This window comes from Vibrio sp. 10N.286.51.E5 (assembly GCF_041469125.1).
Taxonomy (GTDB): Bacteria; Pseudomonadota; Gammaproteobacteria; order Enterobacterales; family Vibrionaceae; genus Vibrio; species Vibrio crassostreae_C.
Genome location: NZ_JBFRJZ010000010.1, coordinates 57,672 through 112,849 on the forward strand (window position 1 = coordinate 57,672; position 55,178 = coordinate 112,849).

Sequence of the window (55,178 nt, forward strand, 5' to 3'; positions counted from 1 at the left end):
TTTCTTGAAGTTCGTAGTCAGCGAGTATTGAAATACTGCCAGATGCATTTATGTCTTTAGAAAAAGGGATGCCTTCCGATATTTGGTCTGGTGTGGCTTCCCTGAACAGGTCTTCGAGCGTTCGAATCGCAATTCTCGCATCTCGAGCAACGTCTCTTTTACTGTCTTTGATTCTGTCGAGTTCTTCTAGCACTGTCATGGGGATAACGACATCGTGCTCTTGGAAAGAAAATATAGCGAAGGGTTCGTGAAGTAGGATATTGGTGTCTAAAACAAATAGCTTCCGGTTGGTCTCGCCCATAGCATCTCCTTGCCGACGTGCGGCTTGCCTTGCATTCATTGAACGTAGATAAAGCTCATATAAAGATTAGTATCTGATTCTGGTGATAGTCAACTACTCACCTACTCACCTAAACTTCATCTAGAGGAACAGCACCATATCGTTACGAGTGAATATGGTGTATTCGTTTGAGAGCAGCAATCTGCTACCTATAGATTAACCATGAATTTTTGACAGTTTGATTGCACTGGCGAAAACAGAAAAAAAGCATGAAATCATCTCCTTTAGGCGTGACCTAAATCACAGCATCGAGTAAGATTAGCGACCTTTTTCTGCACCATTTTCTCGAGATATTTATTATTGAGAGCGCACTTAAAAAGTGGCTGCAAACTAGACATTTTTGGCTATATTTTTAGTTCAGGAGCGATAATGTTCTTGTTTAAAACTGCAGTTAAGAAGACCAAATTCCAACTATAAGATTGAGGTAGTCGATTCATGACATTTGCTTTGGGGCAACGCTGGATAAGCGATACGGAGAGCGATTTAGGTTTAGGTACCGTTGTAGCAATGGATGCTCGCACAGTGACACTAATGTTTGCAGCGTCAGAAGAAAACCGTGTTTATGCACGTACTGATGCTCCCGTAACCCGAGTAACGTTTAATGTAGGCGATGTCATCGAATGCCAAGAAGGTTGGTCTCTGTCTGTCGAAGAAGTTATCGAAGACAAAGGGCTGCTAACCTACTTAGGTACTCGCGAAGATACCCAAGAAACAGAAGTCACTCTGCGTGAAATCTTCTTAAGCAACCAGATCCGCTTTAACAAGCCACAAGATAAGCTATACGCAGGTCAAATCGACCGTATGGATAACTTTGTGTTGCGTTACCGTGCGCTAAGCAACCAGTACCAACAACACAAGAGCCCGATGCGTGGCTTGTGTGGTATGCGTGCTGGCTTGATCCCTCATCAGCTATACATCGCTCATGAAGTGGGTCGTCGTCACGCTCCGCGCGTTTTACTGGCTGATGAAGTGGGCCTAGGTAAAACCATCGAAGCGGGCATGATCATCCACCAACAGGTGCTGTCTGGCCGTGCTGAACGCATTCTGGTTGTGGTTCCTGAAACTCTACAACACCAATGGTTAGTAGAGATGATGCGCCGTTTCAACCTGCATTTTTCTATCTTCGATGAAGAGCGTTGTATTGAAGCGTTTGCTGAATCAGACAACCCGTTTGATACCCAGCAGTACGTTCTGTGTTCTTTGGACTTCCTACGTAAGAGCCGTAAGCGCTACGAGCAAGCACTTGAAGGCGAGTGGGACTTGTTGGTTGTCGATGAAGCGCACCACCTTGAGTGGAGCCAAGACAAACCAAGCCGTGAATACCAAGTGGTTGAAGGCTTAGCGGAAAATACGTCTGGTGTGCTACTACTAACAGCAACGCCTGAACAGCTTGGTCGTGAGAGCCACTTTGCACGTCTGCGTCTGCTTGATCCTGATCGCTTCTACGATTACGAAGCATTCGTTGAAGAAGAAGACCAATACGCACCGGTTGCTGATGCAGTAACGGCTCTGTTCTCTGGAGTGAAGCTTGAAAACAGCGCGAAGAACCAGATTACGGAACTGCTTTCTGAGCAAGATGTTGAGCCTCTGTTCCGTGTGATTGAAGGTGATAGCAGCGAAGAAGAGCAAGCGTTAGCTCGCCAAGAACTGATTGATAACCTTATGGATCGCCATGGTACCGGCCGTGTTCTTTTCAGAAACACACGTGCTGCAATCAAAGGCTTCCCTAAGCGTAATGTAAACCTACTGCCGATGGAGATTCCAACGCAGTACACAACCTCAATGCGTGTATCTGGCATGATCGGTGGCAAAATGGCTCCCGAAGCTCGTGCAATGAAGATGCTGTATCCAGAAGAGATCTTCCAAGAGTTTGAAGGTGAAGATTCAAGCTGGTGGCAGTTCGACTCACGCGTTAACTGGTTGATTGAAAAGATCCAAGACAAGCGCAGCGAGAAAATCCTAGTGATCGCCTCTCGTGCAAGTACGGCTCTTCAATTAGAGCAAGCACTGCGTGAGCGTGAAGGTGTGCGTGCAACCGTATTTCACGAAGGCATGTCGATTCTAGAGCGTGATAAAGCTGCGGCTTACTTTGCTCAAGAAGAGGGCGGCGCTCAGGTTCTTATCTGTAGTGAAATCGGCTCTGAAGGTCGTAACTTCCAGTTCGCTAACCAACTTGTGATGTTCGATCTTCCATTCAACCCAGACTTGCTTGAGCAACGTATTGGCCGTTTGGACCGTATCGGTCAGCTGCGTGATATCGACATTCATGTTCCTTACCTAAAAGGCACATCACAGGCGATCCTTGCGCGTTGGTTCGATGAAGGTCTGAATGCATTTGCGGAAACTTGTCCAACGGGTCGCACGGTTTACGATAAGTACTCAGATGTTCTTATCGAGATGCTGGCTTCTGGTAACACTGAGCAACTTGATGAAGTGATTGAAGAGTCTGCCAAGCTAAATCAAAGCCTGAAATCAGATCTAGAAAAAGGCCGTGATCGCCTATTAGAAATGCACTCAAACGGCGGCGAAAAAGCGCATGAAATTGCAGAGAAGATTGCCTCGACTGACGGCGACACTAACCTAGTAACGTTTGCACTAAGCCTGTTCGATACGATTGGCTTGAACCAAGACGACAAGGGTGAGAATGCTCTGGTTGTAACGCCGTCTGAGCACATGATGGTGCCAAGCTACCCAGGCTTACCATACGAAGGCGCAACCATCACGTTTGATCGTGATACTGCGCTTTCTCGTGAAGACATGAACTTCATTAGCTGGGAACACCCAATGATTCAGGGCGGTATCGATCTGCTACTGAGTGAAGGTGTTGGTGCATCAGCGGTATCACTACTGAAAAACAAAGCGCTGCCAGTGGGTACTATCCTGCTTGAGCTGGTTTACCTTGTGGATGCGCAAGCGCCGAAACGCAGCGGTATCAGCCAGTTCTTGCCTAAGACGCCAATTCGTTTGATGATGGATGGCCGTGGTAATGACTTATCAGCTCAGGTTGAGTTCGACAGCTTTAACCGTCAATTAAGCCCTGTAAACCGTCACCTAGCGAGCAAGCTAGTTAACTCGGTACAAGGTGAAATTCACAAGCTAATCGAAGCGGGTGAGACGCACGTACTGCCTAAAGTGGAAGAAGTGCGTGAACAAGCTCAACGAGATATGCAGACTAACCTGAACGGTGAATTAGAGCGTCTACAAGCGCTTAAAGCCGTGAATCCTAATATTCGTGATGAAGAGCTAGAGGTAATCGAAGCTCAAATCAATGAACTGACCGGTTACATCAGCAAAGCTCAGGTTCAGCTAGATTCATTACGCTTGATTGTGGTTTCTCACAACTAGTTTTGAATTAGCGAAATGCTTCAACGAAATAAGGCCTTCATTATGAAGGCCTTATTTGTATCTGTAGCTTAATTAACAATTCAAGTAGCTGGTTACATTAACCACTTCCACCAAACAAATACCGCTAGGAAACCAAATAGGTAAACAAGACCTGCTACAGACAACCATTTTAGTTTGCTGCCAATGGCTAGCGCTTCTGGAAGCTTAGCTTTGTTGACCAAGATGAAATTAAGCAGAGCGAAGAATGGCGTTGTTGCAAACGCGAGTACCATTGCGAAATCGAGCATAGGCATCAGTGCTGCGCTAAAGAACATCACAATCGCGAGTGCCGCGATAGAGACAATGATTATCCAGCCTTGCAGCATTCTTGGGCTTGAATCTTTTTTGAATAATAGACGTTGTGATTCAGCAAGCACGCGTGAGTAGCCATCGATAACGGTAATGGTGCTACCAAAGATACAGAAGAAAGCGATAAGAGCGATTAACGGGCGAGACCATTCACCAATTGTCGAAGCGTAGATGCCGACCAATTGATGAGTAAAGCCAACACCGGAGCGAGACAGTTCAACTCCCGAACCGTGAAGTACTAGCGCGCCTAACGCAACGAATACTAAAGCAAGCAGCGCCGTACCAATGTAGCCAACGTTAAAGTCGAACAGCGCTGATTGTGCGGTCACTTCCTGCTTCTCTTTTTGGCTTTTTAGCCACATAGAGGTGATGCTTGATATTTCGATAGGCGCAGGCATCCAACCCATGGTCACCACGATAAAACCAATAGCAGCCAATGACCAAGGCGACGGTGGAACAAAAGCAGCATCAGGTTCGACTGGAGAGCCGATAGCAATGGCGACTGCAGCTAAGGTTGTGATGGTTAAGATCGCCATGATCGCTTTAGATAGTGTATCTAGAGCACGATAATGGCCAGCAAACAGAATGATCAAACAGGTCGCTAAAACGATCATGCACAAGGTGCTAGTGGCTAAATCGAAAGGAACAAAGTAACTGAGTAGGCTTGCACTGAATAATAGCAGGGCAGCGGTATTCACGACCGCAGATATGGCACTCAAGATCGAAAAGATCACAAGGTATGGGCGGCCTAGGTTAGAGTAACCTTCCACCAAGCTTTGACCCGTTCCTAGCGTGTATTGGATGCCGGCTCTGAAGAATGGATATTTAAATACGTTAACGAGGATAATGAGAGCGGCAAGCTGCCAACCATAAATCGCACCCGCCTTGGTTGAGGCGACTAAGTGAGAACCACCTACAGCCGCTGCGGCCATCATAATGCCTGGGCCAAGAGACTTAATTAAACTTGATAGGGGAGCTGAGGTTGGTGTTTTTGTGTTGGTGGTTTTAACCGTACTGTCCATCGTTTTTCCTTTGATGCTGACTTCTTATTATCTGTTACCCTATCAATACCATGTTTTGTAAAGCCGTCAACTTTTATGTACGAAAATATTGAAAATTGTATTTATTTATAAACGAATCAACCGTGAATTATTTGTTCACTAGCAATTAAGAGGCTTCAATGGCGTTAGAACAGTACACACCACCACGTGAACCGTGGATTGATATTGTTTATCAAGATGACGATATTCTTGTGGTGAACAAGCCTGCAGGCCTGCTTTCTGTTCCGGGTAGGTTACCTGAGCATTACGACAGTATGTGGAGTCGCTTGGTTGTCGAATTTCCAGAGATTCAAGTCGTGCATCGATTAGACATGTCGACATCGGGCTTGATGCTGCTCGCTAAACACAAACAAGCTGAGCGTCATTTGAAGAAGCAATTTCAATATCGACTGACACACAAACTCTATTACGCCCGAGTATGGGGTTCAGTAGAAGAAGCTGAAGGTTTGATTGACCTCCCTCTTATTTGCGATTGGCCAAACCGGCCGAAGCAGAAAGTGTGTTTCGAGGATGGTAAATCATCACAGACTCGTTATGTGGTAGAACAGCAAGAACTCCAAACGACTTTACTTAAGTTACTGCCAATTACCGGGCGTTCTCACCAATTGAGAGTGCATTGCATGGAAATAGGCGCACCGATTGTGGGCGATGAGTTTTACGCAACATCAGAAGCATTTGAATACAGTGATAGGTTGGCTTTGCATGCGTGTGAGCTGAGCTTTTATCATCCAGCGAATAATCAGTTGTTTAAAGCCTTTGTTCCCTGTGACTTTTATCCTCAAGCATCGCCACAAATCGAACAGCACTTTGAAATTGCGCCTGAGCTTCCAGACTACAGTAAGCTAAAAGCTTAGAATGGACTGATTCATAGATCTAACCAAGGAAGAAGAATGCCAACGCTGAAAGTTGTGTTTCTCGATAGAGCGACTATCCCATCTCAAATTCATTTAAAGCCTCTGAGCTTTGAGCATGAATGGGTAGAGTATGATTTCACAGCTCCTGAGCAAGTATCAGAGCGAGTTGAAGAAGCTGATGTGGTGATCACTAACAAGGTGGTGCTCAATGAGTCGAACCTAGCTGGTACTAAAAAACTCAAGTTGATCGCGGTTTCGGCGACCGGAGTCAACAATGTCGATGTGGAATACTGCAAATCTAAAAACATTGCAGTGGCAAACGTACAAGGCTACGCGACTCAATCGGTTCCTGAGCATGTCATCGCAATGCTATTCGCTCTTAAACGAAACCTTGTTGGTTATCACAAAGACATTGAGGCGGGTGAGTGGCAAAAGGACAAGCAGTTCTGCTTCTTTACTCATCCGATTCAAGATGTGGCTGGCAGTACATTGGGTTTAATGGGCAGTGGCAGCTTAGGTCAAGCCACCGCAATGTTAGCCAAAGCGATTGGTATGAAGGTGATGTTTGCCGAGCGAAAAGGAGCAGAGTCTTGTCGAGAAGGGTATCTGCCTTTTGATACGGTATTGAAGCAAGCGGATGTGATCAGTCTACATTGCCCATTGACTGATGCGACCCAAAATCTGATTTCAGAGCGAGAGCTGACTATGATGAAATCGAGCGCGGTATTAATTAATGCCGGGCGCGGAGGTCTAGTAGATGAACAAGCCCTAGTTGAGGCTTTGAAAAAACATGAGATTGCAGGCGCAGGTATGGATGTGTTTACACAAGAGCCAGCCGACAACTCAAATCCACTATTGGCTAATAGCCACTTACCGAACTTATTACTCACTCCACATGTGGCGTGGGGCAGCGACAGCTCGATTCAAAAACTGTCTGATATCTTAATGGATAATATTGATGGCTTTATTGCGGGTAGCCCGCAAAACATAGTGAATTGACTCTAAAGCTATGTAGCATGAATTAAAACAAAAAAGGTTGGCCTGTAGGTCAACCTTTTTAGATTGTGTGTCGATTAAATGACTTAACCTTGCGGTTTAACCACCAATACATTGATTGGTGAGTTCTGTACTACTTTGCTTGCAACCGAGCCAAGTACCACTTTGTCGATTTTTGAACGCTTATGGCTAGGCATCACGATAAGGTCGGCGCCAAGCTTTTCTGCGTAATCAAGAATCGTCGCGTAGGTTTTACCCTCAGCAACATGAACTTTGTAAACCACTTCATCGTCGATGTGTTTGTCGGCAAACTCTTTCAGCTGATTTTTAACATCAAGCTTCATTTGGTTCGCTGCATCTTTCGGGAAGTAAGACGCCACCATCGACATGTGAATGCCTGGTAGTACGTTCAGAATGTGGATTTCAGCATTGCTGTGTTTTGCGTGCCATACCGCCAGTTCGACTGCCTTATCAGAAAAGCCTTTGTCATTAAGATCAACAGGAACAAGGATTTGTTTATACATGTATTCGTCTCTTTTTAATCAGCGCTAAGCTTTCACTTAGCACTGTAATTATCCTTTCCATGTAATAAAGCCAAATAGCGCTAAGCACTACTCAGCCTTATCCATTACGCGCTAATCTCATCCTTACGAGCACGTCTTCTTTGATTCATCGCTAAACCAATCAAAATGATAAGAGCTGGTAAGAATACCCACTCTTTCATTGGTCGATCTGCATCTTGGATAACGGATTTGATTTCCCAATCGAAATCAATACCAGCCGCTTCTGCTGGGCTACCGAACTCAACCATATCAACAATCATCTTGCCTTCTGATTCAGTCAGCATTAGACCCATAGAGGCAATACGATCTTCACTTGAGGTCGCAGAATCTTCAAACGGCAGGCGAACTGTCTTTTCAGAATAGTCACCTTCTAAGTTTTCGCCACCCACTCTAAGTTCAAGTGATTGTCCCACATCTAGGTTTTCTGTGATTTGAGCAATCTCAACTCCAGGCGAAAGAACTTTCTCTGGGTAAATCATGTCCCACCAGAAGCCAGGGCGGAAGAAAGTGAAGGTTAATGCAATAAGCAGCACCGTTTCCCACCACTTGTTCTTAGTGAACCACCAACCTTGTGTTGCAGCTGCGAAGATAAGTACCGCAGTCACAGATGAGAAGATAGTCAGTGCTAAGTGCCACCAAGAATCAATGCCCATCAGTAGTAGTTGAGTATTGAAGATGAACATGAAAGGTAGAATTGCGGTACGGATATCGTAGGTGAAGCCTTGGATACCAGTACGAATCGGATCTGATTTCGCAATTGCCGCTGCTGCAAACGCCGCGAGACCTACCGGAGGTGTATCATCCGCAAGAATACCGAAGTAGAACACGAATAAGTGCACCGCAATCAGTGGAATAATAAGACCGTGCGCAGCACCCAGAGTAACGATTACCGGAGCCATCAGCGTTGATACAACGATGTAGTTTGCTGTGGTTGGCAAGCCCATGCCTAGGATCAAGCTGATTACCGCAGTGAAGAGCAGCATAAGGATGATGCTACCGCCTGAGATAAACTCAACGAAGTCAGTCATTACAAGACCGATACCCGTTAGCGTCACCACACCTACAACAGTACCAGCAGCAGCTGTCGCCACACCAATACCAATCATGTTACGTGCGCCTGAAACCAAGCTCTCTGCTAGGTCAACGAAACCAGCTTTGGTTTGTTCTGCAAGATCGTCTGATTTGTTCATCAGAGTCATCAAAGGACGCTGGGTGATCAAGATGAAGATCATGAACACTGTGGCCCAGAAGGCAGATAAACCAGGTGAGAAACGTTCAACCGTCAGACACCAAACTAGCACTACGATAGGCAGTAGGAAGTGTAAACCTGATTTAATCGTTGGGCCTGGATCTGGAACTTCCTTTAGATCCGCATCGATCTCCATGCCGCCTTCAGCTGCGTATTTTGCTGATACGCGAACCAGAGCAACATAAGCGATTAATAGCGCCACAGTAACGATTGGTGTTGCCGCATCGCCAAATACATCTTTCGTCCAACCCACACCGTAGTAAACCGCGGCACTGATGACACACAGACCTAAAATGGTACCCGTGAAAGACAGTAAGCTTTGTACGATAGTTGGTGTGTGGCGACGAGGTAGGCCAGTCATACCTGCTTTACATGCTTCTAGATGAACAATGTAAATCAGAGCGATGTAAGAGATCAGAGCGGGCAGTAGCGCGGCTTTGATTACTTCTACATACGAAATGCCCACATACTCAACCATCAAGAAGGCTGCTGCACCCATGATAGGTGGTGTTAATTGACCATTGGTTGAAGCCGCGACTTCTACTGCGCCTGCTTTAGTGCCCGGGAAACCAACACGCTTCATTAGCGGGATAGTAAAGGTACCCGTGGTTACCACGTTTGCGATAGATGAACCTGATACCAAACCAGACAGACCTGATGCGACAACGGCTGCTTTCGCTGGGCCGCCTTTCATGTGACCAAGCAGTGAGAATGCAACTTTAATAAAGTAAGCACCGGCGCCAGCACGTTCTAGCATTGCACCAAACAGTACGAACAAGAATACGAATGACGTTGATACGCCAAGTGCCACACCGAATACACCTTCAGTTGTTAGCCACAGATGCGACATTGCCTTGTTCAGGCTCGCACCTTTGTGGGCAATAACGTCCGGCATGTGAGGGCCGCCAAAGGTATAAAGTAGGAATACTGCTGCCACAACCATAAGAGGTGGACCCAAAGCGCGTCGTGTTGCTTCAAGCAGTAAAACCATACCGAATACAGCCGCAACAATATCGAATGTTGTTGGTGCGCCCGATCGCTCAGCGAGTTCAGTATAGAAAATATAGATATAAGAAGCTGAAAAGCTACCTACAAGCGCTAATATCCAATCGACTGCGGGGATGCGATCCCTAGGCGAATTCTTCATGGCTGGATAAGCGGTAAAGGCTAGGAAAATAGCAAACGTAAGGTGAATTGCTCGAGCTTCAGTGTCGTTTAAAATTGCGAAGTTAAAAATGAACGGCAGCGGAGATGCATACCAAAGTTGGAACAGTGACCAACATAGAGGCACAAACCATAAAATACGGCCTTGGATACCACGAGGGCTACGCGCACCAGTATCTGATTGTGCCACCATTTCTTGCACATCTGGAGACGGTGATGTTGTCTGCGTCATGTACTTTATCCTTATTATTGATGGTCTGCCTTTTCTTACGAACAACCAAACGTTATTTATTTCCTATCTAGTGTAGTGAATGGATAGGGAAATGCGTTTTTTGTTCGTCTTTGTCTTAGGCTTGATACGAAGGTAAGTCCTCCAAATTGGAGAAACTTAAAGGGCTGTTCTTTTCACTTAAATTATTTTTATAAAACGTGAAAAGCCAATAAGGAGGGCTAGCCTCCTTATTGGTGTAGTAGGCTTAAAGTAGAGTTACTTTAGAAGGCCCACTTCTTTGTAGTATTTTGCTGCGCCTGGGTGAAGAGGGATAGAGATACCCGCTTTAACCATGTCTTCTTTTTTCAGGTTAGCAAATGCTGGGTGTAGGCGTTTGAAAGTGTCAAAGTTTTCAAATACTGCCTTAGCAACGTTGTATGCAACTTCTTCAGAAACGTCTGAAGTTGTTACCATAGTAGCTGCAACACCGAAGCTGTTTACGTCAGCGTCAGTACCACGGTACATACCAGCAGGAACTGTGCTGTAAGCGTAGTATGGGTTTTCAGCTACGATCTTGTCGATCTGTGGACCTGTTGCTGAAACCAGTTTTGCATCACAAGACGTTGTTGCTTCTTTGATTGATCCGTTCGGGTGACCAACCATGTAGATGAATGCATCAATCTTGTTATCACAAAGTGCTTGTGAACGCTCAGAACCTTTAAGTTCAGAAGCAAGCTTGAAGCTGTCGTTAGTCCAGCCCATAGCGTCCATTACAACACCCATCGTTGCACGGTCACCAGAACCTGGGTTACCAATGTTTACACGCTTACCTGCTAGGTCAGACACATTGTTGATGCCAGCATCAGTACGAGCGATGATGTTGAACGGTTCTGTATGTAGAGAGAACATCGCGCGAAGTTTCTTGTATTCGCCCTGATCTTTGAACTTACTTGTACCGTTGTAGCCGTGGTATTGCCAGTCCGATTGAACAACACCGAAATCTAGTTCACCAGCACGGATGGTGTTAACGTTGTAGATTGAACCACCAGTAGACTCTACAGAACAACGAATGTTGTGGTCTTTGCGGCCCTTGTTCACTAGCTTACAAATCGCACCACCAGTTGGGTAGTAAACACCCGTAACTGAACCAGTACCAATCGTGATGAACTCTTGAGCGTTAACAGCGCCAGCGCCCATTACAGCAGCTGCAATAGCACCAACTTTAATAAGTTTGGTAAATGCCATGAATTTCCCTTCCTTTATTCATTATTAACCCTGAAACAAGTGTAGTTGCTTCAGGAGTTTCCTATTTGGAAACGGCACCTTTTTCAATCCATGTGATGAAAAAGTGGCTGAATAATATCAAAAATTGGCAGAAAATTACTCGAATGTTAAAAGATATAGCTAAAAAATCTAACAAATGATGTCTTGATCTCGTGTTTGATTTGCTACTGAGTTTTTAAAATCAATGGTTTAGTGTGATTTTGGAAGGGAGGTATGGATATTCTAGGATGTGATTTGGATCACGAAGCAAATAGATACTCGTGATCCATTAATAAGGCTGATAGTTATGAAACAGCGATCAATTATCCTGCGTATTCAAACAGTTCACACACTGAATCAAACAGTTGCTTAGTGGTAACCGATAACGTTGGGGTAATGAAGATAGTATCATCACCTGCGACTACGCCCAGTATACCTTCCGACTTACCTAGTGAGTCTAATAAACGAGCAATCAGCTGCGCCGCACCAGGACCTGTGTGTATCACCACCAATGCATTGTTGTGGTCAATATCTAGTACTAGTTCTCTTAGAGAGCTAGAAACGGTCGGAACACCAAGCTCAGCAGGAAGACAGTAAACCATCTCCATTTTTGCGTTACGAGTTCGAACGGCACCAAACTTGGTTAACATACGCGAGACTTTAGACTGGTTGATGCTTTCAAAACCTTCGTGTTTTAGAGCATCAACAATTTCGCCTTGTGAGCCAAAACGTTCTTCTTTTAGTAAGGCTTTAAATGCACGAACTAAGTTGTCTTGCTTTTCTGTATTGCGCATATGTCATTCTTATTCATTAACAAAGATGTTTGCATATTCTCGCATACATATTCAATTTTAGCCAAAACATCCCTGTAATTTGTTAGTCATATCACTGTAAATATTTAATAGAATAATGTGTTATTTGCGACGACTTATTTTGTTATTTCAGTCGATTATCGCCATAATGCGAACTTGCTGTGTAGCACGGTTTTATTGACTTGCGCGAAGTCGCAAAGCTAGCGTTAATTGATTGTAATCACTTTGTGATTAATATAGTTTTTTAACTTAGATTTAGCTCAAGAATTACCCTACAAAGAATCTATAAGAGAAAGCTCTCAAGGAGAATAACAATGAAAGTAGCTGTTATTGGTGCCGCTGGTGGCATCGGTCAAGCCCTAGCCCTACTACTTAAGAACCGCCTACCTGCTGGTTCAGATCTTGCACTTTACGACATCGCTCCGGTAACACCGGGTGTTGCTGCCGATCTTAGCCATATCCCAACGCCTGTTTCGATCAAAGGTTACGCGGGTGAAGATCCAACACCAGCACTAGAAGGTGCGGATGTTGTACTTATTTCAGCGGGTGTTGCTCGTAAGCCTGGTATGGATCGTGCGGATCTTTTCAATGTGAACGCTGGCATTGTTAAGTCTCTTGCAGAGAAAATCGCAGTTACTTGTCCGACTGCTTGTGTTGGTATCATCACGAACCCAGTAAACACAACAGTGCCAATCGCGGCTGAAGTACTGAAGAAAGCGGGCGTTTACGACAAGCGTCGTCTATTCGGTATTACGACTCTTGATGTGATTCGTTCTGAAACGTTCGTTGCTGAACTAAAAGACAAAGATCCAGGCGACATCCGTGTTCCTGTTATCGGTGGCCACTCAGGCGTAACGATTCTTCCTCTACTTTCTCAAGTTGAAGGTGTAGAGTTCACTGACGAGGAAATCGCAGCACTAACGACTCGCATCCAAAATGCAGGTACAGAAGTAGTAGAAGCTAAAGCTGGCGGCGGCAGTGCGACACTGTCTATGGGTCAAGCGGCTTGTCGTTTCGGTCTTGCACTAGTTAAAGCACTTCAAGGTGAAGAAAACGTGATTGAATGTGCATACGTTGAAGGTGAAGGCGAGCACGCTCCATTCTTCGCACAGCCAGTTAAACTAGGCAAAGAGGGCGCTGAAGCGATCCTTAGCTACGGTGAGCTGAGTGACTTCGAACGTAACGCTTTAGATAGCATGCTTGAGACGCTAAATGGCGACATCGAGATTGGTGTTGAATTCGCTAAATAAGCGAGACGCTATTTAACTCAGCCTAAAGCTAATTAATAAGGGCCGGTCATTATGATCGGCTTTTTTGATCCTGAAGTTCAAGCTACTCGTATACACCTCCACAACCAAGGTGAAGGTAAATGTTATGGCTACTGTTCAGAAGGGTATGAATGTCGAATATTTGGGGCACTTAGGAAAAGTATTGGTAATTGATGAGCAAGAGCAGTATGCCTTGGTAGAGACTTACAACGGGCATGAGCAATACGCAGTGCCAATGGAAGAGCTTGAAGAAATTGAAGCTCAACTGCCACTATCATTAGAAGCGAGCCGATATTGAACCTTGGCTCACCTACAAATATTTGTTGAAAACCAAAAAAAAGAGCCCTGAGGCTCTTTTTGTTATTTATATAGAAGCTAGAAGCTAGAAGCGAGTTGTCTATTAACCTGCTTACTTACTGCGTTTAACAGCTAAGTGTGCGAGCGTGGCTAGCGCTTGCTTATATTCAGAGTCAGGAAGTACAGAAAGCTCAGCGATGGCTTTATCGGCCTCTTCGTAGGCTTTATTTGTTGTGTACTCTAAAGAGCCTGTCTCTTTCATTACAGCCATAATGTCGTCAAGACGTTCCATGCCGTTCGCTTTCTCAATCGCTTCACGAATCATGCTTGCTTGTTCAGGAGAGCCATTATGCATTGCGTAAAGTAGAGGAAGCGTTGGTTTGCCTTCGGCAAGATCGTCACCAACGTTTTTACCCATCTCTTTACCATCTGCAGTGTAATCCATCACATCGTCAATCAGTTGGAATGCGGTGCCTAGGTATTTACCATAGTTCTGCATTGCTGTTTCGATCTCTGGTGATGACTCAGTAAGAATCGCGCCGATTTGGGTCGCAGCTTCGAACAAACGAGCAGTCTTAGAGTAGATCACCTGCATGTAGCTTTCTTCTGTGGTGTCTGGGTTATTGCAGTTCATTAATTGTTGAACTTCACCCTCGGCAATCACGTTTACCGCTTCACTCATTAACTCAAGGATCTTTAAGGATCCTAGCGTTGTCATCATTTGGAATGAGCGTGTGTAGATAAAGTCACCCACCAAAACGCTAGCGGCATTACCAAAAGCGGCATTGGCCGTCGCTTTACCACGTCTCATGTCCGATTCGTCGACAACGTCGTCATGAAGCAGGGTTGCGGTGTGAATAAACTCGATAAAGGCTGCAGAGGTGATATGAGCTTCACCTTGGTAACCAAGTGCGCGGGCAGATAAAAGAGCAAGCAAAGGGCGTAGGCGCTTTCCACCACCGCTAACGATATAAAAACCAAGCTGGTTGATTAAACTTACGTCAGAATTAAGTTGGGCTTGAATTGTTTCATTCACTTTTGCCATATCATTGGCAGTAAGCGTTTGGATAGCTTTAAAATCCATTGTTCATCCGGCTGAAGTTAGACCCTGTAAGGCTTATACGTTGTATTCAATTGTTGAATAATACACTAAAAAACGTTGATTAATACATCGCTAAAGGGCATGATTGCCACACTTTTCTTTGGCGAACAGGTTTTCGCCAATTTTTTAAAAATATGGCTTGTCATAGCGCCATGATTCCCGTAGAATCTGCGCCCTATTGATTAGTTTAGCGCACACCCGAGTTGTACAATTAACAACCATAGGCTGTGCGGAAAAAGCGGAGTAAAATATGTACGCTGTTTTCCAATCTGGTGGCAAACAACACCGAGTAAGCGAAGGTCAAACACTTCGTTTAGAGAAATTAGACGTTGAAACTGGTGCAACTGTTGAATTTGATAAAGTTCTTCTTGTTGCTAACGGCGAAGAAATCGCTGTTGGTGCACCTCTTGTTGAAGGTGGCAAGGTTACTGCAGAAGTAGTACAACACGGTCGTGGCGATAAAGTAAAAATCGTTAAGTTCCGTCGTCGTAAGCACTCGCGTAAGCAAGCTGGTCACCGTCAGTGGTTCACTGAAGTGAAAATCACTGGCATTAACGCTTAAGTATTAGGAGAGTTTAACAATGGCACATAAAAAAGCTGGCGGTTCTACTAATAACGGCCGCGATTCAGAAAGCAAACGTCTTGGTGTTAAGCGTTTTGGTGGTGAATCTGTTCTTGCAGGTAACATCATCGTTCGTCAACGTGGTACTAAGTTCCACGCTGGCACAAACGTTGGCATCGGTAAAGACCACACTCTTTTCGCTCTTACTGAAGGTAAAGTGAAATTTGCTGTTAAAGGTCCTAAAAACCGTAAGTTTGTAAGCATCGAAGCTGAGTAATTTAATCTTTAACTAGATTATTTTATTAGCTTTCAAGCTGAATTCAAAAGCCCTGCCGATTCGGCAGGGTTTTTTATTTATAGCAAGAATAAAAAAGCAGACGCTCTTGTTTTGGTTTTGAGAAGCCGTTTTATTTTTTGATAAACAGATTAGTTTTTAAGAAGCCGTTTGTTTTTAAGAAATAAGAAGCAAAGAACCTCTCCTTATTTGTTCCTTGGTTGCAGGTCGGCCTAGATCTTAGGTGATCGATCTAAACACGGATCTGCTAGAATTTATATCACTCCTTGATGAGTGGTAACGCAACGTAAGTGCGGAGTTAAAAAATGAAATTCGTTGATGAAGCGGTAGTAAAAATAGAAGCCGGTGATGGCGGTAATGGTACAGTTAGCTTTTGGCGCGAAAAATTCGTCGCTAAAGGTGGTCCTGATGGCGGCGACGGTGGTGACGGCGGTGATGTTTACATCCAAGCGGATGAGAACTTAAACACACTGATCGATTACCGTTTCCAACGTTTTTACAATGCAGAGCGTGGCGAGAATGGTCGCGGCGGTAACTGTACTGGTAAACGTGGTAAAGACATTACGCTGAAAGTACCAGTTGGTACGCGTGCAGTTGATATCCACACCAACGAAATCGTTGCTGAAGTTGCTGAACACGGCAAGAAAGTAATGGTTGGTAAAGGTGGTTGGCACGGTCTTGGTAACACGCGTTTTAAATCGTCTGTTAACCGCGCTCCTCGTCAAAAGACAATGGGTACTAAAGGCGAAGTTCGTGAACTGCGTTTAGAGCTTCTTCTATTAGCTGACGTTGGTATGCTTGGCCTACCAAACGCAGGTAAATCTACTTTTATTCGTTCAGTATCTGCTGCGAAACCAAAAGTGGCTGATTACCCGTTCACTACTTTGATCCCAAGCTTGGGTGTGGTAAGTGTTGTCCCTGAAAAGAGCTTCGTTGTTGCCGATATCCCAGGACTAATCGAAGGCGCAGCTGATGGCGCTGGCCTTGGTATCCGATTCCTTAAGCACCTTGAGCGTTGTCGTGTTCTTCTGCATATGATCGACATTATGCCGATCGATCAATCTGATCCTATTCAGAATGCACTAACGATCATCGATGAGCTTGAGCAATACAGTGAAAAAGTTTCACAAAAACCTCGCTGGTTAGTGTTCAATAAAGTTGACCTAATGCCAGAAGACGAAGCAGACGAAAAGATTCAAGAAATCATCGATGCTTTGGGCTGGGAAGGCGAGTACTTCAAGATCTCTGCTGTGAATAAAATCGGCACCAAAGATCTTTGCTTCAAACTAGGTGAGTTTATGGAAAACCTACCTCGTGAAGTTGTAGAAGTTGAAGAAGAAGAAAAAGTAGACTTTATGTGGGATGACTACCATAAAGATGCGATGAGCGGTAAGAATGTCGTTACTGAAGATGACGACGATTGGGACGATTGGGATGACGAAGAGGATGACGGCCATGTTATCTATGTTCGTGACTAATCCTCTTAGTTTCTCATAACGCATCGGTCGCTTCTTACAAGTACACTGATAGTTTTATTAAACCGCAATGAAAATTGCGGTTTTTTTGTATCTAAATCATGACGTCTTACTGTTTTTTATGCAAAATTTATCTTTAGATAATTAACGCCTATGGGAAGGAAATCATGGCATCAAAGCAAAGAGCGATCTCAAGACTCGTCGCTCAATCAGGACAAATGTTATTGGCGCACGGGGCAGAGAGCACACTGGTCGGCGATATCATGCGTCGCATCGGTATTGCTTGTGGGGTGAATGAGGTTGAAGTCGCACTGTCAGCCAATGCGCTTGTTGTAACTACCGTAATGGATGATCACTGTATTACCACTACTCGAAGTTGTGCTGATCGTGGCATTAACATGCAGGTTATCACCGACATTCAACGCATTTGCATCATGATGGAGAAGGGAATTCTCGATTATGATTTGGCGTATAAAAAGATTCAAAACATCAGCCCCGAGCGCTACAACCGTTGGTTAGTGGTTGTGATGATAGGGTTGTCGTGCGCCTCTTTTAGCCACCTTGCGGGCGGAGACTGGCAAGTCTTCATGATGACTTTTATTGCTTCAGCTTGCGGTATGATCGTCAGGCAAGAGATTGGGCACCGCCATTTCAATCCGCTATTAAACTTTGCTATCACAGCATTCGTTACCACGACCATTTCAGCTCAAGCCGTACTTTACAATATTGGCGGCCAACCCACGATCGTGATGGCTTCATCTGTATTAATGTTAGTACCTGGTTTTCCTCTGATTAACTCCGTCGCTGATATGCTTAAAGGCCATATTAATATGGGGTTAGCGCGCTTTACCATGGCCAGCTTATTAACTCTGGCGACGAGCTTGGGCATTGTCGCGGCGATGAGTCTATCAGATGTTTGGGGGTGGGCAAGCTAATGAGTATTTTCGAACTGTTTTTAGGTCTGCTCAACGATATGTTTTTCGCCGCTATTCCTGCGGTTGGGTTTGCATTGGTGTTTAACGTTCCGCAACGTGCTTTAATTTATTGTGCACTCGGTGGTTCTATCGGTCATGGTAGCCGGTATCTGATGATGCACTTTGGTATTCCAATCGAATGGGCGACGTTCTTCGCCGCAACCGTGGTTGGTATGATAGGGGTTCATTGGTCACATAAACTGTTAGCACATCCGAAGGTGTTTACGGTTGCAGCTCTAATTCCTATGGTGCCAGGTGTGTTCGCCTTCAAGGCGATGATTGCGATGGTGGAGATTAACAGGGCAGGCTACACGCCTGAGTTGTTGGCAATGTTGATGGAGAACTTTTTAAAATCGATGTTCATTATCGCAGGGTTGGCGGTTGGCTTAGCTGTGCCAGGGCTGTTATTCTATCGCCGTAGACCTATCGTTTAGCGTTAATTTTCTTTTTAGGGACAGGACTTTCGATTTATGATCATCAGCATGATAGCGGCAATGGCAAACAACCGTATAATTGGTAAAGACAATCAGATGCCTTGGCATTTACCTGCGGATTTTGCATGGTTTAAACGCTCGACTATGGGTAAACCAGTCGTGATGGGACGTAAGACCTACGATTCTATTGGACGCCCTTTGCCGGGTCGGTTGAATGTCGTAATCAGCCGTGATGAGAGTTTAAAGATTGAAGGTGTAACGACGGTAACTTCTATTGAACAGGCTCTAGAGCTACTCAGTGATGTTGAAGAGGTGATGATCATTGGTGGCGGCTCTATTTATGAGAGCTGCTTACCTAAAGCGGACAAGTTGTATCTGACTTACATCGATTTCGCCGTCGATGGAGATACACAATTTCCTGACTGGGGTGAAGGTTGGAAGCAGAGCTTTAACGAGAGCTATCAAGCTGACGAGAAAAACAAACACAACATGGAGTTTGTGATTCTCGAGCGTTAACTGTGGTTATCAATAGCTAGTCTCTGAAAAATGCTTGCGTTACCCTACCAAGGTAGCGCAAGTTTCTCGTATCTTTATAGCGCTTTCTGAGTGAAAAACTGTTTATCTTCCCAGCGAAGAATTGTCAATTCACCTCCCCAGACGCATCCAGTATCAAGTCCAATTACGTCTTTTCCGTTATAGCCTTCAAGCGCAGCCCAGTGTCCAAAAACAACGGTTTTATCGAGCTTTATGCGTTGCGGAAGGTCAAACCATGGCACTAATGGTTCATCGGTAATCTCATTCGGTGGTAGCTTACATGCCATGTCGAGACGGCCATCTTCAAAACAGAAACGCATTCTTGTCAGGCTATTGATCGCATAGCGATAGCGCTCAATATCATGTAAATCCTGATGCCATAAATCAGGCGCGTTGCTGTACATGTTTTCGATTAGCCATTGCCATTTATCGGACTTTAACAAGGATACGATCTCTCGATTTTCAACACGTGCTCTTTCTAGATTCCACTGCGGTGAGATACCCGCATGGCACATCACGAACTCTGGGTGTTCTTGAAGCAAAGGCTGTTGTCTTAACCATTCGATTAGCAGTTCACGATCTTCAGCATCAAGAATCGCTTGAGTCTTATCTTTTGGTTTCGCTGGAAATAGTCCTAAGGACACCGCCAGAAGATGTAAGTCGTGGTTGCCTAATACAACCTTAGCTGCGTCACCAAGGTTACGAATAAAGCGTAACGTCTCCAATGATTTAGGGCCTCGAGCAACTAAGTCTCCGGCGACCCATAAAGTATCTTGGTGTTTATCAAAGTTAATTTTTTCAAGTAGTCCTTGAAGTTCGTCGAAGCACCCTTGGATGTCTCCGACAATGTAATTCGACACAATAATTTCCTGTAGATACGGATGTACGGCTAATTAAGAATATTAGGGATTGCGAGTCTGAATGGGTCAACTTCGGTAATAAAATCAATGCCCTTGTTATCGGTCATCACATAGTGACCTTGCATAACGCCAACAGGGGTTTCGATGACCGTACCACTTGTGTAGGTGTACTCGTCGTTGGCTTCAATCACGGGTTGTTGGCCAACTACACCATCACCCTCAATGGTGAGCTGCTTGCCGTTAGAGTCGGTAATTAACCAGCGGCGAGACATAAGTTGCACCGTTGTTTTACTTAGATTTTTGATGGTAATAATGTAGGCGAAGACATAACGATTCTTCGTTGGCTCAGATTGTTCTTCTATGTACTTAGAGTGAACCTGGCATTTGATACAAGGCGTAGATATATCCATATTCGCACCTTTTGTTGTTGATATACTTAATGTAATTAAAGTATTACATAAAAAAGGCTCCTAACCGAAGTGTAGGAGCCTTTTTTATTTATTTGTCAGCGTTATGACTGTCGTACAACCAGTTTGCCATGTCGACAAACTGCTCGAGCGTTAAGTTCTCAGGACGCATGCTTGGGTTGATACCTAGCTCTTCAAGCACTTCCTTATCGATTAAGCTCTTGTAGCAGTTACGAACTGTTTTACGACGTTGGTTAAAGCCTTCACGACATACGCGATCTAGCCATTTCAGATCTTTTGCCGGATAAGGCAGCACTTCGTATGGCTGTAGGCGCACGACTGCTGAGTCTACTTTCGGTGGCGGAACGAAGGCCGTTGGTGGAACTTCTAACACAGGCGTTACTTTACAGTAGTATTGAGCCATTACAGTAAGACGACCGTAAGCTTTACTGCCAGGGCCAGCAGCTAGACGGTTAACCACTTCTTTTTGAAGCATAAAGTGCATGTCTTGCACGTCTTTATGGAATTCAAAAAGGTGGAACATCAATGGTGTAGAGATGTTATATGGCAAGTTACCAAAGATGCGTAGCTTATTGTTTGGCTTAACCAGTTCTTGGAAATCGAACTTCATCGCATCGCCTTCACGGATCGTTAGCTTGTCCGCAAGATCTGGATGGTTACGAAGACGTTCTGCAAGGTCTCTATCCAATTCGATAACAGTAAATTTATCGACAAGCTTACCCACAGGCTCAGTAATTGCGCCTAGACCAGGACCGATCTCTACCAAGTTTTGACCTGGTAGTGGGTTAATACTCGATACGATGCCATCAATAATGTATGGATCGTTAAGGAAGTTTTGACCAAAACGTTTACGCGCTTTGTGCCCTAAGTGGACATCATTTCTCATTGCTTTTTCTCTACTAATTCAATGGCGTGCGTGAGCGCTGTTCTAAAGCTCCCTGTATCGGCTTGGCCTTTCCCTGCCAAGTCTAAGGCGGTACCGTGGTCGACTGATGTGCGAATAAACGGTAAGCCAAGCGTGATGTTCACTGAGCGACCAAACCCTTTGTATTTCAATACCGGGAGTACTTGGTCGTGATACATACCTAAAACAGCATCTGCATCTTGCAAATATTTTTCATTAAAGATGGTGTCTGCTGGCAATGGGCCAACTAAATTGATGCCATCTTTTTGGCGAATTTTTTCTAGCGTCGGGGTGATAGTTTCAATCTCTTCACGCCCTAAACAACCATCTTCACCAGCATGTGGATTCAAGCCACACACATAGATAGTTGGTTTCTCAATAGCAAATTTTTCAACCAAGTCTTTATTTAGAATAGCAATAATTTGCTCTAATCTGTCTTCGGTCACAGCTTGAGATACATAAGCTAGTGGGATGTGCGTTGTTACTAGCGCAACACGCAGCCCTTCAGTTGCCAACATCATCACCACCAGTGGTGTATTGGACTTCTCTGCAAAGAACTCGGTATGGCCGCTAAAAGCAACGCCAGCTCGGTTAATTACACCCTTGTGAACGGGGCCGGTGACAATAGCATCAAATTCATCATTCATACAGCCAATTGCTGCGGTTTCTAAAGTATTTAATACGTAATGACCATTAGCCTCATTGAGTTGACCTGCAACTGCCGTTTTAGCAAGTGGAACGTGTTTCACTACCAGTGTGCCAGCGCGTTGCGGTTGCTTAGCTGCATTTGCATCGTAGTCCAGAAGATCGACTTCGATACCAAGAATTTTAGCTCGCTCGGATAGCAGTGTTTTATCAGCACAAACCACGAGTTGATGAGGCCAACTTTCTTGAGATAGAGCCAAAGTTAAATCTGGGCCTATCCCTGCTGGTTCACCTGCGGTTATGACAATACGTTTAGTTGTTGTCATCTTGGTCGTCCTCAACCATCTCAACAAAGGCACTTGCTCTTACTTCTTGTAGCCAAGCACCAGCTTCTTCGTTGAATTTACGGTTAAATAGAATTTGGTAAGCTTTGTTTTTCAAAGCTGAATCGGTACGGTCGACTTCGCGACGGTCTAGTACTTCAACAATGTGCCAACCGTGTACGGTTTTGAATGGCGCACTGATTTTGCCTTCTGGTAGCGTTTCTACTTGGTGTTTGAATTCTGGTACATACAAATCTGGTGTTTGGTAGCCTAGCTCACCATCTTGTACTGCAGAACCTGGATCTTGGCTGTATTGCTGTGCAAGGTCGCCAAAGCTCGCTTCACCTGCGTTTACGCGGCGCGTGATCTTTTCAAGTTGTTCTTTCGCGCCATCGTCACTCAAGATTACGGTTGGCTTAATCAAGATATGACGAGCATTCACTTCCGTTACTGCTACGGTTTCTAAGCCTTTCACATCTTCAATTTTTAGAATGTGGAAACCTACACCGCTACGGAAAGGACCGATGATGCTGCCTTTATTTTGCATTTTGATCTGGTCAGCAAAAATGGTTGGCATCTCTTCTTTACGCATCCAACCCCAATCACCACCTTGCAGCGCTTTAGGACCCTTAGAGTAAGTATATGCCATGGTGCTGAAATCTTTGCCTGAGTTCAGTTCTTCGACAAGTTCTTTAGCTTGGGCTTCTAGCTCTTCTTTGGTTTGGTCATCATTGAAGCGAAGTTGAATGTGTCCAATCTTGTATTGAACGGTTGCGTTAGTCTCCCGCGCTAAGATATCCGCTAGGTTATCGACCTCTGCAGGAAGGATGTTAATACGACGGCGAACTAGAGCATTGCGAGCCTCACTTGCCGCAATTTCTTTTCTTACTTGCTCTCGAAATGCATTGTAGCTAAGGCCTTCTTCAGCAACCGATGCGGTAAGTTGTTCTACCGTTTGGTTGTTGTCTTTAGCGATACCTTCAATTGCTTGATCAAGTCGAGCATCATCAATACGAACACCGATACGTTCTGCTTCTTGAGTTTGAATAGTATCGATGATCAGTTTTTCTAGTACTTGCTCATTGAGCACATCTTGCGATGGCAATGTTTGCCCGCTTTTCTTAGCGTTTGCGCGCAGCGTCTTCATCGAAGCATCGATGTCGCTTTGTAAGATAACGCCTTCGTTAACGATAACTTTTACGCTGTCTAGCTCGACTGGCGCTGCAAAGCTTGTTGATAAAGTACAAGTCGCTGCGATAGCAATTAATGTGCGTTTCCACAATGTCATGTGTAATCCTTTAAATTTACTGATGTTTTATCAGTAAAGAAAATTAGTTGTTTAAGAAGAATGGGCGACCGTACTCTAAAGAGTTTCCTGAGCTATCGAAGCCCGAAACGTTTGACCCAGATCCAGCAGATGTACCGAAGCCTACAATACCAAAATTAACACTAAAGTTGTTTTCGTAAACAGGATCAGCATTTATGTCTGAGTAGCCATTACCAGTCCAGCTTCGGAGTTCGTTGCTGTAGGTAACTCCTACATACCAGCAGTCATCTTTATAGCGTAGGTTTGCTAACCACTCGATAGCGATGTTTTCATTCAGATCATGATAATACTGAGCGCTTGCATACCACTTCGGAGTAAATTGGTATCCGCTCACAATACCTGCCTGTGAAATGCCTTCACGTGTAATATCATCGATATTGTTGATTGATTCACCAACGTTAGCATCAATATACTCTTTAGTAACATAACGATAATTAGCCTGAACAAAACCGTTATTGTCGATACGATATTCAATCGTACTATTGGCTAATTGCATTTCTGCTGAGTCGATATCGTATTGAACGCCGCCATGGTAAAAAAGGTAGTCATCATAGTTAAAATCGACCTCAACAGCCCAGGATGAATAATTAGAGTTTTCTGATGAATCGTTGCTGCCAGATGATTGCTTTGTTTCTTTATCGATATAAAAAATTTGACCAAAAGAGATATTAAGTCGTTCTTTGTATTCGTCATCAAAGAAACGTGAGGATGCTCCATAACTGACTTGATTTGCTGCTGCTATATAGTCGACGCCGCTGTATTTACGACTTCTAAAAAGACCATAATAATCTGTTTGTAGAAGTGTAGTGTCATACAGGCCTATATCACTTTGGTCTTGTTCTGGAACATAAAGGTACTGAACTTGAGGTTCTAGAGTTTGTGTATAACCATTTAAGTAACTAGTGTCACGCTCAAGCACTAAACCTGCGTGAGTTCTAAACTCAGGAATAACCCTGCTAACGCTTTCTTCCAGCTCTAAATATTCTGCATCTACGCCATTTAAATCTTGGTTATAGTATGTTCCAAGTAGGCGAGCCTCGGTTGTCCATGTTCCCCAGGTTGTGCTTAGTGGTACTTTTAACCCTGGTTCTATGTGCAATCGTGTTGCTGTCGGTTTTCCTTTTGCATCTGTATCAAATTGAGAGACATGACTAATCATATCAACCTCTACAGAGTCCCATATAATAGGAGCGTAATAGTTAAACGTTAGCTGTGGCATTAAGCGATAAGCTTGGGTATTTCCATCGGTGAGTACTTGGAAGTCACGAACGGCGAGAGAAGCATCCCAATTCAATGCTCGATAACTTATTTGGCCAGACTGCATTAGTTGACCATCTTCACGATTACCTATGTTCGAATCCACGTCTGAAAAATAATTAACATCACTAACCTTTGAATAGTCGATGTCAAACTTCCATGCTTGTTGATAGATCCCTTCAAAGTTGAACTGCCCGCCCCAACGACTGCCTTGTTCTGGATATTTATCATCACTTTCTAGGAACTCGAACTTTAAGTTACTTTCACCAAAATCACTTAAATGACGGAACTCATTGTTTAGTTGTGTTCCACGCTCGGCCATATATTTAGTTGTGAAAAGTAGATCGTAGTTTGGTGCTATATTCCAATAGAAAGGTATTTCGGTTTCGAAACCGTCACTTGAACCGTACGAAATCGTAGGGTACAAAAAGCCAGTTTTACGCTTATCTCCTACTGGAACAGTGAGATATGGCATGTAGAAAACAGGAACATCTAGAATCTCAAAACGTGGGTTGTAGAATGTGGCTTGTTCTTCATCTTGGTCTAGCTCGATACTAGAAGCTTTTAGCCTCCATGACTTATCACCCAGTGGGCAAGAAGTGATAGATCCATCTTCCATGGTATAAACCGCTTTACCAGTGCGGGATATATATTGGGCATCTCCTCGGCCTGGTTCACAAAGAAACTGGTATTGGGTGTTCTCTAGTTCGATTTGATCGGTATTTAGATTATTGGTCGCTCTGTCTGAGATAGATTTGATTTGACCATCACTAAAGTTTACGTTGCCTTCAGCTACAACGATATTTTCTTGTTGGTGCAGGGTTACGTTATCTGCAAGGATGGTCTTGTTCCCTTGCGTAACGACTACGTCACCTGAGTATATTGCCTTGTCACCATTGATAGCTTCTAAGCGTTCTGACTCAACATGAGCGGGTAGCTGTGTCTCGTTTTCTGCAGCGGGCTCGATCAAGCATTGATCTATAGAGGGCATTTCCTGCACACTACTATCGGTGATTGTTTCAGCTTGAGTTGTCGACACGTATAACGCCGTACTTATAGACGCGGCTAACAAGGTGCGGGAAAAAGATTGCATGAAGTTGAACTATCCTGTGTCACTAGATGAAGGGTTGATCTAGTATCAATCCAATTAATAAAGCATTTTCCTTATGATAAAGGAAATAATAGCATTCAGCATCATCAGACAGCATTACTCAGATAAAATTCATAGATAGAGAACACATAATGCAAATATTTGGCAAAATTTTGGGCGCGTTTTTTGGCTTTTTATTTGGAGGGCCACTCGGTTTAGTTTTTGGTCTGTTTTTAGGACACCAATTCGATAAAGCTCGCGGATTGAACCAATCAGGCTTCAATAGCTCTGGTTTTGGTCGAGGTCCAAGCCAAGCAGAAAGACAGAACGAGTTTTTTAAATCCGCTTTTGCGGTTATGGGGCACGTTGCTAAAGCGAAAGGGCAGGTAACGCCAGAAGAGATTCAACTCGCTTCTACCATGATGGAGCGTATGAACCTGCATGGCGAACAGCGTAAAGCAGCGCAAGATGCATTCCGTGACGGCAAAGAGAGCGACTTCCCTCTGAACGACGTACTTGAGCGAGTTAAAATCTCATCGGGTGGTCGTTTTGATCTTCTGCAGTTCTTTCTAGAGCTTCAGGTATCTGCCGCATTTGCGGATGGAAGTTTGCACCCGAGTGAACGTCAAGTTCTGCATAAAATAGCGCAAGGGCTTGGGTTTTCGGCAGCACAACTAGAACGCCGCTTGCAGATGCAAGAAGCTGCGTTCCGTTTCCAACAGCAAGGTGGAAGCTTTGGTGGCCATCAGGGTCATGGGCAATCATCAGGTTGGCAACAGGCTTCGCAACAGAACCAACTTGGCGACGCATATAAGGTTCTTGGTGTGAGTGAAAGTGCTGACGGTAAAGAGGTGAAGAAAGCCTACCGCAAGCTGATGAATGAACATCACCCAGATAAACTGATGGCGAAGGGCTTACCGCCTGAGATGATGAATGTTGCGAAAGAGAAATCGCAAGAAATTCAGAATGCTTATGACCTGATAAAGAAAGTAAAAGGTTTTAAGTAATTGAACACTAAACCGAGTAATTACAAAGTTACTCGGTTTTTTATTAAAGGGAATTATATGACGGTAACGTATCAGGATGTTCTAGAGTTTTGGTTCGATGAGTTGACGCCTAAAGATTGGTTTACTGGCGGCGCCGAGATTGACACTTTGATAGAGTCTCGATTTTCTGAATTGCATAAAGCAGCCATTCAAGGCGAGCTATTTGAGTGGCGCCAAACTGCGCAAGGACGATTGGCTGAGATTATCGTACTTGATCAGTTTTCTCGAAATATTGGTAGAAAAAGTCCGACAGCATTTTCTGCTGATCCGATGGCGTTGGCTCTAGCCCAAGAGGCGGTAGCGGGTGGTTTTGATCACCAGCTTAACGAGCAACAGAAAAGCTTCCTGTATATGCCTTATATGCACAGTGAATCTTTGTTAGTCCATGAACAAGCCGTGGAACTCTTTTCTCAAACGGGATTAGAGCATAATCTGGACTTTGAGTTTAAGCACAAGGTTATCATTGAGCGATTTGGTCGCTATCCGCACCGTAATGAGGTGTTAGGGCGAGCTTCGACTCCCGAAGAGATTGAGTTCTTGCAGCAACCGGGCTCAAGCTTTTAATTGTAGAAATACGGTCAAAGAATTGAGAAGAGGCTAGAGGTTAATAAAAACCTCTCGCCTCTTTTTTACTTTAGTGATCAACTTTAGCCTTAGAGCTAGTTTGCTTGGTTGAGCGACCAATCGTATTCATAACTGATGTTTTGAGTATTGGTTACTGCTTCAATTCGATATTGTTCTAAGTGCTGAATAAGCTGTTTCTTCGTACCAAAATCCACAGCAAACCATTCGTAAATCGATGATAGTTGAAGCTTATTGTTTGTAACCATCACGCCTTTGTCACTGCTTACAAACTCAGTTGCAGCTTGCTCTAGCAAGGCTTCAGTATTTTTAGAGGTAAAAGCGTCAGGTTGTAAGTTAGGGCAACCTAGGCTGGCACAGTTCACTGCATAATGCGTGCGAGGATCTTGCCAAATTGGTCTTAGGATTCGGTGTTCAATGTCATTGAGTGTCAGTGATTTCCCATTAACGACTACCACATCATCTCCCCACGGACCGAAACTAAATAGTCCGCCAAGTTTAGTTATGGATTTGATCGGGTAGGCATCAAGAATCAAATCGACAGTCACGGCGTTGTATAGGTTAACCCAATAGGCATACTGCTCCGCTTTTGAATAGTCGAGCGGATTCACCTGTTCGAGTTGCTTGATGTATTGTTTAAGCTTTGTTTTATCGGCGGTGTTCACTGCTTTATAGCGAACTAACGTATTTTGCCCCTGTTTAACCAAGTAGCTATCGAGGAATTGCTGCCAATCTTGATGAGATACCTGTTCTAGGTTGGTTTCGTCGCTTTGCTTCCAGTATGGCCAAAGATCGGATTTAGGCGCAGACCAAGCTAAGGTTGAGAAAAGTAGGCTGACAATAAAAAGTAGTTGTTTCATGGCATTCTCCTGATGACTGACTACTAAGACCTTAAGGCTTACCATTTTCTTTCATTGCTCTTCATTTAAATAAACATATGAAGTTAAGTTAAAAGCTTAGCCAAATAAAAAAGGTTGGCACTTGGCCAACCTTTAGATTTATTCAGAAACGTCTCATTATTTTAGGAAGCTAGGAATCTTAGCTTCAAACTCTGAGATCTTATCGGCATGTTGAAGTGTAAGGCCGATATTATCTAAACCATTCAGTAAGCAGTGACGACGGAACTCATCAATTTCAAACGAGTACTCTTTGCCGTTCGCGCTGACTTTCATTGCTTCTAGATCAACCGTAATTTCTGCACCTTCATTCGCTTCAACGAATTGGAATAGCTCATCCACTTCTTGCTCAGTCAATCGAACTGGCACCATTTGGTTGTTGATCGAGTTACCGTAGAAAATGTCGGCAAAGCTTGGTGCGATCATTACTTGGATACCGTAATCGGCAAGCGCCCACGGTGCGTGTTCACGAGATGAACCACAACCGAAGTTTTCACGAGCTAAAAGAATTGAAGCGCCTTGGTAGCGAGCTTCGTTCATTACAAAATCAGGGTTTGGCTGTTGGCCTGCATCGTCTAGGAAGCGCCAATCGTGGAACAAGTGCTTACCAAAACCGATGCGGTTTACTTTCTGTAGAAACTGCTTTGGAATGATCGCATCAGTATCGATGTTGGCCGTATCTAGAGGAACGACTAATCCGGTGTGTTGTTGAAAACCTGACATGTTAAATCCTCTAATTAAAGTTCACGAATATCGACAAAGTGACCAGCGATAGCCGCTGCGGCTGCCATTGCTGGGCTAACTAGGTGCGTACGACCATCACGGCCTTGGCGACCTTCAAAGTTACGGTTTGATGTAGAAGCACAGCGTTCTTGTGGACCAAGGCGGTCGTTGTTCATTGCAAGACACATAGAACAACCTGGCAAGCGCCATTCGAAGCCGGCTTCTTTAAAGATTACATCTAAACCTTCAGCTTCTGCTTGTGCTTTAACTTGCTCTGAGCCCGGAACGATCAATGCTTGAACATGTTTCGCTACTTGGCGGCCTTTCGCTACCGCAGCGGCTGCGCGCATATCTTCGATACGAGAGTTAGTACAAGAACCCACGAAGACCTTATCGACGTTGTATTCAGATAGAGATTTACCTGCTTCTAGCCCCATGTAAGCCAACGCTTTTTCAGCCGATGCTTTTTCAACAGGATCTGCGAAGCTTTCTGGTGCTGGGATTGGTGTGTCTACTGAAATAACCTGACCTGGGTTAGTACCCCAAGTGACTTGTGGTTTGATTTCAGCTGCTTCTAGCGTGACAACTGCATCGAATTCTGCATCAGCATCGGTTTTCAATGTGTTCCAGTATTCGATTGCCGCTTCTAAGTCTTCGCCCTCGGGAGAGAACTTACGACCTTTTATGTACTCGTATGTGGTTGCATCTGGAGCGATTAGACCCGCTTTCGCGCCTAGCTCGATTGCCATGTTACATACTGTCATACGACCTTCCATTGTAAGGTCTGTAATTGCCTCACCACAGAATTCAACTACATAGCCTGTTCCGCCTGCAGCTGTTGTCTTGCCGATGATCGCGAGCACGATATCTTTGGCTGTAATACCTTCTGCGACTTTGCCTTTTACTTCGATCTTCATGGTTTTAGCGCGCGCTTGTTTTAGCGTTTGAGTCGCTAGAACATGCTCTACTTCTGAAGTACCGATACCGAATGCTAATGAACCAAATGCACCGTGTGTCGCCGTGTGTGAGTCACCACATACGATGGTCATACCCGGCAGAGTAATACCTAGCTCAGGCCCCATTACGTGCACAATACCTTGGTATTTGTGGTTTAGGTCGTAAAGCGTGACACCAAACTCTTCACAGTTCTTCGATAGCGTTTCCATTTGGATACGAGCCATCTCACCAGAAGCGTTGATGTCTTTGGTTTGTGTCGATACGTTGTGATCCATGGTCGCGAAGGTTTTGCCTACTTGGCGAACTTTACGACCTTTTTCACGCAGGCCATCAAAGGCTTGTGGCGACGTTACTTCGTGGACTAAGTGGCGATCGATATAAAGAATTGGCGTTTCGCCCTTCGCTGCAACTGCAACGTGAGCGTCATAAACTTTTTCGTATAAGGTTTTTGCTTGCTGGTTTGTCGACATAGCTTTCTTCCTTGGGAGCATCAGTCCCAGTGTTTGTTTCGAGCCAAGTCATGCGGTTTACGCTGACTTGGCTTGATATTATTCTTATGTACTTGCTTCTAATCTAAGCATCTCGCTTATGAAGCTAAGATGTACTCAGCGATCTTGTCACCCATTTCTGAGGTAGTCAGTGCTTCGTTCTTACCTGCAAGGTCTGCCGTTAACTCGCCTGCAGAAAGTGCTTTCGATACCGCTGCTTCGATGTCTTGTGCTGCTGCTTCTTCGCCTAGGCTGTAACGAAGCATTAGTGCTGCAGAAAGAATTTGCGCGACTGGGTTTGCAATGTTCTTACCTGCGATATCTGGTGCGCTGCCACCTGCTGGTTCATATAGGCCGAAGTTGCTTTCGTTTAAGCTTGCAGAAGGAAGCATACCCATCGAACCTGTGATCATTGCACACTCATCAGAGATGATGTCACCAAAGATGTTTGAACATAGCATTACGTCAAACTGAGATGGATCTTTGATTAGCTGCATGGTCGCGTTGTCGATGTACATATGGTTTAGCGTGACATCTGGGTAATCTTTTGCGATCTCTTCAACGACTTCACGCCATAGGATAGAGCTCTGTAGAACGTTCGCTTTATCGATTGAGTAAACGTTTTTGTTACGTAGGCGTGCCGATTCAAACGCAATCTTTGCAATACGTTCGATTTCGTAGCGGTGGTAAACCTCTGTATCAAAAGCTTTTTCAGTTGCGCCTTCGCCTTCACGGCCTTTAGGTTGGCCGAAGTAGATACCGCCTGTTAGCTCACGGACTACCACGATGTCGAAACCGTTACCTGAGATGTCAGCACGTAAAGGAGAGAAAGACTCTAGACCTTTATGGATTTGAGCTGGACGTAGGTTACAGAACAGTTGGAAGTGTTTACGTAGAGGAAGTAGGGCACCACGCTCTGGTTGGTCGTTCGGTGGAAGGTGTTCCCATTTAGGACCGCCAACAGAACCAAAAAGTACTGCGTCAGATTCTTCACAGCCAGTGACTGTTGCTTCTGGAAGTGGACAGCCGTGGTTATCAATTGCAATACCACCAACATCATACTCTTCGCGAGAAAAGCTAATCGCGTGCTTCTTTTCGATCGCGTCTAGCACTTTATGCGCTTGTTGCATTACTTCTGGGCCAATGCCATCACCAGGTAGTACGGCAATTTTGTATGATTTATCAGTCATGTTAATCCTTTAATTCTTTGTTACTGAGCTATTTAGCTCGTTTTAAATTTTGTCCCTAAAGCCAATAACATCGGCTCTAGGGCTCTGTTATTGGGTGTTTAAACTGTTGCGATTCTTTGCTGTTTCATTTCAGCAATGGTGTCTGCGCGTTGAATGCTATTAATAACGTGCAGTAGCGCCTGACCAGAGGCCTCAACGATATCCGTTGAAACGCCTGTACCGTGGTACTTGCGGCCTTTGTAGTTCGCAATAATATCAGCTTGGCCTAAGCCATCTTCGCCTTCACCTTTCGCGGTAAGGTCGAATTTATCCAATGCAATTTCGTAACCCGTTAAGCGGTAGATACATTGGTATAAAGCATCAACCGGGCCGTTACCGACAGCCGCTTCGCATTTCTCTTCATCACCACATTGCAGCTTGATGCTGGTGGTAGACATAACACTACCAGATTGTACGCTTAGGTAGTTAAGTTTATAGAAGTCATCTTCGTCACGTAGATTTGCGAAGTGCATTAGTGCTTCTAGGTCGTAATCGAATACTTGGCCTTTACGGTCAGCCAGTTTCAAAAAGTCTTCGTACAATGAATCTAGGTTGTACTCATTGTCTTTGTAGCCCATTGCGTCCATGTGGCTCTTAACGGCTGCACGACCACTGCGACTTGTTAGGTTCAATGCCTTGTTTTTCAAGCCAATAGACTCAGGAGTCATGATCTCGTAAGTGTTCTTGTTCTTTAGCATGCCATCTTGGTGAATACCTGAAGAGTGGCTGAACGCGTTTGCACCGACGATAGCTTTGTTGTCTTGAATTGGCATATGGCAAAGCTGGCTAACCAATTTACTGGTACGGTGAATCTCTTTGTGGTCCAAACCGGTATGAACACCTAATAGCTCTTGACGAGTTTTGATGATCATTGCGATTTCTTCTAAAGAACAGTTACCCGCACGCTCACCAATACCATTGATTGTGCCTTCAATTTGTCGAGCACCTGCTTGAACGGCAGCAATTGAGTTAGCAACCGACATGCCTAAGTCATCGTGACAGTGAACAGAGATGATCGCTTGGTCGATGTTGGGTACGCGATCAAATAGCGTTTGGATAATGCCACCAAACTCGTTAGGTACTGTGTAGCCTACGGTGTCTGGAATGTTGATGGTTTTTGCGCCCGCGTTAATCGCGGCTTCAACCATACGACATAGGTTGTCGATAGGTGTACGACCGGCATCTTCACAAGAGAACTCAACATCGTCAGTGTAGTTGCGCGCATGCTTTACCGCTTTCACTGCCATCTCGACAACATCGTCGTAGCTGCGGCGTAATTTATCTTGCACGTGAACCGTCGATGTAGAAATGAAGGTATGAATACGGAACTGCTCAGCCACTTTTAGCGCTTCTGCAGCGGCATCGATATCTTTTGCAACTGCACGAGAAAGCGCACAGATACGGCTATCTTTAATATTTTTTGCGATGGTTTGTACTGATTCGAAATCGCCTGGCGATGACACAGGGAAACCCGCTTCAATAACATCTACACCCAGTCGTTCAAGTGCATAAGCGATCTGTAATTTCTCTTTTACCGTAAGGCTTGCTGCCAACGCTTGCTCGCCGTCACGTAAAGTCGTATCAAAAATTATCACTTGATCGTTCATGGGTGCTTCCTTATATCGATATTGTATCGATTGCTATCCAAATTATTATTGAGAATGATGTTCTTTTAAAAGTGCCAGTTACAAAAAAACCCGCTCAGCGCGGGTTTTAATATTTGTGTAGTTCTTGACCCACAACTTACCCGCGCGATTGGTTCACGATAAGGAGAAGTTTCAGCAGTCGAGAAGAAGAAAAAATCATTACACAAATATCCGTAAATAAACTGTTAACACCATATGTACCGTAATTTATTCTGAGCGTCAAACAAGAAAATCCAATATCAGCATACATTAGCGGTGTTTTGGTTTGGTTTGTGCTGCTTGCGTGTTGTTTATTGGTGTTATCGGCTGATTGAGTGTTTCGTACTGGGTGGTTAGTTTATCGTTTGGCTTATGTGTAGGTTAAAACTTTGTAGTAAATCTTTTTGATGGAACGATTCACCAATAAAATTAAAAGGGCGGCTAAATTAATTAATCATTTGATTAAATAGTGAGTAATTAATCTTCTACAACCATGTCGATTTATCCCTATAATTAATCGTGTGATTAATTATAGGGATAGGTCTCAGTGATGGCAGCGCGTAAAGCAGGGCGACCTCAACAGAATCTAGATGTACGGCAGTTACTCATTGAGCACGCTCGAGATCTGTTCGTGGTTCAACCGTACGACAAGGTATCGACTCGCTTAGTTGCTGAGCGAGCGGGTGTGAATATTGCGATGATTCGCTATTACTTTGGCAGTAAAGCCGGATTGTTTGAGGCGATGCTGCGTGAAACATTACGCCCTATGCAATTACAAATGCAGAGACTCGTTGATGAAAGCAGTCATGAGAACTTTCTTGATTTAATGCGGACTTACTACAAAGAGATGGTCAAAGTGCCGAAGTTTCCTCGCTTGATAGCCCAAGTGATGAATATGCCTCCCTCTGAAGTGCAAAGAGAGTTGCTCGAAAAGGTTTTCCTCGATGTTGCAAAGCCAGCCCAAGATGTCATTTTTGAAAAGTTGGTTGAACAAGGCATCTTAAAACAGAACATGGATCCAAAATTGTGCCGTATTTCGTATGTAAGCTTGATGGTGTTTCCTTTCATCGCTCCGCCGCCTTTATTGGCAATTCATGGGATTGAGATTAATGAAGAATTTCTTAATCGTTTAATCGAACACAACATTCAATTGATGACTGAAGGCTTTATTAACGCACCGAGCCCTTCTTCCGTGCAGGACCAAAGATAATGAAAATAAATAAAAAACTACTCTTCTTTCCAGCACTTTCGGTTGGTGTTATTGGCCTTGTCGCCGCGATTAACTTGAAGCCGGATCTTCCAACCAAACCTGCGGGTGATAGGGCTCGCTTAGTTGATACTGTGAGCCTAGAACAACAACTGATAGCGCCGTTAGCGGTCGGCTTTGGCAAAGTAGTGCCTAAAGTTGAATGGAAAGCGATTGCTGAGGTGACAGGACAGATCGTGTATCGACATCCAGATCTTGAAAAAGGCCAGGTGATCCCTGCAGGAACGGTCGTGCTCAAGGTTGATCCATTGGATTACGAATTGAAACTGATACAAGCAGAGGCGGATCTAAAATCAAGCCAAACCTCATTAGCGAAATTGAATCAAGAAGAAGACAACCTTAATCAGACTCTTAAGATCGAAAAGAATCGTTTGGTGATCAGCAATAAAGAGCTACAACGTAAACAGGATCTGCGTAAGAAAGGGCTCACCTCTCAATCGGATGTCGACCTGCAACAACAAAGCGCATTGTCTCAGCAGAAGTTGGTATTAGATATCGCGAACCAAATCGCGTTGATGCCAGATGAAAAGCGTGTTGCGGAAGCGGTGATTAAGGTCAACGTGTCTAAGGTAAAAGAGGCGCAGCGCTCTCTCGATAAGACCACGATCACTTTGCCAAGAGCGATGCGAATTGCTCAGGTTGATATCGAACAAAATCAAGTAGTTAACCTTCAGCAGGAGATGTTTATTGCTCACGGGATTAATGTCATGGAAGTAGAGGCGCAACTTTCTATTCACGATATGCAAACTTTAGCCTCCAGCTTTAACCAATTTCCTCGCGATGCTGCAGGAATCCCTAATCCTTATGAAGCGCCAATCAAAGCAAGCATTCAACTTAACAGCGGCAACCTGAACCTCAGTTGGCCAGCGAAGGTGGCAAGAATCAGCGAAACAGTTGATGAAAACCAAGCGACGGCGGGGATTATTCTCGAGATCGCTCAAGATTACTCACAATTGCAACCAGACAGCGCGACGCCTTTGGTTAACGGTATGTTTGTCAAAGCTGAGATTGAAGGTGTCGCGAATCTAAGTTGGGTGTTGCCTGAACGAGCGCTACATGGTGACAAAATTTATCTAATGGACGATAACTCTCGTCTGAAAATGGTGAATGTTGAAGTGCTTTATCGTAGAGACAACCAAGTGGTTGTGAACGGGGAGCTTCAAACGGGCGACAAACTGGTTCTCAATGACTTATTACCAGCCATTGAAGGCATGTTACTGAGAGAGTCCAACTCTGAAGAGGCTGAGCTTGAATCAGATACTCAGGAGAGTGCGTCATGATCAAGTTTTTCTCTCGGCACCCAACAGCAGCAAACTTGTTGATGCTTGGGTTGTTGATCTTGGGTATAAGCTCACTATCAACCATCAAACGTGAAACCTTCCCCGCTTACGATCCGCCTTACATTATGGCTGCGATTGTTTATCCCGGCGCCTCTCCACAAGAAGTGGAAGAGAGCTTGTGTGTGCGAATGGAAGATGCAGTAGACGGCTTAGCCAACATTGAAGAAACTCAGTGTGAAGCCATCGAAGGCAGCGCTCGTTTAATTCTAAAGTTAAATGAAAAAGCGGACATCGGCCGAATGCTGGTGGATGTGCAAACCCAGATCAACTCGATCAATGATTTCCCAACTGAGATTGAATCGCCTGTTGTTCAAGAGCTAGATTGGAATGAACCGGTTGTCGATATCGCTATAACAGCCGAAACGTCGTGGCCAGAACTTAAGGCCTACGCGGAAGATCTTAAGCGCACCATGAAGCTTGATTACGATGTCTCTTTGGTCGAGGTTAGCGGCTTCTCGGATCATCAATATCGAGTGGAACTGGATACCCAAGCTATTCGTCAGTTGGGTTTGAGTGTCGGTGATATCGCGGATCAAATTGGTCGACAGAATGTAAAACTGCCGAGTGGTAACGTTGAAACACCAGATAAAAACTTCCTGATTCGCTTCGACGAGAGACGAATCACACCGGTTGAACTTGAAAGTATCGTGGTTGGTTCTGCGCCTAATGGCTCGGTGATCCGTTTGAGAGACATAGCCAAAATAACCGACCGCTTTGAGCTGGATGAACAGAAGGTGTTATTTGATGGCAAGCCTTCGGCGCTGCTTAAGATCAGTAAGAACAAAGAAGACGATGCGCTGCGAATCAAAGAGAACGTAACACGATTCGTTGAAGATCAAAGCGCGATTGCTCCTGATGGCGTGACACTACAAATGACCAACGATCTCTCATCTGTGCTTTGGGATCGTCTAACCATGATGGTGAGCAATGGCTGGCAAGGTATTGTGCTGGTGTTCGCCACCATGTGGCTGTTCTTCAGCTTACGTTATTCATTTTGGGTGGCGGCAGGGTTGCCAGTGGCCTTCCTTGGTGGCTTGTTCTTAATGGCCAACCTTGGTTTGTCGATCAACATTATGTCGCTGGTCGGGTTGTTAATGGCAATCGGTATTATGATGGATGACGCCATCGTGATAGCCGAATCGATAGCCTCCCACTTAGATAGGGGACAAAGCGTCGATGATGCGGTGTACAACGGCGTTAAGAAAGTGCTTCCCGGAGTACTGTCTTCTTTCTTAACCACGGTGTGTATTTTCGGTAGCTTACTGTTTCTTGATGGCGAGATGGGCGCTGTGCTTAAGGCCGTTCCTCAAGTATTGATTTTGGTGCTGTCGTTGAGCTTGATTGAAGCCTTCCTGATTCTACCTAATCACCTATCTCATTCATTACACAAAGAAAAAAATGACAAGCCAGCGCTGCGCTTTAAAGTGGTGTTGCTTGAGAAGTTTGAGAACTTCCGTAATACCACTTTGATGAACATGGTTGAGAAAGTCGTGACCTTCCGCTACGCCTTTATGGGCGGAGTGATTACGCTGTTGTTGCTTTCAGTCGCCTTGATTGCTGGTGGTGTTGTTAAGTTTCAACCTTTCCCAGAGCTGGATGGTGATATTGCCGAGGCGCGTATTATTCTTCCGCCGGGGGCGTCACTGTCTCAAACCGAGATAGTGGTCGATAAGATTGTTGCATCAGCCGAGCGTTTAAATGCGCAGTGGAGCGAAGAGGTCGAAGAAGGCAACACCTTGGTTGAGCACATTACTAGCCAATTTAATGCCAACGCAGATGCCAACGAATCAGGCCCACACTTAGCCACAGTGCGTTTAGATCTGCGTGGAGCAGAGAGCCGTAACACGGTTATCGATGATTTCATTGATGCATGGCGAGAGGATATCGGTGACTTGGCGGATCCTATTTCATTGGTGTTCAAGCAACCTACTATGGGGCCGGGCGGTCGTGCTATTGAAATTCGCGCCAAACACGATGACCTGAGCGCATTGAAATCCGCTTCTTTGGATATTCAGGAGTACCTTAATCAGTTCGATGGGGTGCATGGCGTGCTTGATGATATGCGCATGGGTAAAGAAGAGATCTTGGTGAAGCTGCGTCCGGGCGCTGAAACCTACAATGTGAATGGGCAGATGATTGCTTCCCAATTGCGTGCGGCTTTCTTTGGTCAGACAGCGGATGAGATTCAAATCGGTGTTGAGAATATCTCGATTGAAGTGCGTCTTGATAAAGAGCAAGCGGGCGACATACAGCAGCTGGCCAACTTCCCGATCATCACCGCAGATGGCAGTCAGATCCCGCTAGCAACGTTGGCGACGTTAGATTTCCAACGTAATTACGTGCGAATTCAGCGTATTGATGGGCTGAGAACTATCAGTATCTTTGGTGATATTGATAACAAGAAAGCGAGTTCATCCGCGATCTTGGCTCAGTTCCAAAAAGATGAAGCCGCCAAACTTATTCAGAAGTACCCGGGTCTACGCTTTGATTTCGAAGGGGAGGCCAAAGATGCGGCTAAGACTGGAGCCTCTATGGGCAAAGGCTTCTTACTCGGCTTATTTGGCGTGTTTGCGATTCTTAGCTATCAATTCCGAAGCTACTTAGAGCCTGTGGTCGTGATGTTGGCGATTCCACTCGCTTTTATTGGGGTGGTCGTTGGACACTGGATACTTGGGCACTCTTTGAGTATGCCAAGCATGATGGGCTTTGTGTCGCTTGCTGGGATTGTGGTCAACGATTCCATTTTGTTGGTGCAGTACATTCGTCACCATGTCGATGAGGGAGATAGCGTGCATGACTCGGTGGTAAAAGCCAGTCGTGAGCGTTTCCGAGCGGTATTCTTGACCTCAATGACGACTGCGGCAGGTTTGCTACCGCTGTTGACGGAAACTAGCTTACAGGCTCAGGTTATCCAGCCATTGGTTATTTCGATCGTATTCGGCATATTTGCCTCGACCTTACTGGTGCTGTTTATGATCCCAGCGGCTTACGCAATATTGGCGGATTTCGGTTTGGTGAAAAAGCACGAGCCATTAGCCCTATAGCCTTTAGCGCTATTATCATTTGCGAGTACTACTATTATTAGCGAACGCTATAACCATTAACACGATAGAAGTAGGGTTTGCTTACTTATACTAAGAAGTAAAAACATAGAAGAATAAAGCGGCCTTGGGTCGCTTTATTTTTATCGACAGTTTCTAGGCCTCATCAGCTTGCTTAGCGAAAGCGGTCAATTCGCCTCAAAATTCATTTTAGTTCATTCAAAACGTCACTTAACTGTCATTTCAGGAGCATAACTTGAGCCTTAACTGAATAAGGATTGTTAAGGAGATTGTATGCGTACTATCGAACCTATTGTCCGCTGGGATGTGGCATTTTCTGTTTTCTGTTTAAAGAGCCGTTATAGCGGACAACAGGCGACACTCAGTAAGGCGGTGTCTCATACTGGAGATGGACACCTTTATGTTTTGATTGCCTTGATTGCACTGCTGGTCGATAGCAACACCGGTCGAGACTTTCTTTTGGTGGGCTTAACCGCCTTCGCAATCGAACTGCCTATTTACTGGTTTGCTAAAAATACGCTCAAGCGCCGTCGACCAGCTGAATTCTCTTCACTACTTCACTCTCATATTGTGCCATCCGATAAATACAGTCTGCCTTCAGGGCATTCCGCTGCTGCTTTTGTTATGGCGACCCTAATCGGGCATTTCTATCCGAGCTTGTACCTCTTTAGCTTGGTGTGGGCAACTGCGATTGCAGGCTCTCGAATCCTGCTCGGTGTGCACTTTTTAACGGACGTACTGATTGGCGCAGCCTTGGGCATCGCTTGTACCAGCCTAGCTATCAGCTTCATCCTGTAATTATTTTGTTGGCAACCACTGCCGAGCTTAAGTGGTAAATTTAAAGGAACATGCATGAAAATTTTATATGGCGTACAAGGCACAGGAAATGGGCACATCGCTCGAGCGAGAGCAATGGCCGTCGCTTTTCGTCAGCAAAATATTGATGTCGATTTTCTGTTCTCTGGGCGAGATGAGAGCAAATACTTTTCGATGGAAGCGTTTGGCAACTATCAGACCCGCAGCGGCTTAACTTTTTACAGCGAGCAGGGGCAGGTTAAATACGGCAAAACATTCATGAAGAACAACATCTGGCGATTTCTCCGTGAGATTAACCAGATCGATCTTACGCCTTATGATTTAGTGATTAATGATTTTGAGCCTGTCACTGCATGGGCGGCTAAGAGACAAGGTGTGCCATGCATTGGGATAAGCCACCAGAATGCGTTTCGTTATGATGTACCCAAAGAAGGGGGCAACTGGATTGAACATTCAGTGATTCAACATTTCGCCCCAACCGAGCACTCTATTGGCTTGCACTGGTATCACTTTGAACAGCCGATTTTGCCGCCTATCGTTCACACGCTGGTTGGTGATCAACAAATAAAAACAACACAAGATTTTACGTTGGTCTATTTGCCATTTGAGGATCTTGAGTCGATCTCAGAGCTGCTGATGAAGTTCATTTCGCAAAACTTTGTCTGTTACCACCCGGATGTGATTGAGCATAGCCGAGTTGAAAATATTGAGTTCAAACCACTGAGTCATGCGGGCTTTCAATTCGACCTCAATCAGTGCTCTGGTGTGGTCGCAAATGGCGGCTTTGAATTGCCATCTGAAGCCCTAACTTTGGGGAAGAAATTGCTTCTCAAACCACTCGAAGGACAGTTCGAACAACAGAGCAATGTGGCGACGCTAGAGGCCCTTGGGTTAGCTCAAACCATGACGTTTTTAGATGCGGCTATCTTGCGCGCTTGGCTCAGTGAAAAACAGGCCGAAGTGGTCACCTATCCAGACGTGGCAAGTGCACTCGTTGAGTGGGTATTAGCAGGGAATTGGTCTAATCAAGATGATTTAAGAAAGCAACTTTGGGACAAGGTCGACTTTCCAAGTTATGCATCGCTCACCTAACTCATAAGTGCTATTTCTGAATTGACCAGTTGAACAATTCACGGGCTCAATAAATTGTAACAAATGTAACCAAACGATAGAACAGCTAAATAAGTCGAAATTAAACTCATAAGTGACGCATTTTATGTTTTTTTATAACTCTATAAATAATTGATTTTTAGATGTTATTTAATAATTAAGGTAAAATAAAATTATTCTTTATCAATCTTGTTGGTAGCTCGAGATGCATTGGTTAATAGTAATGTCAATCCGAAAAACATCGGTCTGATAAATATAAGAATTAGTGGTTATCTATTCTCATACCATTACCAATTTAACGCTGTCGAACCGACAAGAGGCAACTTGAATGTTAGATAAGAAAGACGCAATGAGTGCTATTGCAAGCTACAGAATGGAAAGCACACTTCGTGGAGTCGACTTAAATCTTTTGACTGTATTTGATGCAGTTATGCAAGAGCAAAACATTACACGTGCAGCTCACAATCTGGGTATGTCTCAGCCTGCTGTAAGTAACGCTGTTGCTCGTCTAAAAGTGATGTTTAACGACGAACTATTCATGCGCCAAGGTCGTGGTATTCAACCGACTCAACGTGCACGTCAGTTGTTTGGTCCTATCCGCCAAGCGCTACAATTAGTACGCAACGAACTACCAAGTTCTGTGTTCTCTCCAGAGTCTTCTTCTCGCCTGTTCAAGCTTGCGATTTGCAGCCCTTGTGACATGCGTTTTGCACCTAAGATTATGTCGACTATCAACGAGCAAGCACCAAGCGTTAAACTGCACATGGACGCTGAGTTCGATCGTCAGCTTTCTGAGCGTATGCGCTACCAAGAAATCGACTTCGTGATCGATTACGCTCGCTTTGATGAGCAAGGTTTCTCAAGCACTGAAATCTTCCAAGATGAGTTGGTTGTTGTCGCTTCTGCTTCTCACCCACGCATTAACGGTGAAGTAACAGCGGCAGAGCTGCTTAACGAAAAGCACGCGAAACTGTCTCGCATCCATGGTCAACGTAGCTTCTCTGAGCAAGCTTACCGTGACCTAGATTGCACGCCTTTCTACGAAGGTACGAGCTTAAGCAACGTTCTTTACGTTGTAGGCCAATCTGAACTAGTAACAATTGCTCCTCGTTGGATGGTAGAACATGCAGCAAACAAAGAGCAGCTTCAGATTCTAGATTTCCCATTCGATAATGCGGCGATTTCTGGCTTCCTAAGCTGGCACGAATCAAGTGAAAAGGATAAAGGACACATTTGGTTACGAGATCAGTTAATGATGATCTGTGGCGAAGTAGTGGCACTTAACTAGACACTAATCCCTATGATTTATAAGCCCTAAGCTAGGAGACTGGCTTAGGGCTTTTTTATGCGCGCTATTTTAGTAGGTAGAAAACTTAGCGTTAGACGTACTATTACTTATAACTTTGAGCTTCATCAGTTGCCTTTTCCATGATCAGAGGTACACTTGTGCGCTCAAAAAAGCTTACAGGTGTAAGCCTAAAGGTAAAGAGATGGCCAATTTAGATTTTCATATCGTAAAAAGACTTCGTGACCAAATTGCCCAAGGCGGCAACCGTACAGCTTTGAAGCACAAAGTAGACAATGTATGGCAAGGCATTAGCTGGGAGCAGTTTGGACAACAAATCGATACGCTTTCATTAGCACTATTGGCTCAGGGACTGAGAGTTCAAGATAAGATCGGTATCTATTCAAATAATATGCCTCAATGGACCGTGGCAGATTTTGCATCTTTACAAGCTCGTCTTGTGACTGTGCCGATTTATCCAACCAACACAGCAGCACAGTCGTCTTACATCATCCAAAATGCGGATGTGAAGATCTTATTCGTTGGTGAGCAAGTTCAATTTGACGCGGCGGTGAGCCTATTCGAAGAGTGTGAACAGCTAGAAGTGGTTGTCGCGATGTCTGATGACATCGACCTGCAAGGACACAGCTTTGCCGTATCTTGGAATGACTTCATGGCGCGTGGCGTTGAAGCACAACAAGCTGAACTTGACGTGCGTCTTGCTGATGCAAGCATGGACGACCTGCTGACTCTTATCTATACCTCTGGTACCACAGGTCAGCCAAAAGGCGTAATGCTTGATTACACCAACATTGGCTACCAGTTAGAAGGCCACGATGAGCGCCTTAGCCTGAGCAAAGACGATGTCTCATTGTGTTTCCTACCGTTATCACACGTATTTGAGCGTGCTTGGACGTTCTACGTTCTTTATAAAGGCGCAACCAACTGCTACCTGCAAGATACGATGCAAGTGCGTGATGCGCTAAGTGATGTGAAACCTACTGTAATGTGTGCGGTTCCACGCTTCTACGAGAAGATCTTCTCTGCGATTCACGAGAAGGTATCTAAAGCACCATTTATTCGTAAAGTGCTATTTACTTGGGCGGTGAACATGGGAGCAAAGCTTTCAGTTTGTCACCAAGAAGGTCGTACTCCATCGTTGATGCTGAAGAAGAGCCATGCGCTAGCTGATAAGCTTGTGCTATCTAAACTGCGCGCTCTACTCGGCGGTAACATCAACTTCATGCCATGTGGTGGCGCGAAGCTTGATGAGACGATTGGTCGTTTCTTCCATGCTATCGGCATCAACGTAAAACTTGGCTACGGCATGACAGAAACCACGGCAACAGTATCTTGCTGGGATGATCGCTGTTTTAACCCTGATTCGATTGGTATGTCGATGCCGGGCGCAGAAGTTAAGATTGGTGCTAAGGACGAGATTCTTGTTCGCGGTCCAATGGTGATGCGTGGCTACTACAAGATGCCAGAAGAGACAGCTAAGACATTCGATGAGCACGGTTTCTTGAAAACCGGTGATGCGGGTCATTTTGATGAAAATGGTAACCTGTTCATTACTGATCGTATCAAAGAGCTGATGAAAACTTCTGGTGGTAAGTATATTGCCCCGCAAGTGGTTGAAGGTGCGATTGGTAAAGATCACTTTATCGAACAGATTGCTGTTATCGCTGATACACGCAAATTCGTTTCTGCGCTGATTGTTCCTTGTTATGACTCGCTAGAAGAGTACGCCAAAGAGCTTAATATCAAGTATCACGATCGCGTTGAACTTGTTAAGCACCACCAAATCGTCGAGATGCTAGAAAAGCGTGTGAATGACCTACAGCAAGAACTGGCGAAGTTTGAGCAAGTGAAGAAGTTCAAGCTACTGCCAAAAGCGTTTTCTATGGATGATGGCGAACTGACGCCGACCCAGAAACTGCGCCGTAAGGTTATCAACGATAAGTATCAAGACGAAATCGAAGAAATGTACACTGAAAAGTCGAAAGATAAGTAGTTTTCTACTGAGATAAATTTTCAGTTGTTTAAAAATCCCCCTACGAATGTGATTGCATTTTTAGGGGGATTTTTTGTATCTAACGACACAGCACAATGTGCGAAAGCGCACACCAGCAAGCTCGCGGTTTATCGATAAATAGCGATCTATTAAAATATTAAGTGCTTTTTTTTGTTCGCTAACTAGTGTTTAAACCTGGCGTGGGGGGCTGAGTTGGGTTTTATTTAATGCTTTGAGCTAATAGTTGGTTTTTTGGCACAGTTGCCGAATAACAGGTGTTAGACCAGATGATAATAAAGCGTTAAAGTTGTTTCGTATTACTGTTTGTTGTTATCACGACAGACAGCCATAGCCGAAAAAGTGGAAGTATTTCGAATTAGGCTACGAATAAGCCCTAGACTATGAAAAACCAGCCCAACATGTTCACCAAATATGATTGGAAACTGGTGAGGAGAGCAATATGACAACAAAACCTGAAACAGCCATGTCATCCGGCGCTGAAATGTTATCCGGCGCTGAGATGGTGGTGCAGTCTCTAATTGAAGAGGGTGTAGAACAAATCTTTGGTTACCCAGGTGGTTCTGTACTTGATATCTACGATGCGTTGCATGCTAAAACTGCTGAAATTAAACACGTATTAGTGCGACACGAACAAGCCGCTACCCACATGGCAGATGGCTATACTCGTTCTACCGGTAAACCGGGTGTAGTACTTGTGTGTTCTGGTCCAGGTGCGACCAATACCGTTACTGGTATTGCAACCGCCTACATGGACTCAATCCCAATGATTGTTATTTCTGGTAACGTACCAAATAACCTCATTGGTAATGACGCCTTCCAAGAGTGTGACATCGTGGGTGTATCACGCCCGATCGTTAAACACAGCTTCTTAGTTAAGAAAGCGGAAGATATCCCTGAAGTCGTTAAAAAAGCATTCTATATTTCAACGACAGGGCGTCCCGGTCCTGTGGTTATTGATCTGCCGAAAGATATCTTAAACCCACAAATCAAGCTTCCTTATGAATACCCAGAAACGCTCAAAATGCGTTCGTATAACCCAACGGTTACGGGTCATAAAGGTCAGATCAAAAAGGCGCTAAAAGCCCTTCTTGAAGCGAAGAAGCCGGTACTTTATGTCGGTGGTGGTGCGGTTATTTCTGAGGCAGATAAGCCGCTGTTAAAATTAGCAGAGGCACTGAATTTACCTGTGGTAAGCACCCTAATGGGGCTTGGCGCTTTCCCTGGCACCCATAAGAACTCTTTGGGTATGTTAGGCATGCATGGTTTATATGAAGCCAATATGGCGATGCACAATGCGGATTTGATCTTTGGTATTGGCGTACGTTTCGATGATCGAACGACTAATAACCTAGATAAGTACTGCCCTGATGCGAAGATCATGCACATTGATATCGACCCATCTTCGATCTCTAAGAACGTAAAAGTGGATCTACCGATTGTAGGTTCTGCTGAAAAGGTTCTAGAGAGCATGGTGAACTTGCTCGTTGAGCAAGGCGGCACTAACGATGCAGAAGCGATTGAAAGCTGGTGGAGTGAAATCAAGCAGTGGCAAGAGCGTGACTGCCTAGCTTACGAGAAATCGTCTGAGCGCATCAAACCACAGCAAGTAATTGAAACACTGCATAAAGTAACCAATGGCGATGCCTATGTTGCTTCTGACGTAGGTCAACACCAAATGTTTGCTGCTTTATACTACCCGTTTAACAAGCCACGTCGTTGGATTAACTCTGGTGGTCTAGGCACGATGGGCTTTGGCCTGCCTGCTGGTATGGGCGTTAAGTTTGCTAAGCCAGATGAAGAGGTGGTTGTGGTAACCGGTGACGGCAGTATTCAAATGAATATCCAAGAGCTGTCGACTGCGCTGCAATACAATATCCCGGTTAAGATTATTAACCTTAACAACCGTTTCCTAGGCATGGTAAAACAGTGGCAAGACATTGTTTATCAAGGCCGTTACTCTAACTCATATATGGACTCTGTTCCTGATTTTGCTGCTATCGCTGAGGCTTATGGCCACGTTGGTATGCGCATTTCATCTCCGGATGAATTGGAATCAGGTTTGGAAAAAGCACTGGCGATGAAAGACCGTTTGGTATTTGTCGATATTAGTGTGGATGACACCGAGCACGTATACCCAATGCAGATCAAAGGCGAGGGTATGGATAACATGTGGCTAAGCAAAACGGAGAGAACATAATATGAGGCACATTATTTCACTACTAATGGAAAACCAACCTGGTGCGCTTTCTCGTGTGGTTGGCTTGTTTTCTCAGCGTGGCTACAACATCGAGTCTTTGAACGTATCTCCAACCGATGATCCGACGCTGTCTCGTTTGAACGTCACTACTAACTCGAGCGAAATGCAGCTTGAGCAGATTCAGAAACAACTGCATAAGCTAATCGACGTACTTAAAGTACAAGAAGTGTCTGAACTTGAACACATTGAACGTGAGCTGTTGATGGTAAAAGTACGTGCGAGCGGCTTTGCTCGTGCGGAAGTGAAGCGCACAGCGGATATCTTCCGTGGTCAGATCGTTGATGTTACGGCTTCTCAATATACGGTTCAAATGGCGGGTACTAGCGAGAAACTGGATGCCTTCATTCAGGCGCTGTCTGAAGTGACGGAAGTGCTTGAAGTAGCTCGAAGTGGTGTTGTTGGCATCGCACGAGGCGAACGTGCGTTGAAAGCCTAGACGATAAGTCTTTAAAAAATAACTTTAAAGCCGCTTTTTTAAGCGGCTTTTATTTTGTTAATTTTTTAGAGTGCTATAATCCCGCGCTGCACTTCCATTCATCTGAGTTAGCAATGCGAAATAAAAAATCAATAATTACATTGCTGATTATCTCTATCATATTGTCTTCTGCAGTATGTCTGTATTATTTGCAGCGCTACAAAGAAGTAAAACAGCAGAGCTTTGACTACTCAGCTAAGCAAGCCGTTCATCAGTTAGTGTATGCCAAGCGAGATTATGATCTTCTCAAGACTCAGTTAGTCTCGGTCATGGAGCTACTCAGTCATAGCCAGAGCTTGGTTAACTTTGCTTCCTCTCCCTCAGACCAAACCAAACATCTACTTGAAGAGGTCTGGCAATCTGTTCTAGTGAACCAGAAGTGGTATACACAAATCCATCTGTTAGATGTCACTGGCAAAGAATTGGTGCGTGTTAACTATTCCTCTGATACCGGTAGAGTGACGTTTCCTCAACAGCTGCAAGATAGGTCGGATTCTAACTACTTCCAATACGCTCAAAAACTAGAAGCCGAACAGATTGGCGGTTGGGGTATTGAGCTTGAAACTGAGCATGGTGAAGTCACCTTCCCTTATTCGCCGGTAATCCGTGTCTTTACCCCAGTAGAAACCCCTGACGAAAGAGTAGGCTACCTCGTCATCAATCTTGATGTATGGGGCTTATCGTCGCGTCTGAGCTTTTCACCAGATAACGATCTTAGAGCAGAAGTTCTCAATGACGCGGGTTACTTCATCGCGAGTAACAACAGCGGTAAGTTGTTCGGAGACTCTATTCCTGAAAGAAAAGGCTATAACCTGAAAAATATCGCGCCGAAGACGTGGGATGCGATCTCCAATGATCAGGTGGGATACGTTTTTGAAGATGGTAATTTGTTTGCCTTTAACACGGTTATGCTCGCGAACAGTCAAAAGGTCCATTTACTGATTCAACTTAATCAAAAGCAACTGATGGATCGGGCTGAGCGTGATCTAGATGATTTGGCCCATGAAGAGATCATTGTTCTGATTACGGTGCTGATATTCGCTTTCCCGTTTGCTTACCTGGTGACGCACTGCCGACGCCGAAGCCTAGAGAGTAAATTGGCACGCGCCGCATTGAATGGTATGTCGGCAGTGATGATCTCTGACAAGCAGCACCGCACAATGATGATCAACAACGAATTTGAGAACATGACTGGGTACTGCAAAAAACAGGTGATCGGTCAAAATGCATTGCAGTTGCTGCTTGAGAATACCGACCAAGTGCTCTCAAGCTCGGCTATTTGGAGTCATTTAGAGCAAGAAGAAGTATGGGAAGGGGAGGTTCAGTGTAAGAACAAGCTGCGTATTCCTTTTACTGCGATCATGCGAGTGCATGCGGTCAAAAACAATTCAGGCAAAGTCAGTTACTACATCACCTCGTTGGTTGATATTTCCGTAAGGAAGGAGCTTGAGGTACGTTTGAGGATCTTAAGTGAACGTGACTCTTTGAGTAATCTCTGGAACCGACGAAAATTCGAAGAGCAGCTGGCCTACTATTCTCGCTTAGTTGAGCGTTACCCGATCGAAGCGACCACCTGCTTAGCCTTGGTGGACATCGATAACTTCAAGCGAATCAATGATGAGCTTGGCCACGACGAAGGTGACCGTGTGATCGCTGGTGTTGCTAAACTTCTGCAAGATAGCCTTCGTGGGACGGACTTTGTTGCACGTGTCGGAGGAGAAGAGTTTGCACTCTTGATGCCACACACGTCTCTGCCAGAAGCAAAGCGCGTATTGGATCGCTTGCGAATAGAGATTGAACTGGCAGCCGGAACTAAGGTAACGGTGAGTGTTGGCTTTACTGATTTAACAAGTAACAGTACTCGCTCATACAAGTGTGCCGATGTTGCGCTTTACGAATCTAAATCGTCTGGTCGTAATACGGTCTCTATGTGTCCTAGCTACGATGATGTCGCTTAGGTTCGCTTCTATCTAGTCCTGTCTTCTCTTTGCTTCACCTCTTCAAGCTGGCCCCGACTCACTTTATCTCTCCCCCTTTTTATAGGAATCTCACTTTTGAGCGACCTATGTCACAAAATCTATACAGTTAGACTAAAGTCTAATGCTGGTGGAAATTTGAGCTAAAATGAACAATAAGTAAACTACCTTGCTTCAGATTACATCGTGCTTAACGGTGTAATAAATAGAGTGTTTACCAGATGTAAAAGGATGACACCGTTAACTTAATTCAACTGATTAGCTAGCCTTTTCAATGGTTTGAAAGGCAGCAGTAGAATTAGGTTAGCTGGAGCAAGAGTTTGGGGATCATACAGTCTGGTTAAAAGAGGCGTGGTATGTTTGTCGATTTTTTAGTGAGGTTAACCATAGGCACATTAGCCATTCTTGGCTTTCAATTGAGTGCTTTGTATTTTTTACCTATGGTTGTGCTACTCAATACTCATCACAAAGAGTTTTTTGGGTGGTAGTTCAGTCGTAATACTGGAAACAAAAAACGGAGCCATTGGGCTCCGTTTTTATTTGGTTAGAAGCTACTTTAGCGTTATGCCGCTTCGATAACTTCTTCAATTCGTTTCATTGAACCTAGCAGGTGTTGATCAAGCAGTTCAGTCGCTTGTTCTACATTCTTAGAGAGTACTAGTTTCATGATCATTTCGTGTTCATCAATATTGAACAGATCATCTGATGCGCTTTCTGCAGACATAGCGAGGAAGCGGTAACGTTTCACTTGGTTAATTAGGTCATCAAAGAACTTAAACATGTTCTCTGAATCTGCACCTTCAAGCAGTGCGACATGGAATTGCTGGTGGCGCTCTTCCCATTCTACACAGTCAAACTCTTCAGATACGTACTGTACTCGCGATAGTTTATGGTAAGACGTTAGTACATCCAGTTCCCAGCTCTCATCACCTGCTGCAATCGCTTTTTTAAGCAGAACCGATGATACAACACGAAGGCTTTCGTATAGGTCATTCAGTTCTTTCTTTGATACAGGAGATACCCAGCAGCCTTTTTGTGGCTCTAGTTTGACGTATTTACTCCAAGACAATTGCACTAGGGCTTCACGAATTGGAGATGCACCAACGTTGTATCTATTTTTTAGATCAGCAACAACGAGCTTTTGACCTGGGGTTAATTCACCGTTGAGAATATCTTGGCGAATCATCTTTGATACTTTGTCAGTGAGAGTAGGACTAGACATTACAAACCTCATGTATATTTGATTTCTAGTCTGCTAATCCATCTCTTGGAAAGAGCCATTGGATATTAACAGTACGTAGTTCTATCTTGTTTGATAATATAGCGTACTGAAAAGTTAGGCAAGATTTGTTTCATAAAAAAAGAGGGCCGAAGCCCTCTTTTATATTTTTATGCGAATCGGTTCATTCTTATAGAACGTGAACAGATGCCGTGTTTGTAGTACCAGAAGCTACTAGAGCGCCAGAAACCATTACTACGATATCGCCTTTGTTACCTAGGCCAGATTGTAGAGCGATTTCTTTACCGTTGATGTAGAACGTGTCTGTGTTCTCGATAGAGTCAACAAGAACTGGTTTAACACCTTTAGTAAGAACTAGCTGTGCAGCTGTCTTTTCGTTAGTTGTTAGAGCAAGGATGTTTGCTGTTGGGAAGTACTTACGTACTGAACGTGCAGACTTACCGCCTTCAGTTGCAACAACGATTAGAGGAGCAGCTAGCTTCTCTGCTGTATCTACAGCGCCTTTACATACTGCTTCAGTGATGCGTAGACGTGGGCTGTCTAGACGAGAACCTAGCTCAGCTTTAAGAGCTGAATCAGTGCGGTTCGCGATTTGAGCCATGATAGTAACAGCTTCAACTGGGTACTTACCTTTAGCAGTTTCACCAGAAAGCATTACTGCATCAGTACCATCCATGATTGCGTTCGCAACGTCACCCGCTTCAGCACGAGTTGGACGTGGGTTGCTGATCATAGAGTCAAGCATTTGAGTTGCAGTGATAACCATCTTACGTGCACGGTTACACTTCTCGATCATCATCTTCTGAGCGAAGATTACTTCTTCAGCTGGGATTTCAACACCTAGGTCACCACGAGCAACCATGATGCCGTCAGAAGCTTCAAGGATTGAATCGAAGTTATCTACACCTTCTTGGTTTTCAATCTTAGAAATGATGTGGATGTTCTCGCCGCCGTTAGCGTTTAGAAGCTCACGGATTTCTTTAACGTCTTCTTCTTTACGGATGAAAGAAGCAGCAACGAAATCTACGCCTTGCTCACAACCAAACTTAAGGTCAGCTTTGTCTTTCTCAGAAAGAGCAGGAAGTTGAACAGAAACGCCAGGAAGGTTAACACCTTTGTTTTCGCCTAGAGCACCGTTGTTAAGAACTTTACACTTAACTTCAGTTTCTGTTGTTGCGATAACTTCCATTTCGATTAGGCCGTCATCAACAAGGATAGTGTTACCTGCTGTTAGGTCTTTAGCGAAACCTAGGTAAGTTACTGCTACTACGTCTTTGTTACCAACAACTGTTGCGTCAGTTGTGAAAGTGAACTCTTGACCAGCTACTAGATCTACGTCGTTACCATCTTCAAGTTTGATAGTACGGATTTCTGGACCTTTAGTATCTAGAAGGATAGCAAGTTGCTCACCTTTGTTTTCCATTACTTTACGGAAGTTCGCGATACGAGTGCCGTGCTCTGCGAAATCACCGTGAGAGAAGTTAAGACGCATAACGTTCATGCCAGCATCTACTAGTTCAGTTAGCTTCTCTACAGATTCAGTTTTAGGGCCAATCGTACATACGATTTTGGTCTTTTTCATGGAAGGTACTCTCCGGTAAGTATTGTTACAATTTGAAATTTATTTAAGTTCTGAAGATTGGTCCGCTACATCAACATTTTGTGCCTGTTGTGTAAAAGCGCGGGACTTCCAATATGTCCTTCAGAGTTGTAAGTCTTTCATCAATTTTAGTCATTTTATGACTAAAAGATTTTGATTCAATATCGGTTTTCTGTGACTTACCCCACTATATAGGGGGTAAGTTGCAAAAAAATAACAGTCAGTTTTGTAATTTTTTTTCTTTTCGGGTGCGGATTCTACCACCTAATGAGTTCAATATCACTGCTTAACAATTGTCTTAGGACAAGGTTTTATCGCTATTTATTAATTTTTTGGATCAAAATAAATGGACTAAATAGTTTCGTTGTAACTATAATATGTTTCACATCGAAACTTAGTGGCCTTTTTTAAATGTCGAAACGAAACACCCAACTCAGAAGACATGCAATTTCTAACCTAGTGAATGAAAAAGGGGAGGTTAGTGTTGATGAATTATCCGCTAAGTTCGAAACCTCAGAAGTCACTATTAGAAAGGACTTGGCGTCTTTAGAGAAAAACGGTCAGCTTTTACGCCGTTATGGTGGTGCGATTTCGTTACCGAAAGAGGTTGTCAACGAAGAGCTGGGTCAACAAGTTTCGACTCGAAAGATTTCATTGGCAAAAGCCGCTGCAGATTTAATTCGCGACCATAACCGCATCGTGATCGATAGTGGCAGTACGACCGGTGCTCTAATTCAGCAGCTTAATGCTAAGCGTGGCTTGGTTGTTATGACCAACTCATTGCACGTTGCTAATGCGCTTAATGAGCTTGAAAGCGAGCCGACGTTATTAATGACTGGCGGCACTTGGGATACCCATTCGGACTCTTTCCAAGGCAAAGTTGCAGAGTCGGTACTTCGTGCTTACGATTTTGACCAACTATTTATTGGGGCTGATGGTATCGACCTCGATAGAGGCACAACCACGTTTAACGAACTGGTTGGCCTGAGCAAAGTAATGGCTGAAGTGTCACGAGAAGTGATCGTGATGGTTGAGTCGGAAAAGGTGGGACGAAAGATCCCGAACTTAGAGCTGGCATGGGAACACATTGACATCTTAATTACCGATACAGACTTAGGCGAAGAATCCAAAGCAAGTATCGAATCACATGATGTTCGAGTGATCCTGACCGATCCAGCGTAAAAACAAATTTAAGTATTATGCATTTACCTTCCTATAATTGATCTTAATGAAGATTTGGCCTTTGCTTGCTGCCAATAGGAATAAAACAAAATTGATGGAGTGAAACTATGTGTGGAATTGTTGGTGCAGTAGCACAGCGTGATGTAGCTGAAATTTTAGTAGAAGGCCTTCGTCGTCTAGAATACCGTGGCTACGATTCAGCTGGTGTCGCTGTAGTCGATACTGAATCTAACCTAACTCGTGTACGCCGCCTAGGTAAAGTACAAGAGCTAGCTGACGCAGTAGAAGAGCAACAAGTGATTGGTGGTACAGGTATCGCTCATACACGTTGGGCGACACACGGTGAGCCGTCTGAAGCGAACGCACACCCACACATGTCTGGTGATATTGCCGTTGTACACAATGGCATTATCGAAAACCACGAAGCACTGCGCGCTATGCTGCAAGAGCGTGGTTACGTATTTACTTCACAAACGGATACAGAAGTTATTGCTCACTTAGTTGAGTGGGAACTTCGCACTTCAGCTTCTTTGGTTGAAGCGCTACAGAAAACAGCAAAACAATTAGACGGTGCGTACGGCACGGTTGCGGTTGATCGTAAAGATCCTAGCCGTATCGTTGTAGCTCGTTCTGGTAGCCCGATCGTTATCGGTTTTGGTGTCGGCGAGAACTTCCTTGCTTCTGATCAACTGGCGCTACTGAGCGTAACTCGTCGCTTCATGTACCTAGAAGAAGGTGATGTTGCTGAGGTAACTCGTCGTGATGTTACGGTATTTGATGTAGCGGGTGAGCGTGTTGAGCGTGAAATCGTTGAGTCAAACGCTGAACACGACGCAGGTGACAAAGGTCAATACCGCCACTTCATGCAGAAAGAGATCTTCGAGCAGCCAACAGCGCTGATCAATACAATGGAAGGCCGTATCTCTGACACTTCGGTTATCACTAACGCGATCGGCGTTAAAGCTGAAGAGATCCTAAGCAAGGTTGAACACGTGCAGATCATCGCATGTGGTACGTCTTACAACTCAGGCATGGCAGCGCGTTACTGGTTTGAATCTCTAGCTGGCGTAAGCTGTGACGTAGAGATTGCTTCTGAATTCCGTTACCGTGATTTCGTTGTTCGTCCGAACAGCCTATTGGTGACTCTGTCTCAATCTGGTGAAACTGCGGATACGCTTGCTGCACTTCGTCTTGCAAAAGAGAAGGGTTATATGTCTGCAATGACTATCTGTAACGTTGCGGGTTCTTCACTGGTTCGTGAATCTGATTTTGCCTTCATGACTCGCGCAGGAACAGAGATCGGTGTTGCTTCTACTAAAGCTTTCACAACTCAACTAGCAGCGATGCTGATGATGGTAACGTCAATTGGTCGTCTACAAGGTCGTATCAATGAAGAAAAAGAAGCGGAAATCGTTCAAGCACTTCACCAACTGCCTGCTGATATCGAGAAAGCATTAGCGTTCGATAAAGAAATTGAAGCACTGGCACCTGATTTTGCTGATAAGCATCACACACTGTTCTTGGGTCGTGGTGAGTTCTACCCAATCGCGATGGAAGCGTCTCTTAAACTGAAAGAGATCTCTTACATCCACGCAGAAGCATACGCAGCTGGTGAGCTTAAGCACGGTCCTTTGGCTCTTATCGATGCAGATATGCCTGTAGTCGTTATTGCACCAAGCAACGACTTGCTAGAGAAGCTGAAATCGAACGTTGAAGAAGTGCGTGCTCGTGGCGGTCTACTTTACGTATTCGCTGATGAAGATGCGGGCTTTGAAAGCGATGAGAACATGAAGATCATCAAGATGCCTCACGTAAGTGAAGTAACAGCGCCTATCTACTACACAGTACCGATGCAGCTGCTGTCTTACCATGTCGCACTAATAAAAGGTACCGACGTTGACCAACCTCGTAACCTAGCGAAAGCGGTAACAGTTGAGTAATCGACAGCTTACCTAAGATATAGATAATAAGAAGCCCATCCTGTGATGGGCTTTTTTATGGTGCGC

The 55,178-nt window shown here is 44.5% G+C and carries 45 protein-coding genes (1 of these 45 only partly in view); 25 read left to right on the forward strand and 20 right to left on the reverse strand.

Annotation, left to right across the window (positions count from 1 at the left end; genetic code table 11):
• A protein-coding gene (locus AB4161_RS03220; RefSeq protein WP_017062953.1) for a PhoH family protein crosses the window boundary here: on the reverse strand, positions 1–301 show its 5' portion. Its footprint begins 1,079 nt before the window's first position; the window shows 301 of its 1,380 coding nt (coding positions 1–301); the start codon lies at positions 299–301; its stop codon lies beyond the left edge, outside the window.
• A 474-nt stretch (positions 302–775) separates the two neighbouring features.
• Between AB4161_RS03220 and rapA the strand changes: the two genes are divergently transcribed.
• Positions 776–3,685, forward strand: a complete 2,910-nt coding sequence (gene rapA / locus AB4161_RS03225) for an RNA polymerase-associated protein RapA (protein ID WP_372082786.1) — start codon at positions 776–778, stop codon at positions 3,683–3,685.
• A gap of 92 nt (positions 3,686–3,777) precedes the next feature.
• On the opposite strand, the gene AB4161_RS03230 is transcribed toward rapA, so the two are convergent.
• The gene (locus AB4161_RS03230; RefSeq protein ID WP_017061369.1) at positions 3,778–5,055 is read right to left on the reverse strand and encodes an NRAMP family divalent metal transporter; all 1,278 of its coding nucleotides are present in this window, start codon (positions 5,053–5,055) and stop codon (positions 3,778–3,780) included.
• A 158-nt stretch (positions 5,056–5,213) separates the two neighbouring features.
• Between AB4161_RS03230 and rluA the strand changes: the two genes are divergently transcribed.
• Together rluA and AB4161_RS03240 are read left to right on the forward strand one after the other, a co-directional pair.
• Entirely contained in the window at positions 5,214–5,948 is a 735-nt protein-coding gene (gene rluA, locus AB4161_RS03235; RefSeq protein ID WP_017071551.1) for a bifunctional tRNA pseudouridine(32) synthase/23S rRNA pseudouridine(746) synthase RluA, read from the forward strand.
• Positions 5,949–5,984: 36 nt separating this feature from the next.
• Positions 5,985–6,947, forward strand: coding sequence for a D-2-hydroxyacid dehydrogenase (locus AB4161_RS03240; protein ID WP_372082787.1), 963 nt, complete (start codon positions 5,985–5,987; stop codon positions 6,945–6,947).
• Between the two features lie 83 nt (positions 6,948–7,030).
• Here AB4161_RS03240 and AB4161_RS03245 read toward each other — a convergent pair whose 3' ends face one another.
• The 4 genes from AB4161_RS03245 to argR all read right to left on the reverse strand — a co-directional run bounded on the left by AB4161_RS03245 (position 7,031) and on the right by argR (position 12,188).
• Positions 7,031–7,468, reverse strand: a complete 438-nt coding sequence (locus tag AB4161_RS03245; RefSeq protein ID WP_004740830.1) for a universal stress protein — start codon at positions 7,466–7,468, stop codon at positions 7,031–7,033.
• A 104-nt stretch (positions 7,469–7,572) separates the two neighbouring features.
• Entirely contained in the window at positions 7,573–10,152 is a 2,580-nt protein-coding gene (locus AB4161_RS03250; protein WP_372082788.1) for a TRAP transporter permease, read from the reverse strand.
• Positions 10,153–10,407: 255 nt separating this feature from the next.
• Positions 10,408–11,376: a TAXI family TRAP transporter solute-binding subunit gene (locus tag AB4161_RS03255; protein ID WP_017061374.1), complete on the reverse strand. Its 969-nt coding sequence runs from the start codon at positions 11,374–11,376 to the stop codon at positions 10,408–10,410.
• A gap of 341 nt (positions 11,377–11,717) precedes the next feature.
• Positions 11,718–12,188 (reverse strand): transcriptional regulator ArgR, encoded by a 471-nt coding sequence (gene argR / locus AB4161_RS03260; protein WP_004740827.1) that lies wholly within the window; start codon positions 12,186–12,188, stop codon positions 11,718–11,720.
• Between the two features lie 332 nt (positions 12,189–12,520).
• Here argR and mdh point away from each other — a divergent pair, with 332 nt between their 5' ends.
• On the forward strand, positions 12,521–13,456 hold the full coding sequence (mdh, locus tag AB4161_RS03265) for a malate dehydrogenase (RefSeq protein WP_009847834.1): 936 nt from the start codon (positions 12,521–12,523) through the stop codon (positions 13,454–13,456).
• 124 nt (positions 13,457–13,580) lie between these two features.
• Positions 13,581–13,772, forward strand: a complete 192-nt coding sequence (locus AB4161_RS03270) for a hypothetical protein (protein WP_017061375.1) — start codon at positions 13,581–13,583, stop codon at positions 13,770–13,772.
• Positions 13,773–13,883: 111 nt separating this feature from the next.
• On the opposite strand, the gene ispB is transcribed toward AB4161_RS03270, so the two are convergent.
• A complete protein-coding gene (ispB, locus tag AB4161_RS03275; protein ID WP_372082789.1) occupies positions 13,884–14,855 on the reverse strand; it encodes an octaprenyl diphosphate synthase in 972 nt (323 codons plus the stop codon).
• A gap of 268 nt (positions 14,856–15,123) precedes the next feature.
• Here ispB and rplU point away from each other — a divergent pair, with 268 nt between their 5' ends.
• From rplU to folA, 6 genes are all read left to right on the forward strand, one after another.
• Positions 15,124–15,435 (forward strand): 50S ribosomal protein L21, encoded by a 312-nt coding sequence (gene rplU / locus AB4161_RS03280; RefSeq protein ID WP_004740823.1) that lies wholly within the window; start codon positions 15,124–15,126, stop codon positions 15,433–15,435.
• Between the two features lie 19 nt (positions 15,436–15,454).
• Complete coding sequence (rpmA, locus tag AB4161_RS03285; RefSeq protein ID WP_004735905.1) at positions 15,455–15,712, forward strand: 50S ribosomal protein L27; 258 nt, start codon at positions 15,455–15,457, stop codon at positions 15,710–15,712.
• 323 nt (positions 15,713–16,035) lie between these two features.
• Positions 16,036–17,208 carry an Obg family GTPase CgtA gene (cgtA, locus tag AB4161_RS03290; protein ID WP_017061377.1) on the forward strand — a complete coding sequence of 391 codons (1,173 nt, stop codon included), beginning with the start codon at positions 16,036–16,038 and terminating at the stop codon, positions 17,206–17,208.
• A gap of 164 nt (positions 17,209–17,372) precedes the next feature.
• Positions 17,373–18,140 carry a threonine/serine exporter ThrE family protein gene (locus AB4161_RS03295; RefSeq protein ID WP_017061378.1) on the forward strand — a complete coding sequence of 256 codons (768 nt, stop codon included), beginning with the start codon at positions 17,373–17,375 and terminating at the stop codon, positions 18,138–18,140.
• Positions 18,140–18,613 (forward strand): threonine/serine exporter family protein, encoded by a 474-nt coding sequence (locus AB4161_RS03300; RefSeq protein WP_017062945.1) that lies wholly within the window; start codon positions 18,140–18,142, stop codon positions 18,611–18,613. Before AB4161_RS03295 ends, AB4161_RS03300 begins: the two co-directional genes overlap by 1 nt.
• A gap of 36 nt (positions 18,614–18,649) precedes the next feature.
• Positions 18,650–19,129, forward strand: a complete 480-nt coding sequence (folA, locus tag AB4161_RS03305; protein WP_017062944.1) for a type 3 dihydrofolate reductase — start codon at positions 18,650–18,652, stop codon at positions 19,127–19,129.
• A gap of 74 nt (positions 19,130–19,203) precedes the next feature.
• On the opposite strand, the gene AB4161_RS03310 is transcribed toward folA, so the two are convergent.
• From AB4161_RS03310 to lptD, 6 genes are all read right to left on the reverse strand, one after another.
• Entirely contained in the window at positions 19,204–20,007 is an 804-nt protein-coding gene (locus AB4161_RS03310) for a symmetrical bis(5'-nucleosyl)-tetraphosphatase (protein WP_017062943.1), read from the reverse strand.
• A 29-nt stretch (positions 20,008–20,036) separates the two neighbouring features.
• The gene (gene apaG, locus AB4161_RS03315) at positions 20,037–20,417 is read right to left on the reverse strand and encodes a Co2+/Mg2+ efflux protein ApaG (protein ID WP_004735899.1); all 381 of its coding nucleotides are present in this window, start codon (positions 20,415–20,417) and stop codon (positions 20,037–20,039) included.
• Positions 20,418–20,505: 88 nt separating this feature from the next.
• Positions 20,506–21,321, reverse strand: a complete 816-nt coding sequence (gene rsmA, locus AB4161_RS03320) for a 16S rRNA (adenine(1518)-N(6)/adenine(1519)-N(6))-dimethyltransferase RsmA (protein WP_017062942.1) — start codon at positions 21,319–21,321, stop codon at positions 20,506–20,508.
• On the reverse strand, positions 21,318–22,310 hold the full coding sequence (gene pdxA / locus AB4161_RS03325) for a 4-hydroxythreonine-4-phosphate dehydrogenase PdxA (RefSeq protein ID WP_017061382.1): 993 nt from the start codon (positions 22,308–22,310) through the stop codon (positions 21,318–21,320). The genes rsmA and pdxA overlap by 4 nt, the downstream gene beginning before the upstream one ends.
• Positions 22,297–23,595 carry a peptidylprolyl isomerase SurA gene (gene surA, locus AB4161_RS03330; RefSeq protein ID WP_372082790.1) on the reverse strand — a complete coding sequence of 433 codons (1,299 nt, stop codon included), beginning with the start codon at positions 23,593–23,595 and terminating at the stop codon, positions 22,297–22,299. Before surA ends, pdxA begins: the two co-directional genes overlap by 14 nt.
• 43 nt (positions 23,596–23,638) lie before the next feature.
• On the reverse strand, positions 23,639–25,984 hold the full coding sequence (gene lptD / locus AB4161_RS03335) for an LPS assembly protein LptD (protein WP_372082791.1): 2,346 nt from the start codon (positions 25,982–25,984) through the stop codon (positions 23,639–23,641).
• Positions 25,985–26,133: 149 nt separating this feature from the next.
• Between lptD and djlA the strand changes: the two genes are divergently transcribed.
• Together djlA and AB4161_RS03345 are read left to right on the forward strand one after the other, a co-directional pair.
• Positions 26,134–26,988, forward strand: a complete 855-nt coding sequence (gene djlA, locus AB4161_RS03340) for a co-chaperone DjlA (RefSeq protein ID WP_017061385.1) — start codon at positions 26,134–26,136, stop codon at positions 26,986–26,988.
• 57 nt (positions 26,989–27,045) lie between these two features.
• Positions 27,046–27,591 carry a DUF924 family protein gene (locus AB4161_RS03345; protein ID WP_017061386.1) on the forward strand — a complete coding sequence of 182 codons (546 nt, stop codon included), beginning with the start codon at positions 27,046–27,048 and terminating at the stop codon, positions 27,589–27,591.
• A 95-nt stretch (positions 27,592–27,686) separates the two neighbouring features.
• Here AB4161_RS03345 and AB4161_RS03350 read toward each other — a convergent pair whose 3' ends face one another.
• The 5 genes from AB4161_RS03350 to leuA all read right to left on the reverse strand — a co-directional run bounded on the left by AB4161_RS03350 (position 27,687) and on the right by leuA (position 33,509).
• Positions 27,687–28,469, reverse strand: a complete 783-nt coding sequence (locus AB4161_RS03350; protein WP_102393669.1) for a DUF547 domain-containing protein — start codon at positions 28,467–28,469, stop codon at positions 27,687–27,689.
• Positions 28,470–28,625: 156 nt separating this feature from the next.
• Positions 28,626–29,228: a 3-isopropylmalate dehydratase small subunit gene (gene leuD / locus AB4161_RS03355; RefSeq protein ID WP_017062937.1), complete on the reverse strand. Its 603-nt coding sequence runs from the start codon at positions 29,226–29,228 to the stop codon at positions 28,626–28,628.
• Between the two features lie 14 nt (positions 29,229–29,242).
• Positions 29,243–30,655 (reverse strand): 3-isopropylmalate dehydratase large subunit, encoded by a 1,413-nt coding sequence (gene leuC, locus AB4161_RS03360; protein WP_016767777.1) that lies wholly within the window; start codon positions 30,653–30,655, stop codon positions 29,243–29,245.
• Between the two features lie 116 nt (positions 30,656–30,771).
• The gene (leuB, locus tag AB4161_RS03365) at positions 30,772–31,863 is read right to left on the reverse strand and encodes a 3-isopropylmalate dehydrogenase (protein WP_102393667.1); all 1,092 of its coding nucleotides are present in this window, start codon (positions 31,861–31,863) and stop codon (positions 30,772–30,774) included.
• Between the two features lie 98 nt (positions 31,864–31,961).
• Positions 31,962–33,509, reverse strand: coding sequence for a 2-isopropylmalate synthase (leuA, locus tag AB4161_RS03370; protein WP_048614879.1), 1,548 nt, complete (start codon positions 33,507–33,509; stop codon positions 31,962–31,964).
• A 568-nt stretch (positions 33,510–34,077) separates the two neighbouring features.
• Here leuA and AB4161_RS03375 point away from each other — a divergent pair.
• The 10 genes from AB4161_RS03375 to AB4161_RS03420 all read left to right on the forward strand — a co-directional run bounded on the left by AB4161_RS03375 (position 34,078) and on the right by AB4161_RS03420 (position 49,132).
• Positions 34,078–34,737, forward strand: coding sequence for a TetR/AcrR family transcriptional regulator (locus AB4161_RS03375; RefSeq protein WP_017062933.1), 660 nt, complete (start codon positions 34,078–34,080; stop codon positions 34,735–34,737).
• The gene (locus AB4161_RS03380; protein WP_372082792.1) at positions 34,737–36,074 is read left to right on the forward strand and encodes an efflux RND transporter periplasmic adaptor subunit; all 1,338 of its coding nucleotides are present in this window, start codon (positions 34,737–34,739) and stop codon (positions 36,072–36,074) included. The genes AB4161_RS03375 and AB4161_RS03380 overlap by 1 nt, the downstream gene beginning before the upstream one ends.
• Positions 36,071–39,178 carry an efflux RND transporter permease subunit gene (locus AB4161_RS03385; RefSeq protein WP_372082793.1) on the forward strand — a complete coding sequence of 1,036 codons (3,108 nt, stop codon included), beginning with the start codon at positions 36,071–36,073 and terminating at the stop codon, positions 39,176–39,178. Before AB4161_RS03380 ends, AB4161_RS03385 begins: the two co-directional genes overlap by 4 nt.
• A gap of 291 nt (positions 39,179–39,469) precedes the next feature.
• A complete protein-coding gene (locus AB4161_RS03390; RefSeq protein WP_136982218.1) occupies positions 39,470–39,994 on the forward strand; it encodes a phosphatase PAP2 family protein in 525 nt (174 codons plus the stop codon).
• Between the two features lie 54 nt (positions 39,995–40,048).
• On the forward strand, positions 40,049–41,104 hold the full coding sequence (locus tag AB4161_RS03395; RefSeq protein WP_372082794.1) for an MJ1255/VC2487 family glycosyltransferase: 1,056 nt from the start codon (positions 40,049–40,051) through the stop codon (positions 41,102–41,104).
• Positions 41,105–41,450: 346 nt separating this feature from the next.
• Positions 41,451–42,410 (forward strand): transcriptional regulator LeuO, encoded by a 960-nt coding sequence (gene leuO / locus AB4161_RS03400; RefSeq protein WP_137001755.1) that lies wholly within the window; start codon positions 41,451–41,453, stop codon positions 42,408–42,410.
• Positions 42,411–42,612: 202 nt separating this feature from the next.
• Positions 42,613–44,421, forward strand: coding sequence for a long-chain fatty acid--CoA ligase (locus AB4161_RS03405; protein ID WP_372082795.1), 1,809 nt, complete (start codon positions 42,613–42,615; stop codon positions 44,419–44,421).
• Between the two features lie 460 nt (positions 44,422–44,881).
• The gene (locus tag AB4161_RS03410) at positions 44,882–46,639 is read left to right on the forward strand and encodes an acetolactate synthase 3 large subunit (RefSeq protein WP_017062926.1); all 1,758 of its coding nucleotides are present in this window, start codon (positions 44,882–44,884) and stop codon (positions 46,637–46,639) included.
• Between the two features lies 1 nt (position 46,640).
• Positions 46,641–47,135 carry an acetolactate synthase small subunit gene (gene ilvN, locus AB4161_RS03415; RefSeq protein WP_008219984.1) on the forward strand — a complete coding sequence of 165 codons (495 nt, stop codon included), beginning with the start codon at positions 46,641–46,643 and terminating at the stop codon, positions 47,133–47,135.
• A gap of 113 nt (positions 47,136–47,248) precedes the next feature.
• On the forward strand, positions 47,249–49,132 hold the full coding sequence (locus AB4161_RS03420) for a diguanylate cyclase (RefSeq protein ID WP_017068819.1): 1,884 nt from the start codon (positions 47,249–47,251) through the stop codon (positions 49,130–49,132).
• A 580-nt stretch (positions 49,133–49,712) separates the two neighbouring features.
• Here AB4161_RS03420 and AB4161_RS03425 read toward each other — a convergent pair.
• Positions 49,713–50,384, reverse strand: coding sequence for a GntR family transcriptional regulator (locus AB4161_RS03425; RefSeq protein ID WP_136982221.1), 672 nt, complete (start codon positions 50,382–50,384; stop codon positions 49,713–49,715).
• Positions 50,385–50,559: 175 nt separating this feature from the next.
• The gene (pykF, locus tag AB4161_RS03430; protein ID WP_136982222.1) at positions 50,560–51,972 is read right to left on the reverse strand and encodes a pyruvate kinase PykF; all 1,413 of its coding nucleotides are present in this window, start codon (positions 51,970–51,972) and stop codon (positions 50,560–50,562) included.
• Positions 51,973–52,401: 429 nt separating this feature from the next.
• Here pykF and AB4161_RS03435 point away from each other — a divergent pair, with 429 nt between their 5' ends.
• Positions 52,402–53,172 carry a DeoR/GlpR family DNA-binding transcription regulator gene (locus AB4161_RS03435; protein ID WP_017061404.1) on the forward strand — a complete coding sequence of 257 codons (771 nt, stop codon included), beginning with the start codon at positions 52,402–52,404 and terminating at the stop codon, positions 53,170–53,172.
• 107 nt (positions 53,173–53,279) lie between these two features.
• Positions 53,280–55,112 carry a glutamine--fructose-6-phosphate transaminase (isomerizing) gene (gene glmS / locus AB4161_RS03440; RefSeq protein ID WP_017061405.1) on the forward strand — a complete coding sequence of 611 codons (1,833 nt, stop codon included), beginning with the start codon at positions 53,280–53,282 and terminating at the stop codon, positions 55,110–55,112.
• The last annotated feature ends 66 nt before the right edge of the window (positions 55,113–55,178 follow it).

Bases quoted from the DNA above. Each gene is read 5' to 3' on its own strand.
- AB4161_RS03295 (WP_017061378.1), top strand. From the start codon at position 17,373: ATGGCATCAAAGCAAAGAGCGATCTCAAGACTCGTCGCTCAATCAGGA.
- ispB (WP_372082789.1), bottom strand. From the start codon at position 14,855: ATGGATTTTAAAGCTATCCAAACGCTTACTGCCAATGATATGGCAAAA.
- argR (WP_004740827.1), bottom strand. From the start codon at position 12,188: ATGCGCAATACAGAAAAGCAAGACAACTTAGTTCGTGCATTTAAAGCC.
- rsmA (WP_017062942.1), bottom strand. From the start codon at position 21,321: ATGAGAAATGATGTCCACTTAGGGCACAAAGCGCGTAAACGTTTTGGT.
- folA (WP_017062944.1), top strand. From the start codon at position 18,650: ATGATCATCAGCATGATAGCGGCAATGGCAAACAACCGTATAATTGGT.
- rplU (WP_004740823.1), top strand. From the start codon at position 15,124: ATGTACGCTGTTTTCCAATCTGGTGGCAAACAACACCGAGTAAGCGAA.
- AB4161_RS03425 (WP_136982221.1), bottom strand. From the start codon at position 50,384: ATGAGGTTTGTAATGTCTAGTCCTACTCTCACTGACAAAGTATCAAAG.
- AB4161_RS03245 (WP_004740830.1), bottom strand. From the start codon at position 7,468: ATGTATAAACAAATCCTTGTTCCTGTTGATCTTAATGACAAAGGCTTT.
- leuD (WP_017062937.1), bottom strand. From the start codon at position 29,228: ATGTCAGGTTTTCAACAACACACCGGATTAGTCGTTCCTCTAGATACG.
- mdh (WP_009847834.1), top strand. From the start codon at position 12,521: ATGAAAGTAGCTGTTATTGGTGCCGCTGGTGGCATCGGTCAAGCCCTA.
- cgtA (WP_017061377.1), top strand. From the start codon at position 16,036: ATGAAATTCGTTGATGAAGCGGTAGTAAAAATAGAAGCCGGTGATGGC.
- lptD (WP_372082791.1), bottom strand. From the start codon at position 25,984: ATGCAATCTTTTTCCCGCACCTTGTTAGCCGCGTCTATAAGTACGGCG.
- AB4161_RS03375 (WP_017062933.1), top strand. From the start codon at position 34,078: ATGGCAGCGCGTAAAGCAGGGCGACCTCAACAGAATCTAGATGTACGG.
- AB4161_RS03405 (WP_372082795.1), top strand. From the start codon at position 42,613: ATGGCCAATTTAGATTTTCATATCGTAAAAAGACTTCGTGACCAAATT.
- pdxA (WP_017061382.1), bottom strand. From the start codon at position 22,310: ATGACAACAACTAAACGTATTGTCATAACCGCAGGTGAACCAGCAGGG.
- leuB (WP_102393667.1), bottom strand. From the start codon at position 31,863: ATGACTGATAAATCATACAAAATTGCCGTACTACCTGGTGATGGCATT.
- AB4161_RS03390 (WP_136982218.1), top strand. From the start codon at position 39,470: ATGCGTACTATCGAACCTATTGTCCGCTGGGATGTGGCATTTTCTGTT.
- djlA (WP_017061385.1), top strand. From the start codon at position 26,134: ATGCAAATATTTGGCAAAATTTTGGGCGCGTTTTTTGGCTTTTTATTT.
- rapA (WP_372082786.1), top strand. From the start codon at position 776: ATGACATTTGCTTTGGGGCAACGCTGGATAAGCGATACGGAGAGCGAT.
- AB4161_RS03385 (WP_372082793.1), top strand. From the start codon at position 36,071: ATGATCAAGTTTTTCTCTCGGCACCCAACAGCAGCAAACTTGTTGATG.
- AB4161_RS03250 (WP_372082788.1), bottom strand. From the start codon at position 10,152: ATGACGCAGACAACATCACCGTCTCCAGATGTGCAAGAAATGGTGGCA.
- AB4161_RS03255 (WP_017061374.1), bottom strand. From the start codon at position 11,376: ATGGCATTTACCAAACTTATTAAAGTTGGTGCTATTGCAGCTGCTGTA.
- ilvN (WP_008219984.1), top strand. From the start codon at position 46,641: ATGAGGCACATTATTTCACTACTAATGGAAAACCAACCTGGTGCGCTT.
- leuC (WP_016767777.1), bottom strand. From the start codon at position 30,655: ATGTCGACAAACCAGCAAGCAAAAACCTTATACGAAAAAGTTTATGAC.
- AB4161_RS03240 (WP_372082787.1), top strand. From the start codon at position 5,985: ATGCCAACGCTGAAAGTTGTGTTTCTCGATAGAGCGACTATCCCATCT.
- AB4161_RS03350 (WP_102393669.1), bottom strand. From the start codon at position 28,469: ATGAAACAACTACTTTTTATTGTCAGCCTACTTTTCTCAACCTTAGCT.
- leuO (WP_137001755.1), top strand. From the start codon at position 41,451: ATGTTAGATAAGAAAGACGCAATGAGTGCTATTGCAAGCTACAGAATG.
- surA (WP_372082790.1), bottom strand. From the start codon at position 23,595: ATGACATTGTGGAAACGCACATTAATTGCTATCGCAGCGACTTGTACT.
- AB4161_RS03230 (WP_017061369.1), bottom strand. From the start codon at position 5,055: ATGGACAGTACGGTTAAAACCACCAACACAAAAACACCAACCTCAGCT.
- rluA (WP_017071551.1), top strand. From the start codon at position 5,214: ATGGCGTTAGAACAGTACACACCACCACGTGAACCGTGGATTGATATT.
- rpmA (WP_004735905.1), top strand. From the start codon at position 15,455: ATGGCACATAAAAAAGCTGGCGGTTCTACTAATAACGGCCGCGATTCA.
- AB4161_RS03345 (WP_017061386.1), top strand. From the start codon at position 27,046: ATGACGGTAACGTATCAGGATGTTCTAGAGTTTTGGTTCGATGAGTTG.
- AB4161_RS03395 (WP_372082794.1), top strand. From the start codon at position 40,049: ATGAAAATTTTATATGGCGTACAAGGCACAGGAAATGGGCACATCGCT.
- pykF (WP_136982222.1), bottom strand. From the start codon at position 51,972: ATGAAAAAGACCAAAATCGTATGTACGATTGGCCCTAAAACTGAATCT.
- glmS (WP_017061405.1), top strand. From the start codon at position 53,280: ATGTGTGGAATTGTTGGTGCAGTAGCACAGCGTGATGTAGCTGAAATT.
- AB4161_RS03270 (WP_017061375.1), top strand. From the start codon at position 13,581: ATGGCTACTGTTCAGAAGGGTATGAATGTCGAATATTTGGGGCACTTA.
- AB4161_RS03435 (WP_017061404.1), top strand. From the start codon at position 52,402: ATGTCGAAACGAAACACCCAACTCAGAAGACATGCAATTTCTAACCTA.
- apaG (WP_004735899.1), bottom strand. From the start codon at position 20,417: ATGGATATATCTACGCCTTGTATCAAATGCCAGGTTCACTCTAAGTAC.
- leuA (WP_048614879.1), bottom strand. From the start codon at position 33,509: ATGAACGATCAAGTGATAATTTTTGATACGACTTTACGTGACGGCGAG.
- AB4161_RS03380 (WP_372082792.1), top strand. From the start codon at position 34,737: ATGAAAATAAATAAAAAACTACTCTTCTTTCCAGCACTTTCGGTTGGT.
- AB4161_RS03420 (WP_017068819.1), top strand. From the start codon at position 47,249: ATGCGAAATAAAAAATCAATAATTACATTGCTGATTATCTCTATCATA.
- AB4161_RS03410 (WP_017062926.1), top strand. From the start codon at position 44,882: ATGACAACAAAACCTGAAACAGCCATGTCATCCGGCGCTGAAATGTTA.
- AB4161_RS03300 (WP_017062945.1), top strand. From the start codon at position 18,140: ATGAGTATTTTCGAACTGTTTTTAGGTCTGCTCAACGATATGTTTTTC.